Annotated in this window: 41 protein-coding genes, 2 tRNA genes and 1 riboswitch; of the genes, 38 read left to right on the top strand and 5 right to left on the bottom strand. The window is 60.5% G+C overall.

Going from position 1 to position 45,901, the window contains the following annotated elements; translation table 11 throughout:
- The first annotated feature begins 300 nt into the window (after positions 1-300).
- The 3 genes from AB5405_RS03785 (at position 301) to AB5405_RS03775 (ending at position 3,178) form a co-directional block, all read left to right on the top strand.
- A complete protein-coding gene (locus tag AB5405_RS03785) occupies positions 301-1,140 on the top strand; it encodes a 3-hydroxyacyl-CoA dehydrogenase (RefSeq protein ID WP_368137645.1) in 840 nt (279 codons plus the stop codon).
- Positions 1,110-1,262, top strand: coding sequence for a hypothetical protein (locus AB5405_RS03780; protein WP_368137644.1), 153 nt, complete (start codon positions 1,110-1,112; stop codon positions 1,260-1,262). Before AB5405_RS03785 ends, AB5405_RS03780 begins: the two co-directional genes overlap by 31 nt.
- Before the next feature lie 179 nt (positions 1,263-1,441).
- Positions 1,442-3,178: an aryl-sulfate sulfotransferase gene (locus AB5405_RS03775; protein WP_368137643.1), complete on the top strand. Its 1,737-nt coding sequence runs from the start codon at positions 1,442-1,444 to the stop codon at positions 3,176-3,178.
- 66 nt (positions 3,179-3,244) lie between these two features.
- On the opposite strand, the gene AB5405_RS03770 is transcribed toward AB5405_RS03775, so the two are convergent.
- Together AB5405_RS03770 and AB5405_RS03765 are read right to left on the bottom strand one after the other, a co-directional pair.
- Entirely contained in the window at positions 3,245-4,384 is a 1,140-nt protein-coding gene (locus tag AB5405_RS03770) for a DUF389 domain-containing protein (RefSeq protein WP_368137642.1), read from the bottom strand.
- A gap of 214 nt (positions 4,385-4,598) precedes the next feature.
- Positions 4,599-6,302, bottom strand: a complete 1,704-nt coding sequence (locus AB5405_RS03765; protein ID WP_368137641.1) for an OPT/YSL family transporter — start codon at positions 6,300-6,302, stop codon at positions 4,599-4,601.
- A 192-nt stretch (positions 6,303-6,494) separates the two neighbouring features.
- Between AB5405_RS03765 and AB5405_RS03760 the strand changes: the two genes are divergently transcribed.
- The 11 genes from AB5405_RS03760 to AB5405_RS03710 all read left to right on the top strand — a co-directional run bounded on the left by AB5405_RS03760 (position 6,495) and on the right by AB5405_RS03710 (position 16,945).
- A complete protein-coding gene (locus AB5405_RS03760) occupies positions 6,495-7,346 on the top strand; it encodes a type III pantothenate kinase (protein WP_368137640.1) in 852 nt (283 codons plus the stop codon).
- Between the two features lie 84 nt (positions 7,347-7,430).
- Entirely contained in the window at positions 7,431-7,955 is a 525-nt protein-coding gene (locus AB5405_RS03755; protein WP_161115098.1) for a deoxycytidylate deaminase, read from the top strand.
- Between the two features lie 171 nt (positions 7,956-8,126).
- Positions 8,127-8,405 carry a NifU family protein gene (locus tag AB5405_RS03750; protein ID WP_022094472.1) on the top strand — a complete coding sequence of 93 codons (279 nt, stop codon included), beginning with the start codon at positions 8,127-8,129 and terminating at the stop codon, positions 8,403-8,405.
- Positions 8,406-8,514: 109 nt separating this feature from the next.
- Complete coding sequence (lgt, locus tag AB5405_RS03745; RefSeq protein ID WP_022094473.1) at positions 8,515-9,336, top strand: prolipoprotein diacylglyceryl transferase; 822 nt, start codon at positions 8,515-8,517, stop codon at positions 9,334-9,336.
- A gap of 134 nt (positions 9,337-9,470) precedes the next feature.
- Positions 9,471-11,654, top strand: a complete 2,184-nt coding sequence (locus AB5405_RS03740) for a DUF6020 family protein (RefSeq protein WP_368137639.1) — start codon at positions 9,471-9,473, stop codon at positions 11,652-11,654.
- A 165-nt stretch (positions 11,655-11,819) separates the two neighbouring features.
- Complete coding sequence (locus tag AB5405_RS03735; RefSeq protein WP_055251993.1) at positions 11,820-12,626, top strand: YebC/PmpR family DNA-binding transcriptional regulator; 807 nt, start codon at positions 11,820-11,822, stop codon at positions 12,624-12,626.
- Between the two features lie 166 nt (positions 12,627-12,792).
- Positions 12,793-13,338 carry an Asp23/Gls24 family envelope stress response protein gene (locus AB5405_RS03730; RefSeq protein WP_368137638.1) on the top strand — a complete coding sequence of 182 codons (546 nt, stop codon included), beginning with the start codon at positions 12,793-12,795 and terminating at the stop codon, positions 13,336-13,338.
- Positions 13,331-13,708 carry a DUF2273 domain-containing protein gene (locus AB5405_RS03725; RefSeq protein ID WP_368137637.1) on the top strand — a complete coding sequence of 126 codons (378 nt, stop codon included), beginning with the start codon at positions 13,331-13,333 and terminating at the stop codon, positions 13,706-13,708. The genes AB5405_RS03730 and AB5405_RS03725 overlap by 8 nt, the downstream gene beginning before the upstream one ends.
- 44 nt (positions 13,709-13,752) lie before the next feature.
- Entirely contained in the window at positions 13,753-14,274 is a 522-nt protein-coding gene (locus AB5405_RS03720) for an Asp23/Gls24 family envelope stress response protein (protein WP_138374888.1), read from the top strand.
- Positions 14,275-14,482: 208 nt separating this feature from the next.
- Positions 14,483-15,505: a YitT family protein gene (locus AB5405_RS03715; protein ID WP_161144641.1), complete on the top strand. Its 1,023-nt coding sequence runs from the start codon at positions 14,483-14,485 to the stop codon at positions 15,503-15,505.
- Between the two features lie 150 nt (positions 15,506-15,655).
- Complete coding sequence (locus AB5405_RS03710; protein WP_368137636.1) at positions 15,656-16,945, top strand: zinc-ribbon domain-containing protein; 1,290 nt, start codon at positions 15,656-15,658, stop codon at positions 16,943-16,945.
- Between the two features lie 131 nt (positions 16,946-17,076).
- Here the strand turns inward: AB5405_RS03710 and AB5405_RS03705 are convergent, their stop codons facing one another.
- The gene (locus AB5405_RS03705; RefSeq protein WP_368137635.1) at positions 17,077-18,540 is read right to left on the bottom strand and encodes a M20 family metallopeptidase; all 1,464 of its coding nucleotides are present in this window, start codon (positions 18,538-18,540) and stop codon (positions 17,077-17,079) included.
- Between the two features lie 168 nt (positions 18,541-18,708).
- Here AB5405_RS03705 and AB5405_RS03700 point away from each other — a divergent pair, with 168 nt between their 5' ends.
- The 12 genes from AB5405_RS03700 to AB5405_RS03645 all read left to right on the top strand — a co-directional run bounded on the left by AB5405_RS03700 (position 18,709) and on the right by AB5405_RS03645 (position 32,678).
- Positions 18,709-20,346, top strand: a complete 1,638-nt coding sequence (locus AB5405_RS03700; RefSeq protein ID WP_368137634.1) for an amidohydrolase — start codon at positions 18,709-18,711, stop codon at positions 20,344-20,346.
- Between the two features lie 368 nt (positions 20,347-20,714).
- Positions 20,715-21,008: a co-chaperone GroES gene (gene groES, locus AB5405_RS03695; RefSeq protein WP_022094351.1), complete on the top strand. Its 294-nt coding sequence runs from the start codon at positions 20,715-20,717 to the stop codon at positions 21,006-21,008.
- 96 nt (positions 21,009-21,104) lie between these two features.
- Positions 21,105-22,742: a chaperonin GroEL gene (groL, locus tag AB5405_RS03690; RefSeq protein ID WP_118081059.1), complete on the top strand. Its 1,638-nt coding sequence runs from the start codon at positions 21,105-21,107 to the stop codon at positions 22,740-22,742.
- Between the two features lie 369 nt (positions 22,743-23,111).
- Positions 23,112-23,304, top strand: a riboswitch (FMN riboswitch).
- Positions 23,305-23,309: 5 nt separating this feature from the next.
- Entirely contained in the window at positions 23,310-23,900 is a 591-nt protein-coding gene (locus AB5405_RS03685; protein WP_346978593.1) for an ECF transporter S component, read from the top strand.
- Positions 23,897-25,801: an energy-coupling factor transporter ATPase gene (locus AB5405_RS03680; RefSeq protein WP_368137633.1), complete on the top strand. Its 1,905-nt coding sequence runs from the start codon at positions 23,897-23,899 to the stop codon at positions 25,799-25,801. Before AB5405_RS03685 ends, AB5405_RS03680 begins: the two co-directional genes overlap by 4 nt.
- Positions 25,801-26,601 (top strand): energy-coupling factor transporter transmembrane component T family protein, encoded by an 801-nt coding sequence (locus tag AB5405_RS03675; protein WP_368137632.1) that lies wholly within the window; start codon positions 25,801-25,803, stop codon positions 26,599-26,601. Before AB5405_RS03680 ends, AB5405_RS03675 begins: the two co-directional genes overlap by 1 nt.
- Before the next feature lie 30 nt (positions 26,602-26,631).
- Complete coding sequence (locus tag AB5405_RS03670) at positions 26,632-27,078, top strand: pyridoxamine 5'-phosphate oxidase family protein (RefSeq protein ID WP_117648255.1); 447 nt, start codon at positions 26,632-26,634, stop codon at positions 27,076-27,078.
- A gap of 43 nt (positions 27,079-27,121) precedes the next feature.
- Positions 27,122-27,532 (top strand): pyridoxamine 5'-phosphate oxidase family protein, encoded by a 411-nt coding sequence (locus AB5405_RS03665; protein WP_368137631.1) that lies wholly within the window; start codon positions 27,122-27,124, stop codon positions 27,530-27,532.
- A 257-nt stretch (positions 27,533-27,789) separates the two neighbouring features.
- On the top strand, positions 27,790-28,860 hold the full coding sequence (argC, locus tag AB5405_RS03660) for an N-acetyl-gamma-glutamyl-phosphate reductase (RefSeq protein ID WP_368137630.1): 1,071 nt from the start codon (positions 27,790-27,792) through the stop codon (positions 28,858-28,860).
- A gap of 125 nt (positions 28,861-28,985) precedes the next feature.
- Positions 28,986-30,263 carry a bifunctional glutamate N-acetyltransferase/amino-acid acetyltransferase ArgJ gene (gene argJ / locus AB5405_RS03655; RefSeq protein ID WP_368137629.1) on the top strand — a complete coding sequence of 426 codons (1,278 nt, stop codon included), beginning with the start codon at positions 28,986-28,988 and terminating at the stop codon, positions 30,261-30,263.
- Positions 30,264-30,344: 81 nt separating this feature from the next.
- A complete protein-coding gene (gene argB, locus AB5405_RS03650; RefSeq protein WP_195920141.1) occupies positions 30,345-31,325 on the top strand; it encodes an acetylglutamate kinase in 981 nt (326 codons plus the stop codon).
- A 69-nt stretch (positions 31,326-31,394) separates the two neighbouring features.
- Positions 31,395-32,678, top strand: coding sequence for an aminotransferase class III-fold pyridoxal phosphate-dependent enzyme (locus AB5405_RS03645; RefSeq protein ID WP_368137628.1), 1,284 nt, complete (start codon positions 31,395-31,397; stop codon positions 32,676-32,678).
- 613 nt (positions 32,679-33,291) lie between these two features.
- Here the strand turns inward: AB5405_RS03645 and AB5405_RS03640 are convergent.
- Positions 33,292-33,367: transfer RNA gene (locus AB5405_RS03640), tRNA-Val, on the bottom strand.
- A 57-nt stretch (positions 33,368-33,424) separates the two neighbouring features.
- Entirely contained in the window at positions 33,425-35,293 is a 1,869-nt protein-coding gene (gene asnB, locus AB5405_RS03635; RefSeq protein WP_118081041.1) for an asparagine synthase (glutamine-hydrolyzing), read from the bottom strand.
- Positions 35,294-35,725: 432 nt separating this feature from the next.
- Here asnB and AB5405_RS03630 point away from each other — a divergent pair, with 432 nt between their 5' ends.
- The 12 genes from AB5405_RS03630 (at position 35,726) to lysS (ending at position 45,615) form a co-directional block, all read left to right on the top strand.
- On the top strand, positions 35,726-37,210 hold the full coding sequence (locus tag AB5405_RS03630) for a Mur ligase family protein (protein WP_346978583.1): 1,485 nt from the start codon (positions 35,726-35,728) through the stop codon (positions 37,208-37,210).
- A 30-nt stretch (positions 37,211-37,240) separates the two neighbouring features.
- Positions 37,241-38,152 (top strand): HAD family hydrolase, encoded by a 912-nt coding sequence (locus AB5405_RS03625; protein WP_368137627.1) that lies wholly within the window; start codon positions 37,241-37,243, stop codon positions 38,150-38,152.
- A gap of 51 nt (positions 38,153-38,203) precedes the next feature.
- Positions 38,204-39,088, top strand: coding sequence for a glutamate racemase (gene murI / locus AB5405_RS03620; RefSeq protein WP_368137626.1), 885 nt, complete (start codon positions 38,204-38,206; stop codon positions 39,086-39,088).
- Between the two features lie 54 nt (positions 39,089-39,142).
- A complete protein-coding gene (rph, locus tag AB5405_RS03615) occupies positions 39,143-39,868 on the top strand; it encodes a ribonuclease PH (protein WP_368137625.1) in 726 nt (241 codons plus the stop codon).
- Positions 39,869-40,009: 141 nt separating this feature from the next.
- The gene (gene rdgB, locus AB5405_RS03610; RefSeq protein ID WP_022094898.1) at positions 40,010-40,651 is read left to right on the top strand and encodes an RdgB/HAM1 family non-canonical purine NTP pyrophosphatase; all 642 of its coding nucleotides are present in this window, start codon (positions 40,010-40,012) and stop codon (positions 40,649-40,651) included.
- A 3-nt stretch (positions 40,652-40,654) separates the two neighbouring features.
- Positions 40,655-41,101 (top strand): D-aminoacyl-tRNA deacylase, encoded by a 447-nt coding sequence (dtd, locus tag AB5405_RS03605; RefSeq protein WP_148331907.1) that lies wholly within the window; start codon positions 40,655-40,657, stop codon positions 41,099-41,101.
- A gap of 183 nt (positions 41,102-41,284) precedes the next feature.
- A complete protein-coding gene (locus tag AB5405_RS03600; protein ID WP_006234957.1) occupies positions 41,285-41,581 on the top strand; it encodes a Veg family protein in 297 nt (98 codons plus the stop codon).
- A 2-nt stretch (positions 41,582-41,583) separates the two neighbouring features.
- Positions 41,584-42,480 carry a 4-(cytidine 5'-diphospho)-2-C-methyl-D-erythritol kinase gene (gene ispE, locus AB5405_RS03595; RefSeq protein ID WP_368137624.1) on the top strand — a complete coding sequence of 299 codons (897 nt, stop codon included), beginning with the start codon at positions 41,584-41,586 and terminating at the stop codon, positions 42,478-42,480.
- A gap of 49 nt (positions 42,481-42,529) precedes the next feature.
- A tRNA-Pro gene (locus tag AB5405_RS03590) sits at positions 42,530-42,606 on the top strand.
- A 112-nt stretch (positions 42,607-42,718) separates the two neighbouring features.
- Positions 42,719-42,994 carry a twin-arginine translocase TatA/TatE family subunit gene (tatA, locus tag AB5405_RS03585; RefSeq protein ID WP_195624928.1) on the top strand — a complete coding sequence of 92 codons (276 nt, stop codon included), beginning with the start codon at positions 42,719-42,721 and terminating at the stop codon, positions 42,992-42,994.
- A gap of 106 nt (positions 42,995-43,100) precedes the next feature.
- Complete coding sequence (greA, locus tag AB5405_RS03580; protein ID WP_006234960.1) at positions 43,101-43,571, top strand: transcription elongation factor GreA; 471 nt, start codon at positions 43,101-43,103, stop codon at positions 43,569-43,571.
- A 79-nt stretch (positions 43,572-43,650) separates the two neighbouring features.
- Positions 43,651-45,615 (top strand): lysine--tRNA ligase, encoded by a 1,965-nt coding sequence (lysS, locus tag AB5405_RS03575; RefSeq protein ID WP_346978581.1) that lies wholly within the window; start codon positions 43,651-43,653, stop codon positions 45,613-45,615.
- The last annotated feature ends 286 nt before the right edge of the window (positions 45,616-45,901 follow it).

The raw sequence follows: 45,901 nt of genomic DNA, 5'->3' as shown, positions 1-45,901 counted from the left end.
TACGAGCTCCTGTGCGAATTGGAGAGAACGCTCCCGCAAACTGCCTCTTGACAACTTATAGGAGCGTCGGTTTTATTGGCGGAAAACCGGGGTGTACTCAAGGGTTCCGGAATTTGCCGCATACTTCCGCAAACGACGTCTCGGTGGCACAAAAAATCGCCCTCGGCGCCTTGAAATAATGAACAAATGTAGCCGTTCGCCGCAAATTACCGTCCGTTTATAGAACCCATCCCCAGCATGCAGTCCCCTTACGGTTGAATAAATACACATCTATGGAATTACGTAAGAGAGGACCGTTCCATGAGCTACAAGACCGTTTGTGTTGCCGGTGGCGGCGTGTTGGGAAGCCAGATTGCCTTTCAGGCTGCCTACTGCGGCTTTGATGTGACGATCTGGCTGCGCAGCGAGGGCAGCATCGGCCGCACCCAGCCCAAGATCGATCATGTGCGCGAGGAGTACATCGCGGCAATCGAGGGCATGGCGGATGGCATAGGCGAGTGGTGCGCCGGTATCGCCGATAGCGGCCAGCCCTTCGACAAGGAGGCGGCACTCGCCGCCGTCGAGCGTGCCTACTCCACGCTCAAGCTGGAGCTCGATCTTGCCAAGGCCGTAGCCGACGCCGACCTGGTCATCGAGTCTATGGCCGAGGACACCCAGGCAAAGATCGACTTCTACAAAAAGCTCGCCCCGGTTCTCCCGCAAAAGACCGTCGTCGTGACGAACTCCTCTACGCTGCTGCCGAGCACCTTTGCCAAGTACACCGGCCGTCCCGAGAAGTACCTGTCGCTGCACTTTGCCAACTCCATCTGGAAGAACAACATGACCGAGGTCATGGCGCAGGACCAAACCGACAAGCGCTACTTCGACGAGCTCGTCGACTTCGCCAACGACATTCGCATGCTTGCCCTGCCCGTCAACAAGGAAAAGAACGGCTACCTGCTCAATTCCATGCTGGTGCCATGGCTGCTTTCGGGTCTCGACCTGTATGTCTCGGGCGTGAGCGACCCAAAGAGCATCGACCTCGCATGGACGCGTGGCACCGGCGCCCCCAAGGGTCCGTTCCGCGTATTCGATACGGTGTTGGTATCCAGACGGCTTACAACATCGTTATGCAGTACCAGAAGGTGCCGGGCCTGGTGAGCCCGTTGCTCAAAAAGATGATGATGCCCTACAACTTTAAGGCCATGGCATCCGTCCTCAAGCAGATGCTCGACGAAGGCAAGCTGGGCGAAAGCTCGGGCGAGGGCTTCTTCAAGTACTAAAAAATGATCCCTCGGGGACGGAGGAAAGCGGATCATCGCATTTCTGCGTCCCCTGTGCGTCTTGCGGCTAACAGCTCCGGCTGCCGTGAGCCTAAGCTAGCCTTAAGGGGCGTTTGTTAAGCTGCGAGTCATAATTGGACAGGCCTGGGCAAACGCCATGGTATATGAGGAAAACGACGGTGGTATTCAAAGACGGTAACGATATGGAATTGAGTGACAAGGACATTAGGCTATTCTCGCGCCGAGCGGCTCTTGCGGGTGCGGCGGGCGCGCTGGCACTTGCCGGGACGGGGCTCACGGGCTGTTCAGTCGGCGGGGCCGGCACGGGTGCCGCATCCACTGCGAGCAACGAGCTCACCGACGAGCAAAAGAAGCTCCACAAGCAGATTCTCGCGACCTACGACGTCGAGAAGCAGGCGGCCATCAAAGACCAGCTCGATGCTGATTACGCCGCAGGCAGCTTCGACGATACCGCCCCGTTCGTCAAGGCAGATCCCCTTGGCACCGATACCCTGAGCTGCTACGTGCGCTTTGCAACGGCGGATCCCGTAACCGTCTCCTACAAGGTCGCCGAACGCAAAAAGGCCGGCGACGCCCCCAAAGTCGCCGCGTTTTCCCGTACGCCCCGCGGCGGCGACACGCCGGCCATAGAGCACGAGTTCAAGGTCATTGGACTCATTCCCAACCATAAAAACAAGGTGACCCTCACCTGTACGGCACAAGACGGTACCAGTCGCACCTCGACCTTTACCATCAAGACGCCGGCTCTCAAGGGCGAGGAAGAAGAGCGGCTCGCCGTCACGGCGGGGGAGTCCAACACGCCGCTTGCCGATGGCCTCTTTGCCATCCTGGGCAACGACTCATCCAAGCTCGACTTCATGTACCTCTACGACAACGCGGGCCAGATTCGCGGCGAGGTGCCGATCATCGGCTACCGTAGCCATCGCCTGCTGTTTTCGGGCGACGGCAGCATGATTATGAGCATTTCGACGACCAAGATGGCTCAGATTAACGCCATCGGCCAGGTGGTAAATGTCTGGAGCACGGGCGACTATGAGTTACACCACGACTACGCCTTCGATGACGACGGCAATCTGCTGGTGCTGGCGAGCCATGCCGGCTCCGAGGCCGATTTGGACGTCGACCGCGCGGCCGCCAAAAAAGACAAGGACGATCGCGTTAATGTCGAGGACCTCATCATCAAGGTCGACATAACAACAGGTGCCATCTCTCTCGTCGTGGACCTGGGCGACATATTCCCCAATCTCAAGGCGAGCGCCAAGGTTGCCTCGGACGGCGACCTGGATTGGATTCACATCAACACGATCCAGTGGCTCGGCGGCGGCACCGTTCTGCTCAGCTCGCGCGAGACCTCAACGGTCATCAAGCTCACGGATATCTACGGCACGCCTACGGTCGATTGGCTTATGGACTCGCCAGAGTTTTGGGCCGGCTCGGGCTTTGAGGACAAGTTGCTGCAGGCCCAAGGCGATTTTTCGCTCAACGCAGGTCAGCACAGTGTGACCTATCTGCCAAACGACGAGACGACCACGACCGGTCGCTACCAGGTGCTGCTGTACGACAACAACTTTGGTGCGGCCGAGAGCTATCCCAAGTTCGACTGGGGCAAGCTGGGCGCCGCGGTGGTGACCGACTACAGTAAGGGAACGCATTCGTTTGGACGCATCTTTACGGTGGACGAGACCGCGCGCACCTACGAGCTTGTGGACCAGATCGCAGTGCCGTTCTCGGGCTACGTAAGCAGTGCACAGCGCGTCGGCGATTCGAACAGCATGCTCGTGGCATCGGGTCAGGCCAAGACCTTCACCGAGTATGATCGCTATGGACTGCCCATCGCCACCTACGAGATGGAAGCCGAGAAGTACATCTACCGCGTGTACAAGTACGAGCTGTAGCGCTGCGCTTGGCTGTGCCTGCGCCCCGCGCCAGCGCTCTCGTGCCGGGCCACCTCGCGTCCCGCATCACTTCACGTCAAACTCCACGCGACCGAGTTCGGGCACATTGAGGTCGATGAGCTTGCGGGCAACGCGGCGGTCGTGCGCCCCGAGCGCCTCGCTTGTCGTCACGTGAGCGACAACCTCGCGCTCGACGATGCCCTCCTCGTCGCCTTCGGCGGCTGAGGTTTCGACGGCGACGGTGTAATCCTTGAAGCCCGGTAGCACCGCGGCAAGCTCGCGCGTGGTTTCGGTGACGCCGTAGCCGTCCTGCACGCCGGCCTGCGCCGAACCAATAGACCCCGCGGTCATAACGATGCAGGGGACGGCAAAGATCACCGTGCCCACGATGATGTGGCGGCGCACCTTGCGCGATAGCTCGTTGACCTCGTCGTTTTCCTCGGCAGTCACAATACCGTCGCCGTTCAGGTCGCGCTTGAGCGGCACGCGTAAAAGAAGCAGCACGGCTTCGGCAGCCAGTGCGATAAAGACCACGTTGATGCCAAACTCATAAAGTGCTGAGAGAAACAGCGACCCGCTCGCGATGGCAATGCTGTAACCTGCCGCGCACAGGGGCGGCATGAGTGCGGTCGCCACGGCTACGCCGGCAATGAGCGTCGAAGGCTCCTGGTCGCGCGAGTTACCCAGCCCGCCCGCAAAGCCGCCCGCGAGCGCGACGGCAAGGTCCCATACGGTGGGTGTCGAGTTATCGATGATGGCGGCCGTGGTGGTGCCAAGGGGCGAGAGCTTAAAATACAGCGTGGACGTGATCAGGCAAAGGACCATCTGTAGAGCCAAGCCCGCGACGGCTTCGACGGTAATCTCGCGGTCGAGCGTGGCAATGCCGTATGCCATGGCAAGCACCGAGCCCATGAGCGGGCAGATAAGCATGGCGCCCACGATGGCAATGTCCGAATCGATATCGAGGCCGATGCTCGCGATGAGCATGGCGATGATGAGGATGCACAGGTGAGAGCCGGTCAGGCGCGCCCCATTTACAAAGCGCTTGCGAATCACGTGATAGGGTGCGCGACCCTCGCGAATGTTGAATGCGCGCCTCAGGAAGCGGCCGGCGTTCTCCATGACCTCGCTATAGGCAGGGCGGATGCCGTGGCGCCGGTGATGGCGCTCGCGCAGTCGCTTGAGCTGCTGGTTATCGAGTTTCATGTTCACCTCGCTCCGCCGCGGGCTATGCATCGCATCCGCTACCTCTACTCTACACCGCGACAGGCGGGGTGGTCATCTTGACGTGAAACTTAGACGAGTAGGTAAAGGGGGCGCGTCAAATGAGGCTGAAGCCGAGGGTTTCGGCAGATACAGAAAAGCGCGGGGCCGGATGGTCTCCGACTCCGCGCTCTGCACAGGTGCGTTGTTATTGGGTTTAGCCCAGCAGGCTCAGGCCAACAGAAACAAACGCCAGGATAACGCCGACGACGGACTCGCCGCCCAGCAGACCGCTGGCAACGACCAGGCCCTGCTCCTGGAAGGCGGCATCCTTGGCAGCCTTCTCCTCGTCCGAAAGACCGGCCTCGGCGTCGCGGTGTGCGGCCCACTTGTCGTAGGCGAGCTTGACGCAGGAGCCTAGGAAGGCCGTGAGCGACATGTAGAACGGCAGGTACACGCCTAGACCGATCATCATGGCCGGAATGCCGAGCCAGTACATGATGATACCGGCGATAAAGCCGCCCGCGAACCACGGCACGCTCGGGATGCCCGAGACCATGGTGGCGACCACGCTTGCCTGCGCGGCCACAAAGCTCTTGTCGGGGCCGAAGGCGTCCGGACCATAGGCGGTGACGAGCGCGACCATGACAGCGGCAGCGACCAGGGCACCCACGATGCCACCAATGGCCTGGCCGACCCACTGTGCGCGCGGGTTGGTACCCAGTACGGCTCCGGCCTTAAAGTCGTTCATGACGTCGCCCGCAAGGCCGCACGCCACGGCCACGATGCCGGCGATAAAGAACAGCTTGACCTGCGCGAGCTGCGCGAAGGCTGCCACGATGAGCATGACGATGAGGCCAAAGATCTCCATGGGGTCGATGCCCGTCTGGCCGCAGCTCTGCGCGCTCATGATGGTGGTGACAAAGGTGAACAGCGTGACGATGACGGCCGGAACGGGGCCAAGGTCGAGCGCGATGGCTACGATCACGGCAATGGCGGCGGTGCCCAGGCCGATGATGCCGGCGTCGAGCTTAAGCGAGCCCGAGATGAGCGACTGCTCGTCGGTGTCGGTGGAGCTGTCGGCGGCGAGGCCGCGGACGATGCCGGCGACCTGCGGCAGGATGTCTTTAAGGACGACAGCGACGCCAAAGCCCATCATAAGGCCCATACCGAGGGACTTGACGATACCCTGCGCGGTCACAATATCGAACAGGCCGGCGGCGGTGCCGCCGACGATGATGCCAAAGTTGCCCAGCAGCGCGCCGGCAAACCAGAACGCGACGGGGGCGAAGCCCACCAAAAAGCCGATGGACAGCAACATGGGCGAGTTGTAGATGGCAAAGGTCACGCCGGGGATATTGAGCGTGCACAGCATGCTGGGCACCACGCCCAGAGCGTCGCGCAGCACGCTGTAGATGCCGGCGACGGCCATGGAGCCAAAGAGCTGCTTGCCGGTCTTGCCACCGGCCTCAGTGGCGCGCAGGGTCTGAGCTGCGGCGTTGCCGGTGGGGAACTCAAGCGCGGCGTCCACGATAAAGTGACGGTGGATGAGCGCGGTGGCCAGCAGGCCCAGGATGGTGCCGGCGAGTGCCACGATAAACATGTCGAGCCAGCTGATCTGGTCGGCATAGCCCAGCATCCAGGCGCCCGGGATGGTAAACGCCAGGCCGCCGGCGACCATGGCGCCCGCGGACATGATAGTGTGGGTGACATTGGCCTCGTTGAGGCTGGCATTGCCCATGAGCTTAAGGAAGAACAGCGAGATGACGGCAGCGAAGACGATCGGCCAGGGGAGTGCGCCCATCTTGAGGGCGGTGTAGGCCGAGCTTGCCGTGATGATCACGCAGCCAAGGACGCCGATGACGACGCCGCGCAGCGTGAGTTGCCCGCGCATCGAGGCGCGGTTCGAGGGATTGCTCATATAGAACTCCTTTGCGTATATCCGCTTCCCCCGGGAGCGCCGCTACGGATACGGCGCGGGAAGTCGGGTTACCAAGGGCCGCCGCGTGAGCTCGCGCGCGACCGCGCACCAGTATAGCGGCAAGCTAGTCATTTTGGGATGACTGGTTTAGGTAGGCGATATACTGCTGGGCAGACGAAAGGAGCGCCGACGATGCTTAATGGGTGCGCATATATATTGACGGTCGACGTGGGCAATACGTTCATTCGCTTTGGCCTGTTTGCCGAGGATTCGGCCGCGGCGCAGGAATGTCCGCTTGCGACGTGCGAGATCACGACGCCATCGAGCATTACGGCCGACGAAGCGCGTATGCGTCTCGCTCAAGTCATGGCCGCGCTGGCGGCTGATGCGGGCATGCCCGGCGCGCTCGTGCCCACGGCGGCCGTGCTGAGCTGCGTGGTGCCGGCGCTCGAGCGCCCGTGGAAGGCGGCGCTTTCCCGTACCTGCACGGGGCGCGTGCTCACCGTGGGGCCGGGCCTCAAGACCGGCATGCCCGTGCACTACGACGACCCGGCCGAGATCGGCCCCGACCGCATCGCCGATGCCGTGGCGGCCCGTGCCGTCTACGGCTCTCCGTGCATCGTGATCGACCTGGGCACGACGACCAATATCGAGGTCATCGACGCGTGCGGTACCTTTGTGGGCGGCGTCATCGCGCCGGGTCTGGCGCTCGGCGCCCGCTCGCTCTCGGCCGCTGCGGCGCGTCTGCCGCAGGTCGAGCCTTCGGCGCCCACGCATGTGATCGGCCGCAACACGCGCGAGGCCATGCGCTCGGGCGTGGTCTTGGGCGAGGTAGCCCGCATCGACGGCATGCTCGACATGGTGCTCGCCGAGATGCGCGCGACCAAGGCCGCGGGGGAAGGCAACGTGCCCATCGTCATTACCGGCGACGATGCCGAGGCACTCGCGTCGCTGGTCGGTCACAGTCTGACGGTCGACGACGCGCTGACGTTGCGGGGACTGGCCGAGCTCTACCGCATCAACCAAAAGCCCCGCCGCGTGTAAAAGTGAGGGCGCCGGTGGGACAAACGCCTCCACCTTTCACCTGCTACAATGGGTCAAACTATTGCGATTACGGAGGTGTCTGTCATGTCGGACGATCTTCATCAAACTTCGTCAGGCAAGCGCCTGGACGTCATTAGCTGGGACGAGTTCTTTATGAGCGTGGCCATCGCCGCGCAGCGCCGCAGCAAGGACCCCAACACGCAGGTGGGTGCGTGCATCGCCAACACCAACCACCGCATCCTTTCGGTGGGCTACAACGGTACACCCTCGGCGCTCAACGACGACTTTTTCCCGTGGGGTACGAGCGACGACCCGCTGCAGGACAAGCACAACTACGTGGTCCATGCCGAGGCCAACGCCGTGCTCAACTACCGTGGCTCGCTCAAGGACCTCGAGGGTTCCACGGTCTACGTCACGCTGTTCCCGTGCCACGACTGCGCCAAGATTTTGGCTCAGGTGGGCGTGGGCGAGGTCGTCTACCTGGACAACAAGTACGCCGACACCGATGACGGACGCATCAGCCGCCGCATCCTCGACTCCTGTGGCATCAGCTACCGCCAGGTTATCGTCGATGTTCACATCGGCACCGAGGGGCGGGCTCAGCAGTAGCGCGTGGCAACGCCAGCTGGCAACAAAAGGCAGCCAAAAGAGCCCCGTCCCAAATTGACTACTCGTGAAAGTCGCGTCTGCGCGCATGGACGGCTCGTGAGCGGGTACACGGCTGTAGTAACATAGCTCTGTCCGCGGGCGCGCCCGCGTTATTGTGAGAAAGGAGCCCCTGTGGCTGTTAACGAAGAGCTGCTTAAGAAGGTTCTTGAAGAGATTCGCCCCAACCTACAGGCCGACGGCGGCGACATGGAGTATATAGGCGTTGATGACGAGGGCGTCGTCAAGCTGGAGCTTCAGGGCGCCTGTGCCGGTTGTCCCATGAGCGCCCTGACGCTTTCCATGGGCATCGAGCGTATCCTCAAGGAGCACGTGCCCGGCGTTACGCGTGTCGAGCAGGTCAATGCCTCCGGCGAGACCGATGACCTGTACGACGAGTACGCGCCGTTCTAAGATGCGAAAGCTGCGGGCGATATGCTCCGCATAGACGTCACGCCCGAATATGCGGCTGCGAGCGCAAGGCCCGCGGCCGCATTTGTATGTAGGGAGCAGGGGGACCGATATGCTCAACGACCTCTACCATATGCTTGATCCCGTCGCCATCTCGGCGGGGCCCATCACCATCTACTGGTACGGCTTGGCCTATGTGGTCGGAGCTCTGCTCACGGCGGTCGTCATGTACCGCACGCAGCGCCGTTGGGGTTTTGACATTACGGTCGACGACCTGACGAGTGTCGTGGTCGGCGTGGTCTTTGGCCTTATCATTGGCGCCCGCCTGTTCTACGTCATCTTTTACGGCGACGGCTACTACTGGGCGCATCCGCTCGAGATCTTTGCTACCAATGAAGGCGGCATGAGCTTCCATGGCGGCCTGGTGGGCGGCATCATCGGCGGCGTGCTCGTGTGCCGCATGTACAAGCTCGACGCCTGGACCATCGCCGACCTTGCCGTTATCGGTGCTCCGTTGGCCTTATGTCTGGGACGCTGCGCCAACTTTGTCAACGGCGAGCTGTGGGGCAAGCCGACCGATCTGCCCTGGGGCGTGATCTTTGGCGGCACCGCGGGCGATATGCCGCGCCATCCCTCCCAGCTCTACGAGGCATTCCTCGAGGGTATTGTGCTCTTTTGCATTCTGCAGGTGCTCAGCCGCAAAAAGCCGCTACTGCCCCAAGGCACGTTTATGGGCGTCTTTGTGATGGGTTACGGCATCGTTCGCTTTTTGATTGAGTTTGTGCGTGTGCCCGATGCGCAGCTGGGCTATCTGCTGGGCGGCGTCATCACCATGGGTCAGCTGCTGAGCCTGCCGCTCGTAATCGCGGGCCTGGCGCTCATCATCTTTGCTCGTCGCCGCAACCAACCCCAGCGCATCTACCTCGACGCTTAACCACCAAAAAGTGAACAGGCACCTTTGTGGTGGTTCGCTGGGCAACGATGACAGAACCGTAACGTTTCCCCAGATAAAACCTGCCAAAATAAACCTGTCCCTTTTTGGCAGGTTTCTAGAAAGGCTTTCGGACTGTGAAGGATTCCGACCTCTCCACAACGGCTGCGCGCGACGCTGCCCGCATCGTCTGGTTTAAGCGCTACCCCGCCAAGCAGACGCTCATCGCATTTTTGCTCGCGCTGTTGGCGACCACGGCGTTTTCCATCGATCCTGCCCCGGTGTCGAGCAACGCAGTCTTGGCGATTGACCCCAAAGCCTCGGGCATGCTGTACGTGTGCTACGAGGTGCTCCTTTCGTTTGCCGGCCATACCGACGCGGTCATGCTGCTTGCACTTGCCTGCCTGCTCACCTTGCCGTTTCGCTACGTGTTCTTTGGCCGTGGCGACACCTGGCGTCCATCGATCATTCTGCCGTCGCTGTTCTTCGCCATCTGCATGGTGTTCGGCCGCAGCTACGACCTCACCGACTCGGCCGAGATTGTCCTTGGCGACAAAGCTCGCATCATCTGCGCCTGGATTGGCGGCGCGGGCTGGATTCTCCTGGCGATCGTTGCCTTCTACCTTGCCTTTGAGTGTCTAGATTGGCTGAGCTCTCGGCGCATCCCGTTTTCCGAAGCGCACTTTGGCCGCGTATGGCGTGTGACTCACGCCGTGCTCTCGGTCCATCCCTTTGCCGGGCCCTTCCTGGTGCTTATGATCGCCTGGACGCCCACGCTCATCGCTTCGCTGCCCGGCCTTTTTATGGGAGATACGGGCGCGCAGATTCGCCAGTGGTTCAACTATCCCAACGGCACGAGCGACTACCTGCGCCTACTCAACCCCAACGTGCTGCTCAACGGGCATCATCCCGTAGTGCACACGGCCATTATCGGCTCGTGCGTTCAGCTGGGGCTTTCGCTGTTCAACAGCGCTAACGCGGGTCTTGCCATCTACACCTGCGCTCAATTTGTCATCACGGCTGCCTGCATGGCCTATTCCATTTCGTCGCTGCGCAAATTGGGCGTGAGCCTGCCGGTTCGCGGTGCGATCCTGCTGTTCTTTGCGTTTATGCCGATGTTCTCTAACTACGCGGCGTTGCTCACCAAAGACGTGCTCTTTGCCGACGCGTTCTTGGTGCTGCTGGTACAGACCGTCAAGCTCGTGGCATGTGGCTTGCCCCGTCGTGATGCCAATGCCGAGCGTGCGGGCGAACAGAGGCCCGTGCTCTTTGCGCGACATGACTGGCTGCTGCTCACTCTGGGCGCCATGGGTTCCACGTTTCTGCGCAACGGCGGCCTGGTGTTTCCCCTGGCGGCATGTGTAATCGCGGCGGCGTTTTGCGCATGGGACGCGCATGTGGCTCATCGTGCAGTCAAGCAGGCTGGTGCTGCGCCTTCGGGCGGCATCCCGCGTTTCCGCTGGGTTGGCGTTCTCGCGGTGCTCGCGCTCTGCCTTGCCTCTAATATGTACTTCACCAAGGTCTTTATGCCAGCGCACGACATCACGCCTGGTTCCAAGCGCGAAATCCTTTCGATTCCGTTCCAGCAGACGGCTCGTTTCGTCCAAAAGCACGACGGCCTTAACTCGGGCGTCAACCCTACGGTTAAGGAGGACGGCACCATCGTGGAAGCTCCTTGCGACGGCTTGGTGACCGACGAAGAGCGTGCCGTGATCGATCGTGTACTCAAGTACGAGAACCTGGGCCGCCGCTACAACCCCGACAAGTCCGATGCCGTCAAGAACTGCTTTAACGAGTACGCCTCGCAGGAGGACATCGATGCCTATTTTGAGGTATGGGCTCAGATGTTTAAGAAGGATCCCGAGTGCTATATTTCGGCGCTTATCAATAACTACTATGGTTATTTTTATCCGAGCGCGCGCGATGCCTGGGTCTACAGCACGGCGCGTAGTGCCGAGATCATGGCGCGTCCCGACAACCTCAAGTACTTCGACTTCCATCCGGTCGATAGCAACGTAGTGCGCTGGTGCGACCACCTGATCAATCTGTACCGTGTGGCGGTGCAGCGCATCCCGTTTATTTCGCTCACCATGAGCTCGGCCACCTATGTGTGGATCATGATCGCCGTGGTGGTCTATCTGCTACGTCGTCATTCGTGGCGTGCGCTGGCGATCTGGTTGCCGCTGCTGGGCGTGCTCGCCGTGTGCCTGATCGGTCCCTGCAACGGCTCGACCTACATGCGCTATCTGTATCCGGTCATCGCCTGCATGCCCTTTGCCATCGGCGCCACCATCACCCGCAGCGATCTCCTCTGGTCCTAACTTGGTGCATTGGGGTCAGGTTTCTTTGCACCAAAGGGGGGCATCATCACGACGCCTTCATTTTGGGGTTTATCTCGCAGGCCGGTAGGTATATCATAACGACGTTTGTTTATATTGCCCGAGCATCTGCGCTGGGCTTTAGGTCGAAACCGATAGGAGACACGTATGTCCGGACACTCTAAGTGGGCCACAACCAAGCATCGTAAGGGCGCGCAGGACGCCAAGCGTTCCGCCCTCTTCTCCAAGCTCAGCCGCAACATCACCGTTGCTGCCCGTCTCGGCGGTGACCCGCTGCCCGAGAACAACGCCAGCCTCGCCGCTGCCGTTGCCAAGGCCAAGGCTCAGTCCATGCCTAAGGACAAGATCAAGTCCGCTATCGACAAGGCTTTTGGTTCGGGTGCCGACGCTGCCGTCTACGAGAACATCGTGTACGAGGGCTACGGTCCCGCCGGTGTCGCCGTCTACGTCGACTGCCTGACCGACAACCGCAACCGTACCGCCGCTGATGTCCGTTCCGCCTTCTCCCACGCTGGTGGCAACCTGGGCACCTCCGGCTCCGTCGCCTTCCAGTTTGAGCGTAAGGGCCAGATCGTCGTCGCCAAGGAGATCCTGGACGAGAACGCCAAGAAGGAGACCATGATCGCCAACGGTGCTGCCGGTGACGAGGATGAGTTCATGATGGCCATCGCCGAGGCCGGTGGCGAGGACTACGAGGATGCCGGCGAGGAGTGGATCGTCTGGACCGCTGCTAACGACGTCATGGCTGTTTCCAAGGCGCTCGAGGAGCAGGGCGTCCAGGTCAAGGGCTCCGAGACCACCATGGTCCCGACCACCCCGACCGAGGTTTCCGGTACCGACGCCAAGAAGGTCCAGCGCCTCATCGACCGTCTTGAGGAGCTCGACGACGTCCAGGATGTTTACAGCACCATGGACATGACCGACGAGGTCATCGCTGCCCTCGAGGAGGAGTAGCGCCCGCACGGGTTAAGCCGTGCATATCTGGGCATAATGAAGCGAGCATGCAAGCCTCGTGGAATAGATGAGCCGGATCCGCGTGCGTAGAGCACCGGACCCGGCTCTTTTATAATGATGCGAACCGTTTTGCATTTCGAGAGCCGAGATTTGAAGGGAGCGCCACGTGCGCGTACTCAAACGAGCCCTAGCGATTGTGTATCTTGCCGCCGCCATCGTGGCGCTGGGCACGCTTGTCTGCCAGTTTTGGGGGCCGTATACGTATCGCTTTATGCTGCTGATGCGCGACCCCATGCCGCGCATTGTCGTGACGGCATGCGGCGGAGTTGTGGCGATTGGCGTGCTGATAAGCTTCTTCCGCCTGATGTTTGCTCGTCGCGAGCCGTCCTGCGTGCATCCGGCGGGGGAGCGCAATATCGAGATCACGCTCGCGGCGCTTTCTTCGTGCGCCAGGGCTGCTGCCGAGCGCGACGACCGCGTGATGGTCGAGCATGTCGAGGCCCGCGTCCAAGGTTCCGACGATTCGCACGTCCGTTTTAAGGTCGAGGCTATCGCGCTTGACGATAAGGACGTGGCATCTCTGGCTACCGCGATGCAGCAGCGCATCGAGGAAGCTTGCGACACCATGCTCGGCACGCCGGGTACGACCACGCGCGTCCGTTTTTTGCCGTCCAAGACTACCGTCCAGACCGTGGAGGTTTCCGGTGAGTGATACCAATCAAGATAAGACCGCTCGTACGCCGCGCCTGACGATTGACCAGAGCGCCACACCGGCGAGCGAACCTGTTGATTCCAAAGCAGAGGCAACCGAGTTACAAGACGCGGCAGCCGCGGATTTTGACGAGGCTATGCGTCTCATCAAGGGTACGGGCGCTGCCATCTGGAGCTATGCCGTGCGTCATCCCAACACCACGCTCGGCGCCGTCGCTGGCTTTATCCTTGCCGTGTTGGTGCTCACGCTCGGCCTGTGGGACACGCTCGTCATTGCATTCTTCGTGCTGATCGGCGCCGTGATCGGCCAAATTCGCGACGGCGAAAACGGGATCGTCAACTTCTTCGGTCGTCTGTTTAGCGGCCGCTAATATGTATTCGACTGTCGCATCCGCGGCAGGCATAAGGAGGAACCATGGCTTTTAATACGAAGGTCGATGTGGCCGATACCGAGCTCGAGGAGAATGAGGCGGCCGTCGCCGAAGCCGAGGATGTGACGCTCGAGGATGAGGCGCTCGTCGAGGCCGAGTCCGCCGATGACGCGGACGAGGATGATGAGGAAACAGACGAGTCCGAGGACTCGCTGACCTATTCCAACGGTGTGATCGAGAAGATCGTCGCCATGGCCACCCGCGAGGTGCCGCACGTTTTGGGCATGAAGGGTAACCTTATGCACTTTGTGCAGGAGCAGTTTGGTGCCGAGAATCTGACCAAGGGCGTGACGGTTGAGGTCACCGATGACAATCGCGTGGTCGTCAACATCTCCGTCATTATCGAGTACGGCGCCTATGCGCCCGCGATCTTCGACGATGTCAAGGCACGTGTCACCGAGCGCCTTGCCGCGATGACCGGCCTTGAGGTGGCGGGCGTCAACCTGCGCATCGAGGACGTCATCACCCCCGAGGAGTACGAGCACCGCACCAGCCAGCACGAGTAACCTTCCAAAAAGGGACAGGTTTGTTTTGGCAGGCTTTATCTGCGAAAACGTTAAACGGCCGACCGCGCAAGCAAAAGCGTGGCCGGCCGTTATTTGTATGCCCCCCGATGTGGGCATACCGCTCGTCTAACTAGGGGTTGCAATCGTCGCGTTCCGCGTTACCCTAATGGGCGCATTGTTTCCAAATTGTTAACGAGGGGTTGCCGTAATGGCCGACGAGCACGAAACAGAAAGCAAGGCATGGGCGATTGAGGCCGCCGCGGCAGAGGCGGCATCGCGTGCTGCCGAGGAGGTGCATCGTCCTCCCGTGGTGCCGATGGAGCGCGTGGTTGATCGCACCGATATCGAGCGCGGCGAGCGTGTCGGTCAAAAGCGCAGCCAGGAGCCGGGCTTCCCGCGCTTTTTTGCCGAGCTCAATCTGGGCCTGATTCTTACGGCCTTCGCCATCGTTGCGTTTAAAACCCCTAATCACTTTGCTTTTGGCGGCACCTCGGGCGTGTCGGTCATTCTGTCCACGCTGTTCCCGACCCTGCCCGTCGGCGTTTTTATGTGGATTATCAACGCGGTTCTCGTCGTCTTGGGCTTTATCTTTTTGGAGCGCAAGGCAATCCTGTGGAGCGTCTTCGCCTCGTTTGCGCTTTCGGCCTATGTTTCGCTGTTTGAGCTTTTTATTCCGACCGATGTCTCTCTGACGGGTGATATGTGGCTCGACCTGTGCTTTGCCGTCATCTTGCCGGCGCTCGGCAGCGCTATTGTCTTTGATATTGGCGCCTCGACGGGCGGCACGGACATTCTTGCCATGATCCTCAAGCGCCGCACGACGCTCGAGATTGGCCGCGCGCTGCTGTTGGTTGATATCGGCATCGTGGCCATCGCGGCCTTTTTGTATGGCCCGCGTGTCGGTCTGTATTGTGTGCTCGGCCTGTTTGCCAAGACGCTTGTGGTCGACAAAGCCATTGAGAGCATCCATCTTCGTAAGGTCTGCACGGTCATTTGCTCCGAACCCCTTAAGGTCGAGGAGTTTATCGTCAAGCATCTCAACCGCACGGCGACCATCAGCCGGGGCTACGGTGCCTTCTCGGGCAAGTGTGTGACGGTGATCATGAGCGTGCTGAGCCGTCGCGAGGCCGTGCAGCTGCGCCGTTATGCGCGCGAGGTCGATCCGGGTGCCTTTATCACGATCGTCGACAGCTCCGAGATTGTCGGCAAGGGCTTCCGCGGAACGAACTAGCACAGACGTATTCAACGAACCGCCTGCTGGCGCCGTGTATCTTGCAAATCGGTCATCTTTGAGTATTTGACCCCACATTGGGTGATAATGATGCCAAAGACATCGTTTGCGATCCAGGTGATTCGCTCTAGATACGAAGGGATGATTTCGATGTTCTGCTCGCAGTGTGGCGCCCCTATGGGCGATAACGACAAGTTCTGCGGCGTGTGTGGTGCTCCTAATGCCGGTGCCGCTGGCCCCGCTCCCCAGGGACAGCCTCAGCCCCAGCAGTTTGTTCCGCAACCGCCCGTGGCGAATGCGCCAAAGGGCTGTGTGGCTCAGGCGTTCCAAGATATGACCAAGACTCCGGGTGTGCTTCAGCGTGTATGCCAAATCGCGTTTTTGCCGGCGCTGATTTGCGTTGTGTCGGTGCTCGTGTTGTTTATTCCCGTTATTGGCGGCATTGCGGCTGCCATCGGCTTTTTGGCAGCTTGCATTGCGAGCGTGTGCGGTTCCGGCTTTGGCATCGAGTGGGGTCGCGATCTGTCGCTTAAGATCGATGACGGCATTGATCGTCCGCTGATGCGTTCCACGTCGTTTGGTCTCGGAGTCTTTTCGAGCGTTATTTCGGTCGTGCTCGAGGTTATCGCTGCCATTCCCGTTATCGGTGTAGTGCTTTCGCTGGTGGAGGGCGTGGTAATTGGCGCTGCGGGCTCGTATTCTTATTACGGCTCTTATGCGCTCGAGGCTGCGCTGTTTGGCTCGCTTGGCCTGCTTGTCCTGGCGCTAATTGCCTCGGCGATTCTGGGTGTCTTCTTTAAGATGTTCGCCGACATCGCCGTGATGCACTTTGCGGTGACCGGGCGTGTCGAGAGCGCGTTTTCGCTCGATAAGGTCTGGGCGGCGTTTAAGCACAACAAGACCAAGCTGTTCTGTGCTTCGTTCCTTCCCGAGTTTTTGACGGGCCTGGTCGCCAACGTTGTCACATGGATCTTGACGGTCGTCTTTGGCGCCATTGCCTCTGTCGGTATGTATAGCTACTACTATCGTCCTACGGGTATTGAGGCAATTGTTACCGGCGGTGGCGTCACGCTCGCGCTGTTCTTGGTGCTGGTCGCTTTCGTCACCGTATTTCTTACGGTCTTTGGCAAGATGCTCAAGCACCGTGCCGTTGGCTATTGGGCCGCACGCTATGCAAGCGAGTGGGCCGATGAGGATAAGGACGACGTCCTGACTTTTGTGTTGCCCTTCGAGAAGAAGTCCACCCATTCGGGTTACGGTGCTCCGGATGCTTCGCCGGCACCTGCACCCGCTCCCGCGACCGAGCCTGAGCCGGCGCCCGAGCCTGAGACGGCATCTGAGTCCGAGCCTGCACCTGAGCCTGAGCCTGAGCCTGAGCCGGCACCTGCACCTGAGCCGGCGTCCGAGCCAAGCTCCGACGAGGAGCCTCAGGACGAGTAGCCACGCCGCCTGCTATTTGGGGACGGGGTAGAAATGGTAGAAATAGCGCTTGAAGAATGAGCGGGGGCGGACGTTTCGATACGTCCGCCCCCGCTTTGCTTTAGCCAGGCTGTTATGGATGGGTGTGACGACTACTCGTCGCGCTTTTCCTCGTGACGAGCGGCGGCGCGAGCTTCGTGGATGCCCTTGATTGCGGCATGGCGAGCCGTGCGGGCATCATGGATGGCGTCGCGAGCCTCGGCGGTCGTCGCCTTGGCAGAGCGCAACTTGGCGGCCAGATCGGGGTTGGTTTCGGCGACCGCGGTAATCGCGGGGCCGTCGAGCTCCTCTTGCGTGGGCTCGGCCAAAAAGTCGATAGCATACTGGGCGGCCACCATGGAGCCCTTTGCCAGCACGGTCTCGTCGATCTTGTAGAAGCAGGAATGCTGGGCGTACGTGGCGCCAATCTTGGGGTTGCGCGTACCTACAAAGGCGAGCACGCCCGGTACGCGACGCAGGTACTCCGAAAAATCCTCGCCCGAAAGCGTGCCGCGATAATGGCCTTGGCCGGTGGGGCCCAGGCACTTGATTACAGCCTGACGGCAGCGCTCGCTCGAGGCGGCGTCGTTTTCGACCTTGTAGTTGGCGATGGTGTAGTCGGTGAGCTCTGCCTCGGCGCCCAGAGCTGCCGCGGTATGCTCCACGATGCGGCGCATGAGCTCCGGCATTTCCTCGTGGGTCGAATCGCCGTAGGTGCGCACTGTGCCGGCGAGGTAGGCCGTGCCGGCGATAACGTTGCGCGCGGTGCCGCCGTGTAGCTCGCCGACGGTGATGACGGCCGGCTCGTAGGGGCTGATTTCGCGCGAGACGATGGTCTGCAGGGCGTTGACAATTTCGGCGGCAACCATGACGGCGTCGTGACCTCGCTGGGGCATGGCGCCATGGCACGAGGTGCCGCGGACGTCGATGCGGAACCAGTCGGTATTGGCCATGCGCGGACCGGGCTCGCAGCTCACGGTGCCGGCGTCGACCTCACTCCAGATGTGCGCGGCGTAGGCGCCATCGACGCCGTCGAGCACACCCGTGCCGATCATGAGCTTAGCGCCCTGGCCGTTTTCCTCGCTGGGCTGGAATACGATGCGGACTTCGCCGTGGATGTCGTCGGTCATATGGCGCAGGATTTGCAGCGTTCCGAGCATCATGGCGATATGGCAGTCGTGGCCGCAGGCGTGCATGCAGCCCTCGTTGACGCTGGCGAACTCCTCGCCGGTCTGCTCGGTGACGGGCAGGGCGTCGATGTCGGCGCGCAGCAGGATGCGGCGGCGTGGTGTGCCGTCCTCGCGGTAGGCATCCGGCGCGGTACCGCGAAGCGTTGCCACCAAGCCGGTCTTGAGCGGACGCTCGTAGGGGATATTCATGGCGTCGAGCTGGTTGGCGATGTCGGAGGTCGTGCGCTCCTCGGCAAGGCTCAGCTCCGGGTGCTTATGGAAGTGCCGGCGCTGCTTGATGATATATGGTTCAAACTCGGTAGCGATATCTTTGATGGCTGCGGTGACGTCGTCAGCCGCGCGAGCCTCGGTCGCCGCCATAATCTGCTGTGCCTTGGTCTTCGTCATGGTCGATTTGCTCCTTGCTGGGTTGATCGCAAAATCGTACAGGCTCTCTCCAGTATGCCACCTGCCGCTAGGGCTGGTAAAGTTGCCGTTTGCCGCTTGGGGTTTTGTTACAGGGGCGGGGGAGTACACTCGGGGGTGTTGAATTTCCTGCCAGAGATGGGGATGCCCATGCAACATATCGATCGGATTATCCGCTCCAAGAACGTCTTTACCGCGCAAGACGGCATCGATACCGCCCGCGAGCTGGCGATTGCCATCGCAGGCGACCGTATCGTCGCAGTCGGTGCGCCCGATGACGTGATCGCCGCCGCTCCTGCCGCCACGCCGGTTATCGATTACGGCGAGCAGTTTGTCTGCCCCGGTTTCCATGACGCTCATCTGCACTTCTTTCATACCTCGGTCGGTTCCTCGCCGTACATGCTCATGGATATGGGCACGTCCGAGGCTGCGCTGGTGCAGCACGCGCTCGAGTTTTCCAAGGACCTGCCCGATGACGCTTGGGTTGTGACGCAGGGCTGGCGCGACTACCGTTGGGACCCGCCCGAGCATCCTACCAAGGCGTCGCTCGATGCGGCATTCCCCGATCGTCCCTGTGTTATGTATTCGGGCGACGGGCACACGCTGTGGCTCAACACCCGCGCACTCGATGCACTCGGCGTCACGCGCGACAGCGAGCCACCAGCGGGCGGTAGCTACGACAAGGACGCAAACGGCGAGCTCATGGGTATTGCTCACGAGGCGGCTGCCATGCAGCTGCTACCGCGCTGCCTTGAGTGGCTGGGCGAGGATCGCATCGCAAGCGCTTACGCCGATCAAATGAGGCGGATGGCCGAGCAGGGCATCACCTCGATATGCGATATGTCGCTCATGCCCATGCCGGGCTGCGATTTTATCCGCGACGACGTCTATGACAAGCTGCAGGCAGCCGGCAAGTTGGGCATCCGAGCCCATCTGTTCCCCACGCTGCTGGATGACCAGTCGCGCCTGGAAGAGCTGCAGGCACGTTACGCGAACAACGCGCTGCTCTCGGCGCCAGGCTTTAAGCAGTTCTTCGACGGTGTGTCGAGCGAACACACGGCCTATCTCACCGAGCCCTATACCAACCCGCGCTTCCCGGGCGATCAGGGCCGTCTGACGGTTCCGGCTGAGCGCATGCGCAAACTGGTTCTGGCGGCCGCGGAGCGCGGTCACACCGTGCGCATCCACGTCATTGGTGACGGTGCGATTCATGCCGCGCTGGATATCTTCGAGGAGGCCGCCGACCTGTACGGCCTGCCCCAGCACGGCCATAACACGCTCGAGCACCTGGAGAACCTCTTGCCCGAGGACATCGATCGTCTACGCAAGCTTAACGTCGTTGCCTCGAGCCAGCCCTGTCACATTACACTCGACCCGGGCGGCCCCGAGCGCGATCTGGGCCTGGAACGCAGCCGCATCATGTGGCCGTTTGCGACCTATAAGCAGCGCGGCATCCGCCAAGCCTTCGGCACCGATAGCCCCATCACAGCTGTTACAAGCATGAACGTGCTCTACACGGCTATCACGCGCCAGGATCCCAAAAGCCACTGGCCCGAGGGCGGCTGGTTACCGAGCGAGCGCATCGATGCAGCAACAGCCCTGCGCAACTACACCCTGGGCAGCGCCTATGCAGCGGGCGACGAGCAAAACCTCGGCAGCTTGGAGCCCGGCAAGTATGCCGACCTGGTAGTCCTGGACCAAAACCCGCTCACCATCGACCCCCAAGAGCTCCAGGCCACCAAGGTTCAGGCGACCTACCTGGCAGGCAACTTGATTTACGAGCGCTAACCCCATCTGCATCGCCATTTTGCTGCACTGACTTTTCTGAATACCGGGCTCGAATTAGTTAACCTAGCTCCCGGGGCGGACCGGAGGGCATGAAGTTTGTCGCGAGTTCCGCACGCAAAGGAAAGCACTTAATGTGCTTTCCGTCTTGCGCAGGACTGTAGAGCAGCAAACTTCATGCCCTCCGGTCCGCCCCGGGAGCCACTGCTAAGTTATCCCGCGGCATTCAGAAAATCTAAGTGCCAAAAAATAAGATTTTTTGACTCTGTGTTGTATAACCCGCCATTCGTGGGTACCATTCAACGCGTACGCAAACAAAAAGGGTTAATTCGCGTGGTATAACCGCGCGGCCCAAAAAGGAGGAGACAAGCATGTCGTCTTTGAAGCCGCTTGCAGATCGTGTTCTGGTCAAGCCCGACGAGGCCGAGCAGAAGACCGCTTCTGGTCTGTATATCGCCAGCAACGCTCAGGAGAAGCCGCAGCGCGGCACCATCGTTGCCGTTGGTGCCGGCAAGGTCAACGACAAGGGTGAGCGCATCCCCATGGACGTCAAGGTTGGCGACGTTGTCATCTACGGTAAGTTCGGTGGCAACGAGGTCAAGGTCGACGGCGAGAAGTATCTGCTGATGCGCGCCGACGACATCTACGCCGTCGTCGAGGCCTAGTCTCGTCAGAATCTCTGATTCGTCTTTGAACGCGCCCGCCGCACAGGACTCGGAAGCGGCGACGCGAGTCACATTTCTTTTGGAGGATTACCTACCATGGCAAAGAACATTACGTTCAACACCGATGCCCGCGCTAAGCTTGCCAAGGGCGTCAACACTCTGGCCGACGCCGTTACCGTCACCATGGGCCCCAAGGGTCGCTACGTTGCGCTGCAGCGCACGTTCGGTGCCCCGACCATCACCAACGACGGCGTTTCTGTCGCCAAGGAGATCGAGCTCGAGGACAACATCGAGAACATGGGCGCTCAGCTGGTGAAGGAGGTCGCCACCAAGACCAACGACACCGTGGGTGACGGCACCACCACCGCAACCCTGCTCGCCCAGGCCATCGTCAACGACGGCCTGCGTAACGTCGCCGCTGGCGCCAACCCGCTGGCCATCCGTCGCGGCATCGATAAGGCCGTCAACGCCGCCGTCGCCGAGATGAAGAAGCAGGCCAAGCCGGTCGAGACCAAGGAGCAGATCGCTTCCGTCGGTACCATCTCCGCCGGTGACCCCGAGGTCGGCGAGAAGATCGCCGAGGCCATGGAGGTCGTGGGCAAGGACGGCGTCATCACCGTCGAGGATTCCCAGACGTTCGACATCACCATCGACACCGTCGAGGGCATGCAGTTCGACAAGGGCTATGTCTCCGCTTACTTCGTCACGGATAACGACCGCATGGAGGCCGTGATGAAGGATCCGTACATCCTCATCACCGACCAGAAGATCTCCAGCGTTCAGGACATCATGCCTGTTCTCGAGGCTGTCCAGCGCGCCGGCCGTGGCCTGCTCATCATCGCTGAGGACATCGACGGCGAGGCCCTGCCCACCCTGGTCCTCAACAAGATCCGTGGCGCTCTCAACGTCTGCGCCGTCAAGGCTCCGGGCTACGGCGATCGCCGCAAGCGCATCCTCGAGGACATCGCCGTCCTTACCGGTGGCCAGGCCGCTCTGGACGAGCTGGGCGTGAAGGTCGCTGACATCACCGCCGATATGCTCGGTACCGCTAAGTCCGTCACCATCTCCAAGGACAACACCGTCGTCGTTGGCGGCGCTGGTTCCAAGGAGGCCATCGACGCCCGCATCGCTCAGATCAAGGGCGAGATGGAGAACACCACCTCTGACTTCGACCGCGAGAAGCTCCAGGAGCGCCTGGCCAAGCTCTCCGGTGGCGTTGCCGTCATCAAGGTTGGCGCTGCTACCGAGTCCGAGCTCAAGGAGATCAAGCATCGCGTCGAGGATGCCCTGCAGGCAACCCGAGCTGCTGTCGAGGAGGGCATTGTCGCCGGTGGCGGCGTCGCCTTCATGGACGCTGTTCCTGCGCTCGATGCTGTCGAGATCGACGACCCCGAGGAGAAGATCGGCGTCGACATCGTCAAGAAGGCTCTGACCGCTCCGGTCGCTACCATCGCCAAGAACGCTGGCTTTGAGGGCGCTGTCGTGGTCGACAAGGTTGCCGAGCTGCCCGCCGGCCAGGGTCTCAACTCTGCCAACGGCGAGTGGGGCGACATGATCGAGATGGGCGTCCTCGACCCCGTCAAGGTAAGCCGCGTCACCCTGCAGAACGCTGCTTCTGTCGCCAGCCTGATCCTCATCACCGAGGCCACCGTCTCCGATGTGCCCAAGAACACTCAGCTTGAGGACGCTATCGCTGCTGCTACCGCTGGTCAGCAGGGTGGCGGTATGTACTAAGGCCGACAAGGTCTAGAACTCCCACCGGGAATCCGGGGGCGTGACGGGGCTTCTCTCCGGAACGTCCTCGGACATGCAAAGAGGCTCCGCATCGCGCTTCGCGCTGCGGAGCCTCTTTGCGTCCTGCGGAATATTCCGGAGAGAAGCCCCGTCACGCCCCCGGATTCCCTGCGTTTACGGCCTTGAGGTCGGCGTGGGCGGAGATCGTGGCTGATGGGGATACGTGTCCCGGTCGCTGTTTCGCGGCTTTGCCGCGAAAGGCGCGCTACTTTGGGATGGATGGGGAACGTGGTAGTTGCGGCAACTGGTCCCCGCCATAAATTACCCTTGGCATACTTGCGCAAAAGCCTGCTGGTGCTACACTTGCAATTGCTGTTTCAGGGCGGGGTGGAATTCCCCACTGGCGGTAAATCGGGCGGTGCCAAAGGGGTGCCGTGGCGCAGACGAGGCGTCTGCGACCGAGCCGATGAGTCCGCGACCCGTGCGTGTGTTGGTTCGCATGCCGGCTGAACTGGTGAGACCCCAGTACCAACGGTTAGAGTCCGGATGAAAGAGGCAGGTGATCTTATGTCTGAACAGTCGCAGCATATCCATTTTGAGAACACGAATAGGTGGAGCACCAAACAGCTCGTTACCATGGCGTTGATGTGCGCCTTGGGCGCCCTGTTTATGTATGTGCAGCTGCCCATTCTTCCTTCGGCGCCGTTTTTGACGTATGACCCGTCGCTGGTGCCGGCGATGGTGTGCGGGTTTGCGTATGGCCCCGGTTCCGGTACCGCTGTTGCAGCCATGGCGATCGTTATCCATGCGCTCACCACGGGTGACTGGGTCGGCGCGCTTATGAACCTGGTTGCCACGCTGGGCTACATTCTGCCCGCGGCTATCGTCTACCAGAAGATGCATACCTATAAGGGTGCCGTGATTGGCCTGGTGCTCGGCGTTATTGCTGCTACGGCGTTGTCTATGGTCGCAAACCTTACCATTGGCGTATGGTTCTGGTATGGCTCGGTCGATGTGATCGCCCCGCTCATGATTCCTGCCGTGCTGCCGTTCAACCTTATCAAGACCGTGCTTAACTCGGTGTTGACGCTTGCAGTGTACAAAGCGGTCTCCAACCTCATCACGCCTAAAAAGGACCAGGTCAAAGGCCGCGCATGATTGAGTGTCGGGGCGTTTCCTTTAGCTATGACGGTGCCGCACCGGCACTCGACGGCGTCGATCTGAACATCGAGGATGGCGAGTTTTTCTGCATCCTCGGTGGCAATGGGTCGGGCAAGTCGACGTTTGCCAAGCATCTGAATGCACTGTTGCAGCCCGATGCGGGCACGATACGCGTCAACGGCATGGATGCGTCCGACCCCGAGCTGGTCTACGACATTCGTTCGACCGCGGGCATGGTATTCCAGAATCCCGATGATCAGCTGGTAGCAACGCTTGTCGAAGATGACGTTGCGTTTGGTCCTGAAAACCTTGGCGTGCCATCGGCGCAAATTGCGCAGCGCGTACGCGAGGCACTGAAGGGCGTGGGCCTGGTGGGCTTTGAGCGCCACGAGACCCACGCGCTTTCGGGCGGCCAAAAGCAGCGCGTGGCGCTTGCCGGCGTGCTCGCCATGGAACCGCGCGTGCTCATATTGGACGAGGCTTCCTCGATGCTCGATCCGCGTGGACGCAAGGGCCTCATGAAGGCTTGCCGTGCGTTGCATGATCGCGGCATGACCATCGTGATGATTACGCACTTTATGGAAGAGGCCGCCGAGGCCGATCGCGTTGCTGTCTTCCAAGCGGGCCGCGTTGCCATGATCGGTACGCCCGAGGAAATCTTGACGCGGGCGGACGAACTTGCGCAGCTCAACCTGGATATGCCGGCGTCGTGCTGCCTAGGTAGGGCACTTCGTGAGAAGGGCGTGCCCGTTTGCGCGCAGGTGCGCGAGGCAGATATGGTCGCCGAGATTGCGCGGGTTTACGCCGAGCGGGGCGGGGCGGACGTCGCAGTGCAGCCTTCTGCATCCGATTCTCGTATGCTCGACAATGCATCCTTCGCGACTAACGAGGCGGCCGCATCGGAGCCCGTTATCGAGATTTCGCACCTCTCGCATAGTTACTCGCTGAGCGCCCGCGAGCGCCGTCGATGGCGCAAGCGCTCGACCACTGCGGACGCATCGAGCAAACAGGCTCTTTGGGGCAACGATCCAAACAGCCCCTGGGCGCTACGTGATGTTTCGCTGACGGTGCGCCGCGGCGAGTTTCTGGGATTGGCGGGTCATACCGGCTCGGGTAAATCGACGCTGGTTCAGCATCTCAACGGGTTGATTCGTCCGCAGGAGGGAAGCGTTTGCGCGCTGGGGCTCGACCTATCAAGCAAGAAAGACGCCGCCGCGGTTAAGGCCAAGGTCGGCGTGGTGTTTCAGTATCCCGAGCGCCAGCTATTTGCCGAGACCGTGGCGCAGGACGTGGCGTTTGGCCCGCGCAACCTTGGCCTGCCAGAAGACGAGGTTGCACGCCGTGTCGCATCATCGCTTGCGCGCGTGGGCCTCGACCTTGCCGCGATAGGCGACAAGAACCCCTTTGAGCTTTCGGGCGGCCAGCAGCGCCGCGTGGCGTTTGCCGGCGTGCTCGCCATGGAGCCCGAGGTGCTGGTGCTCGACGAGCCCATGGCGGGGCTCGATCCGGCTGCGCGCGGGGATTTCCTGGGGCTCATCGATCGACTCCATCGCGAGGGCCTGACTGTTGTCATGGTTTCGCATAGCATGGATGACCTGGCAAATTGCTGTGACCGTATCGTTGTGATGAACGAGGGCGCCGTGTTTGCCGAGGGAACGCCCGCACAGGTTTTTGCGCACGCGAACGAGCTCAAGTCAATCGGCCTGGGCGCCCCTGCCGCTCAGCGCATGGCATTATCGCTCGTGCAAGCCGGTGTGCCGCTCCGCTGCGACAAACTTTATACGGTTGAGGCACTGGCCGACGAGCTGGCCGGCTTGCTGCTGGGCTGCGCGGAAGGGCCTTTGAGGGCTCCGTGTCAGGCCGGTTCCAAGATAGCCGCGCGAGAGGAGGGCTGCTGATGGAGGCGTTCTCATTTGGCAGCTACTATCCCGGGGATAGCGCGGTGCATCGCCTGGATCCGCGTACTAAGTTGCTCCTAGGTTTCGCCTTTCTGGTCACCGTGCTCACCGTCGGAAGCTTTTGCGGGCTGGTTCCGGTCGCAATGTTTGTGGTCCTGGTCTATGTCGTGGCCCGGGTGCCGTTGCGTCGGGTCCTATCATCGATGGCACCACTGCTGGCGATTGTCGTGGTAGTCGCGGTGCTCAACTTGTTTTCCGATCAGAGCGGCCGCATTTTGTGGCAGCTTGGCTTTTTGCAGGTGAGCGAGGGCTCGCTGCGTTCTGCGGCGTTTGTGGCGTGCCGCCTGACGTTGATGATGGCCGGCATGAGCGCCATTACACTCACCACGCCGACGCTCGACCTCACCGCGGGCTTTGAACGTCTACTCGCACCATTTGCGCGCGTGGGGCTTCCGGCGCACGAGCTCGGCATGATTATGGGTATCGCGCTGCGGTTTATGCCGCAATTTGCCACCGAGATGAAACAGACGGCCGATGCACAGGCAAGCCGCGGCGCGCGCGTGACGGGCGGTCCGCTCGGCGGTGTGCGCATGCTCGGCAGTGTGGCGATTCCGCTGTTCACCGGTGTGTTCCGTCATGCCGAGACGCTTTCGGCCGCCATGGATGCGCGTTGCTATCACGGCGAACAGGGACGCACGCGTCTGCATGCACTTACGTTTGGCCGCGGCGATGCGTTGGCGGCGGTGGTGACGGCGTTGCTGCTCATCTGCGTCATCGTCATCAACCTTCAACTTGTTTAGGCGCGATTCGAGCGCAAGAAAGGGGTCCCTATGACCGACAACGACCGCACGGCTCAGCTTGAGCGCGCCTGTTCGTATCTCAGGCGCATTCCGGCGTGGTATCTGGCCACAACCGATGTAGCCGACGGGCATCAGCCTCGCGTGAGGCCGTTTTCGTTTGCTATGGTCGATGACGGTAAACTGTGGTTTTGTACGTCGCGCGACAAAGATGTGTGGGCGGAGCTGAGCGCGAATCCCAAGTTTGAGCTCTCGGGCTGGAAGCCGGGGGAATGTTGGATCGTATTGACCGGCGAAGCCGCACTTGAGGACGACGCAGTTGCGAGCGACAAGGTGCGTCAAGCGGGTTTTAAGCACATGGTGGGCATTGGCGAGGAACACGAGAGTGCCAACGACGGCCGCCTTGCTTTCTTTTCGGTCCGCAACATTGCCGCGCGCTTCTGTGATATCGACGGCAGCGAGGAGCGCCTGGAGCTCTAGCTCGCACAACCAGGCTCACAAACTAGCTGGTACAGGAGGACACATGGACGGATTGAATATGGTGTTGGAGTATCTGACGTCGGTGCCGGCATGGTATTTGGCGACGAGCGTTGACGGACAGCCTCATGTGCGTCCGTTTTCGTTTGCGCAGATCCAGGATGGCAAGCTGTGGTTTGTAACAGCGCGCACCAAAGATGTGTGGCAAGAGCTGCTGCAAAACCAGCGCTTTGAGGCCACGAGTTGGTGGCCGGGCCATGGCTGGCTCATCTTGCGCGGGCGTGCGGGGCTGGAAGACCGGGCTTCGAGCGAAATGCGCGAGGCCGGATGGAAACATCTTGAGCGCTTGAGCGAGCACTATGAGGGGCCTAACGACCCTACGCTCGTCTTCTTTAGCGTCGAGGATCCCGAGGCTTTTATCTGCAATCACGACGAATGGGTGCCGGTCGAGCTCTAGCCAGCTGGCTCATCCTAACAACTTGGTTTTCGCATGGGCGGGCCCCGTATTGTCCGGCGCCGTTAGGAGCGCCGGGCAATACGGGGCCCGCTCCATTTGTCAATTCCTTCAAGCGAATGTGTCGGGAATGTTTCAATGCATGAATATACAAGCCATTTACGTGTTCATGCATCTTTTGGTGCTAAAGTTTCAACTCACCTCATAACGACCGCTGAGAAATGCGCATCGGTGCATAAATCGCAGACAAGGAGTCTGATATGTCTTTGAAGGTTGGAATCGTCGGCGCGGCTGGATATGCCGGAGCCGAGCTCATTCGCCTCGTGCTCGGCCATCCCGAGTTTGAACTTGTTGCCATTACGTCCAACGCCGATGCCGGCCAGCCGCTGTCCGCGGTGTATCCGAGCTTTGCTGGCGTGAGCGATCTGGTTTTCACCACGCATGACGCCCCCGAGCTTAAATCCTGCGACGCCGTCTTCTTGGCCGTGCCGCACACGGCTGCCATGGCACAGGTGCCCGCACTGCTTGCATCTGGCGTCTCCTGCTTTGATCTTTCGGCCGATTACCGTCTGAGCGACGCGTCTGTCTTTGAGGCATGGTATGCCGCCGAGCACACGAGCCCCGAGTTGCTCAAGACCCGCGCTTTCGGCCTGCCCGAGCTGTTCTGCCAGGACTTAGAGACCGCCGCATCCGATTATGCTGACGGCAAGTCCGTGCTGGTCGCCTGCGCCGGCTGCTATCCCACCGCAACGAGCCTTGCTGCCGCTCCCGCCGTGCGCGCTGGCTGGGTTGCCCAGAGCGGCCCCGTGATCGTTGATGCCATCAGCGGTGTGACGGGTGCCGGCAAGTCCTGCAACGCTCGTACGCATTTTTGCAGCGCGGACGAAAACCTGGAGGCCTACGGCGTAGGCAAGCATCGTCATACGCCCGAGATTGAGCAAATCCTTGGCCTGACCGATCGTGTCGTCTTTACCCCGCATCTGGCACCGCTCAAGCGCGGCCTGCTCTCCACGGTGACGATGCCGCTTACGCCGCAGGCTATCGATACCTTGACCCTTGAGGACGTTGTCGACTATTACAAGCAGTTCTACGCTGGTCGCACCTTCGTGCGCGTACTCGATGCCGGCCAGCAGCCCAAGACGGCTTCGGTCGTCGGCACCAACGCCGCCCAGATTGGCCTCGCGCTCAACAAGCGCGCGGGCGTGCTGGTGGCGACGGGCGCCATCGACAATCTGTGCAAGGGCGCTGCGGGCCAAGCAGTCCAGTGCGCCAATATCGTCTTTGGCTTTGACGAGCGACGAGGCTTGCCCACAGTGGCGTGCCCGGTGTAGCACATTCGATTGTTAACGATTTGGTAGTCGGGCATCGAGTGGGGCGCCACTCCTAAGCTGGTCTCATGATCAGGACTGGCATGGCGCACCAACCGATGTCCGTTTTTTGTTTGACATAAGGAGTCATGAAGACGATGAATACCGAGCTGTTTGATATCAAGATTCGCGCTGTCGAGGGTGGCGTTACGGCTGCGGCTGGTTTTAAGGCTGCAGGCATCCACGCTGGGTTCCGCAAGAACCCCGAGCGTCTGGATTACGCGCTCGTCGTGCCCGATAAACCCTGTCCCGGTGCCGGCGTGTTTACCACCAATCGCTTTTGCGCGGCGCCCGTGCAAGTGAGCCGTGCCAACCTGGGCGGTGCCGACAAGGGTTACGGTATCATCGCCGGCGTTTCGGTCAACTCTGGCAATGCCAACGCCGCCACGGGTGAGACCGGCCTTGCATGCGCGCGCGAGACGTGCAGCATCGCATCGCAGGTCATCGGCTGCGAGCCCCAGCAGATTCTGGTTGCCTCCACGGGCGTGATTGGCCAGATTCTGCCGATCGACACGTTTGAGACCGCCATTCCTGCTGCCTACGAGGCGCTCTCCGCTCACGGTGGCGCCGATGCCGCTCGCGCCATCATGACGACTGACACGCACTCCAAGGAGTACGCCGTGTCCTATGTCAGCGAGGCTGCGGGTCATGCGGGCAATGTCTATATGGTAGGCGGAATGTGCAAGGGCTCGGGCATGATCATGCCCAATATGGCCACCATGATCGCAGTTATCACCACCGATGCCCCCGTCGAGCCTGTGGCACTTCATGCCCTGCTGCTCTCGACCGTCAAGCAGACCTTTAACAAGGTAACGGTCGATTCCGACACCTCGACCAACGACACCTGCATCATGCTTGCCTCCGGCGCCGCTGCCGCAGATGCCGAGCCTATCGTCGAGGGCTCCGATGCCTTCGACGAGTTGGCATTTGCCGTGCACGAGGTGTGCGAGAGCCTGGCGCGCAATATCGCCGCCGATGGTGAGGGCGCATCCAAGCTTGTTACGGTCAACGTTACCGGCGCCGTGAACGACGAGGAGGCCGATATCGCCGCCCGTGCCGTTGCCAACTCGCCGCTCGTTAAGACCTGCATCGCCGGCCACGACTGCAACTGGGGCCGTGTTGCTATGGCGCTTGGCAAGTGCGGCGTGAAGTTTAATCAGGAAGACGTTTCCATCGACATGATGGGCATGCCTGTCTGTCGCGACGGTCTGACTGTTCCCTTTGATGAGGACGAGGCTCTACGACGTTTCGAGGCGCCCGAGATCGTGATCTCGGCCGACCTGGGCGCAGGCGACGCGGCAACGACCGTGTGGACCTGCGACCTCACGCATGAGTACATCTCCATCAACGGCGACTACCGTTCCTAGATTCCAGGCATGCTGCGCATCTTGCCGCGATTGCGGACGGCGGAGTACGGCGCGATAACGATACGAAAGACGAGGCAGATTATGAAATTCGCACGCGATTGTCGTTCGAGCGAATCCAACGAAGCAACCGCGCAGCTGCTGTTCGAAGCGCTGCCGTGGATTAAGAACCTGACCGGCAAGACGGTTGTTATCAAATATGGCGGAGCCGCCATGGTTGATGAGCAGCTGCGCCGCGACGTGATGAGCGACATCGTTTTGCTCAAGATCATCGGTATGCGCCCCGTCATCGTGCATGGCGGCGGCAAGGCTATCAACGAGGCGCTGAGCCATTACGATATTCCCGTCGAGTTTAAGAACGGCCAGCGCGTGACCACGCCGGCGACTATGGATATCGTGCGCGAGGTGCTGGGCGGCAAGGTCAACCAAGAGCTGGTTGCTGCCATCAACCACCACGGCAACCTGGCCGTGGGCGTGTCGGGCAGCGATGCCGGCACGCTCATCGCCGAGCCGCTCGACCCCGAGCTCGGTCGCGTGGGCAAAGTGACGCACGTCAACACCGACTATATCGAGCGCTTACTCGATAGCGAGTACATCCCCGTCATCGCTACCGTCGCGGCGGGGGAGGACGGCGGTTTCTTCAACATCAACGCCGACACCGCCGCCGGTGCCGTTGCCGCGGCGCTCCACGCGCATAAGGCGATCTTTTTGACCGATGTCGATGGTCTGTACAAGGACTTTAGCGACAAGGACTCGCTTATCTCCAACCTAACGCTCGACGAGGTTAACGAAATGCTCTACGGCGGCGAGGTCGATAAGGGCATGATTCCCAAGCTGCGCGCGGCCGTCGATGCGATTACCGGCGGCGTATTTCGTGCCCACATCATTAACGGTACTACGCCGCACTCGCTGCTGCTGGAGCTGCTGACCGATGCCGGCGTCGGCACCGTGATTCATTCCACCGAGACGGCTTACGAGTTCGATACGCATCCGCATCCGCTTTCGACGTTTGCTGCGCGTCTGACCGAGAACCTTGACGAGGTCGAGAAGCTTCAGACGGTCTAGCTGACCCGCAGCCGCCCCATTCCTGCACCCATAGCCCCGCGCCGTCTGGCGCCCAACGAAAGGCATCCCATGTCACTTGCAGCTCAGCAATCGCTTGAATCCCATTACGTTATGCATACCTTTGGCCGCTCTCCGGTCGAGTTTGTCGAGGGTCACGGCATGAAGCTCACCGGCGACGATGGCCGTGAGTACCTCGACTTTCTTGCCGGCATCGGCGTGTGCAGCCTAGGTCATGGCAACCCGGCTGTGCTCTCGGCGCTCGAGGCACAGACCAAAAAGCTCATGCATGTCTCCAATTACTTTTACATCGAGCAGCGCGGACAGGTCGCGGCGCTGCTGTCCAAGCTTGCTAACGACGACGTAGATGGTGCGCGCGTGCTTGCCGATGCCATTGTCGCCGGCGATGAGACCACGGCAGCTGCTCTTGGTGCCCCGGCTGCGGATGAGCAGGTTTGGGAGACCTTCTTTGCCAACTCTGGCGCCGAGGCCAACGAGGGCTCGATGAAGCTCGCGCGCCTGTACGCCAAGCGTGCCGGTAATGGCGGCAACACCATCGTGTGCATGCGCGGCGGGTTCCACGGCCGTACGCTCGAGACCATTGCCGCCACCATGCAGGATTGGCTGCAGGACAGCTTCCGCCCACTGCCGGGTGGCTTTGTGGCCTGCACGCCCAACGATGTCGATGAACTGCGTGCGATCTTTAAGCAGCTGGGCAGTGAAATTTGCGCCGTGATGCTCGAGCCGATCCAAGGTGAGAGTGGCGTGCACCCCATGACCGAGGAGTTTATGGCTACGGCGCGCGACTTGGCGCACGAAGTGGGTGCCGTGCTTATCGCCGACGAGGTCCAGTGCGGCATCTTCCGCTCCGGCAAGCCGTTTGCATTCCAAACCTATGGCGTGGAGCCCGACATCATGAGCCTTGCCAAGGGCATTGCCGATGGCGTGCCCATGGGTGCCGTCATGGCAAAGAAGGAGATTGCCGACGTGTTTAAGCCGGGCGACCACGGCTCGACCTTTGGCGGTAGCTGCTTGGCCATCGCGGCGTGTGCCGCGACGCTCTCCGCGCTTGTGCGTGGCGATTATGCCGAGCATGCTGCCAAGGTGGGCGCCTATATGGAGGCAAAGCTCGCCAAGCTGCCGCACGTGACCGAGGTACGTGGCCGCGGCTTGATGCTCGGCTGTGATTTGGATGATGCCGCGGGCGACGCACATGATGTTGTTGCCCGCGCGCTGGCCGCCGGTGCCGTGATCAACGCTACAGGTGCCCATACGCTGCGTTTCTTGCCGCCGCTCGTCTGCGAGGAGGCCGACGTGGACAGCCTGATCGAGATCCTGTCGGGTGTCTTGGGCTAACGCAGCGCAATAACTCAATTTGGACCGGGTTCCGGACTGTGGGCGTGTCCTATGCGGCATGATTCAGCGGTCTGGAGCCCGTTTTGCCTTAGATTTGCTAAGGCAGGGAGACCTGCTGGTCAAAAAACATCAAATATGAGTACTGTTACCGATTTGGTAGCAGCAATTTTGGACTAATAAGGCCAGATAGCAAGTCGAAATGGCGATGAAAGCACGATTTTGAGCCAACTGTTAGTACTTATAATGGACATATGTTGCGTAACTTAAGCAAATACTGTCTATTTATATGTTGCAAACAAAGTAGCAGTACTCATTTTTGCCATTTTTTGACCACGGCCTTTGTGACAGACGTGCTGGCGGGTTCGAATCCCATGCGCTGGGCCTGAAAAAGGAAAGGCCTCCATCGCTGGAGGCCTAACAATTCAATGGTGGGCGATGAGGGATGTCCGCGTGCGGCTGGCGCCGCCCGCGTCCCGCTTCGTCGCTCCGCTCCTCGCGTGCTGCGCTGGAAAACGCTTCGCGTTTCCTCAGCTCCGCACCCTGTCGGGTTCGAATCCCTCTGCGATGGGCCCAAAAAAGAAAGGCCCCCATAGCTGGGAGCCTAACAAATCAGTGGTGGGCGATGAGGGATTCGAACCCCCAGCCTTGTGCGTGTAAAGCACCTGCGCTAACCGTTGCGCCAATCGCCCGCAGAGATTGAGTATAGCGGAAACCCTGCGTGGTTCACCGCTAATTCATAACGAAAACTAAGCGGCGACTTTAGCGCCCTTGTCCTCGTCGATAAAGAAGCGCTTGTACCAAATGAGGAACGTCAGCGTGGTATAGATCTTGCGCTGGTTGAGCGCGCGACCCTTAAAGTGATCGTCGAGCAGTTTCATGAGCGCATCGGTGTCAAAGAAATCAGCAGCCCACGGCGCGGTGAAGTATTCCTTTACGTAGTCGTAATACTTTTGCTCGCGCAGCCAGAACTTGACCGGTACGGGGAAGCCCACCTTCTTGCGCGTTGCCCACTCGTCGGGCAGCGTGCGGTTGGCAGCGTGACGCAGAACGAGCTTGCAGCCTTCTTCGTTAACACGGTAGTTGGCGGGAATGTGCTCGGCAAACTCCATGACCTTCTTGTCCAGGAACGGAACGCGGAGCTCCAGAGAATGCGCCATGCACATCTTGTCGGCCTTGAGCAGAATGTCACCCGGCAGCCACATGTTCATATCCAGATACTGTTTCTTGGAAAGCTCGCAGCAGTCGGGAACCTGCTTGTAGTACTCGGCGCACATCTCGGCGGCGTTCTTGCCGGTGTTATAAGCGGGCTTGAGCACCTCGTCGACTTCGGAGGGATCGAACACCTTTGCCTGACCCACATACCAGCGCTCGGGAACCTCGGCGCATTTCGTCAGGAAGTTGTGTCCCTTAAAGTAGGGGAGATGCTGAACGAGTGAGCCCAGGGCGTGACGTACGCCGAGCGGCACGCGTTTCTTAAAGGTACGCATCTCGGGGGTGTCCTCGTACCACTCATAGCCGGCAAACAGCTCGTCGGCACCCTCGCCCGAAAGGACGACGGTGACCTCCTTGGAAGCCATCTGCGCCAGATAGTACAGCGGCACGCTGGACAGGTTCGATTGCGGCTCGTCCATGTGGTACTGGATATCGGGCAGTGCATCAAAGAACTCGTCGGCGGTAATCATCTTGCGCACGTTCTTGATGCCCAGCTTGTCGGAAAGCTCGGCGGCGTAGTTGGTCTCGTTGAAGTTCTTGTAATCGAAGCCGACAGAATACGTGGTGTCGGGCATGAGACAGGCGGCAATGTAGCTGGAGTCCACACCGCCAGAAAGGAACGAGCCCACCTTAACATCGGCGATTCGGTGCGCAGCGACGCTTTCGTGCACGACCTTGTCGCACTCGTCCACGTACTCCTCGAAGGTCTTGGAGTTGTCGTCGGTGAAGTCACAGCTCCAGTAACGCTTGATGTCCATGGTGTTGGTCGTCAGGTCATACGTAAAGCAATGCGCCGGGGCAAGCTTGAACACGCCCTTAAAGAAGGTCTCCTCCGTGGCGGGGAATTGCAGCGTCAGGTAGGGGCGCAGCGCGTCGTGGTTGACAGCCTTCTCAAACTTGGGATGGTCCAGGAAGCTCTTGATCTCGGAGCCAAACAGCAGCGAGCCATCGGATGCCTGGTAGTAATAGAACGGCTTGATACCAAAGATGTCACGAGCACCAAAGAGTTTGTTCTTGTTCTGGTCGTGAATCACGAACGCGTACATGCCGCGCAGACGGTTGACCAGGTCCTCGCCCCACTCCTCGTAACCGTGTACCAGGACTTCGGTATCAGCGTTGCAGTGGAAGGCGTAGCCGGCCGCCTCCAGCTCGGCGCGAAGCTCCTGGAAGTTGTAGATCTCTCCGTTGAAGACAATCGTGACCTTGCCGTCGTCGCTCGACATGGGCTGGGCTCCAGCTTCGGAAAGATCGAGAATCGAAAGACGACGGAAGCCAAGGGCAACGTTGTCGACGATATGCTGGCCGCCCATATCGGGACCACGGTGGATGATGCGATTCATCATGGCCGTGAGAACCAGCTCACTCTGTTCATCTGTACCGGTAAAACCGACAAAACCGCACATGCAAGATCCTTTCTGCTGACGGCTCAGGTGTACTGCCGCAAGGATTGTGGCAGCTGATGTCAAATAATCTTTACTATCATGCCAATCTTTTGTTTCGTGATAGGGCATAAGCGCCGAGCGAACCGAAAAAACCACGTCCCGATCTTCAGACGAAGCGGCGGGCCGTGGTTGCGAACGCTATGTTAAAGAACAGCACCCAGATTTCCTTGTTTTTACACGGGGTGAACACCGTTGCCATTTATTAGACCACGGCACAGTCCATGCAATTTTTTAGAAGGCTGTGATGCGCGTAAGGTCAGGTGGCATATTAGGATGGTTGATAATACAGAATGTTTCATCGTTTCTGCCGCGGGACGTCTTCTGCCCTTTAAGGCTGAATTTAGCGAGAGAGGTCTTTGTATGTCGAGTCCGACACAAGAGAAGCTAACTCTGATGCGCTATATAGAGTTGCTCGAGGAAGATGACCTTGTTGTTTCCAGACCGAGCGCTTCGTGCGACCAGCGCATTGAGTTTGCGACTGATGACTCGCGCCAGGTGCGTCCGGGCACGTTGTTTGTCTGCAAGGGCCGTGCGTTTAAGCGCGAGTACCTGCTTTCGGCAATCGCCGATGGCGCCGTGGCCTACGTTTCCGAGGTCGATTACGATGTTGATCTTCCCGCGGTGATTGTGAGCGATATTCGTCGCACGCTCGCCGTGGTGGCAGATGCCTTTTATGGGCACCCGTCGGGTAAGGTGAAGGTCTGCGCCTTTACAGGCACCAAGGGCAAGTCGACCTGCAGCTTTTATCTGCGCGGCATCCTCGCCAACGAGGCCAAGCTTACGGGCTGTCATCGACCCGCTCTTAATACGGGCATTGAGTTCGACGACGGCATCGAGACGGGCCCTTCCAAGCTGACGACCCCCGAATCCTTCCTGCTGCAGTCTCGCATCGCGCATGCTGCGGAGGCGGGTGCCCCGTGGCTGGTTATGGAGGCATCGAGTCAGGGCCTCAAATACGAGCGTACGGGCAAGATTGACTTTGAAGTCGGCGCCTTTACCAATATCGGCGAGGATCACATTTCGCCGATTGAGCATCCGACGCTCGAGGATTACTTTGCCAGCAAGCTCAAAATCTTCTTGCAGAGCCGTTTTGCCGTGGTCAATCTCGATATGGATAAGGTCGATCGCGTGCTCGAGGCGGCATCTCGTTGCGAACGTACGGTGACGTTCTCCCTGACCGACGAGCGTGCCGACGTGCTTGCGCTGGCGATTCGCAATGGCGACTGCGGCGTGGTGGCAACGGTGCGCACGCCCCGTTTTACGCGTGACATTGTGATTCCCACGCCGGTTAAGTTCAATGTGTCCAACGCGCTTGCCGCTATTGCCTGCGCCGAGGCCCTGGGCATTTCCGAAGAGGGTATCGTCCATGGCTTTGAGGGCGTCTTCGTTCCCGGTCGTATGGAGCTCTATCCGTCCGTATCGGGCAAAATCCTGGGCATCGTCGATTTTGCACATAACGGCATGAGCCTCGAGACACTCCTGCGCGACTTGCGCGAGAACTATCCCGAGCGCGAGCTGGCGGTTGTATTTGGCGCTACGGGCGGTAAGGGTGTCGATCGACGCACCACGATGGGCATCGCCGCTGGCAAGTATGCCGACCGAATCGTGATTACCGAGGATGACCCCGGCCCCGAGGATGTCGAGGACATCTGCGCCGAGATCGCGCGCAACGTTCAAGCGCAGGGAAATGATAACTGGCAAATCGTGACTGATCGCGTTGCCGCTATCGAGACTGCCGTGCGCGAAACTGTCCGTCCTGCCGTGGTCATCGTGACCGGTAAGGGCGAGGAAGAGTGTATGCTGCGCAAGAACGGACCCGAGCCTTGTGAGCGCGACGGTTCGATTCTCAAGCGCACCCTTGCGGCGTACGACGCCTAGACCAGCCCCTTCTATGTAAACGGAGTGACCATGTCCCACAACATCCTGCCGACCGTTGCCGAGCTTTCGGGCGAGATGCGCGAGCGCCTTGCCAAGGTCAAGTATGTCTTTACCGATCTGGACGCCACGATGCTCGCCCCCGGCTCGTGCGTGCTGCGCGATAACGACGGCAATCCCTCGACCAAGCTCGTCGAGGCGGTTGTCGCGCTCGCCCGTGCCGGCATCCAGGTGGTTCCCACCTCGGGTCGCAATCGCACCATGATCCATGAGGACGCCCGCGTGCTCGGCCTCAACTCCTACATCGGCGAGATGGGCGGCCTGGTCATGTACGACCTCAAGGCCAACGACTGGGAGTACCTGACGGGCGACATGCCCTACGACCCCGCCTGCGGTCTCACGCCGCACCAGGTGATCGAGCAGACCGGCGTGTGCGAGAAGATCCTTGCCCGCTGGCCGCACAAGATCGAATACCACAACGACATGTCGACCGGCTACAAGTACCGTGAGGTCACCGTCGGCATGCGCGGCGATGTGCCCGACGATGAGGTCCAGGCCATCCTGGACGAGGCCGGCTGCGGTCTGGTCTGGGCTTGCAACGGCCATCTGACTCACCTGTCCAAGCCGACGACGCTCGAGCTTAATCGCGTCGAGGACGGCCGCGCCTTCAACATCAATCCGGCGGGTCTCAACAAAGGCGTTGCCATTGCGCGCTTTTGCGAGCACCTGGGGATCGAGCGCGAGGAGACGCTTGCGCTCGGCGACTCCGAGTCCGACTTCTACATGGCCGACCATGTTGGCATGTTCTGCCTGGTCGAGAATGGCCTGACGAGCGCCGGCGCGCCCGAGTTCCTGGCTGCTTGCGAGAACGCTTTCGTTACGCGCGGCAAAATTGTCGACGGTTGGGCGGCGACGGCAGAGCTGCTGGTCGCGGCGCGTTCGTAGCGCGGCGTCGCTGCACTTGGACATGTCTTTTCGAGAGAGACTGGTGAGGTAATGTCCGATATCGAGAATCCGGCAGGCGACACGCGCCCGATTGGCGTGTTCGATTCTGGTTTGGGCGGTCTGACGGTTGCGCGCGCGATTGCGACGGCGCTGCCGCACGAGTCCGTCTACTACTTTGGCGACACCAAGCGCTGCCCCTACGGCACGCGCACCGAGGATGAAGTGCGCTCGTTTGCGCTGCAGGCGGGTCGTTGGCTTTCGAAGCACGACGTCAAGATTATGGTCATCGCCTGCAACACGGCGACCGCTGCGGCCTTGCGTTTGGCCCAGCAGGTGCTCGACGTTCCCGTGATCGGCGTGATCGCGCCGGGTGCCCGTGCAGCAATCAACAGCACGCGTACGCGTCGCGTGGGCGTGCTCGCTACCAACCTCACCATTCGCTCGGGCGCCTACACGCGCGCCATTCAGGATCTAGATGCCGGCGTCGATGTATACGGCTGTCCTGCCTCGAGCTTTGTCGAGGTTGTCGAACACGAGCTCGCCTCGGGTGCACATCTGCAGGAACAGTGGCTTGAGAACGAGGACATCTTCGATACGCCTGCCGTGCGTGCGCTGGTGGGTGCCACGGTTGAGCCGCTGCGCGACCACGGTATCGACACCGTGGTGCTCGGCTGTACGCATTTCCCGCTGTTGGTGGGACCTATCCGCCATGCGCTGGGGCCTGGGGTGCGCGTCGTGAGTTCCGCCGAGGAGACCACACGCGAGCTGACCGATATCCTCACGCGCCGCGAGCAGCTGGCGGGCGACGACGCCGAGCCGCAGCATCGTTTTGCCACGACGGCCGATAACATTGCCGAGTTTGCGGTGGCGGGCAGCTTTATCTTTGGTCAGCCGCTCAAGAGCATCGAACATATCGATATCGATGAGCTGAAATAGATGTAAGGCAGCCGCCAAAGCCTTCGCCACATCTTTTGCCGAAAGGAAATTTCTATGGAGTACATGCAGGTCAACCGCGCCAACGGTCGCGCCGCCAACGAGTTGCGCCCCGTTAAGCTCACTCGTGGCGTCAAGAAGCACGCCCACGGCTCGTGTTTGGCCGAGTTCGGCGACACACGCGTGCTGTGCGCCGCCACTATCGAGGAGGGCGTGCCGGGCTGGCGAAAGGGAGCTAAGGCCGGCTGGGTGACCGCGGAATACGCCATGCTGCCGGCGTCGACCGGCAAGCGCTGCAAGCGCGAGCACGCCAACCGCAAGGGCCGCTCCATGGAGATCGAGCGCCTCATTGGCCGCAGCCTGCGTACCGTCGTCAACATGAAGGCGCTCGGCGAGTACACCGTCACCGTCGACTGCGATGTGATTCAGGCCGATGGCGGCACGCGTACAGCGAGCATCACCGGCGCCTGGGTGGCGCTGCGCGACGCCCTCGCCATGTGGGTCGAGGCGGGCAAGATCGAGCGCATCCCGCTTATCGGCCAGGTGGCTGCCATCTCCATGGGCGTTGTCGACGGCAACACCCTGCTCGACTTGGATTATTCCGAGGACAGCCACGCCGAGGTCGACATGAACCTCGTCGCCACCGATACCGGTGAGATGATCGAGCTCCAGGGCACCGGCGAGCAGGCGCCCTTCGACCGCAAACGCCTCAACGCCCTGCTTGACCTGGGTGACAAGGGTGTCGCCGAGCTCATCGAGCTTCAGCGCCAAGCCATCGCCTAACCTGCCAAAAAGGGACAGGTTTATTTTGGTAGGTTTTATCTGCTGAAATGCTGCGTTGAAAGGTCCGATCGCCTGAGAGGGGAGAGGTCAAGTGCCCAAACGCCCCTCACGCGGCTTGTTATAGAGACAAGGAGGCCAGTCATGGCACTTGAGAAGATTGACATCGACACCCTCGACCCGGCGGCGACCATCGTCGTGGCAACGGGCAACGCCCATAAGCTCACCGAGATCGAGGCCATTTTGGGCAAGGTCATGCCCGAGGTGCGCTTTGTGGCGCTCGGCCAGCTGGGCGATTTTGAGGATCCCGAGGAAAACGGCACGACGTTTTTGGAGAACGCCATCATCAAGGCCCAAGCCGCGGTTGAGGAGACGGGCCTTATGGCCATTGCCGACGATTCGGGCTTGGTCGTCGACGCGCTGGACGGTGAGCCCGGTGTGTATAGCGCGCGCTACGCGGGCGTGCACGGCGACGATGCCGCCAACAACGCCAAGCTTCTCGTTAACCTGGAAGGCGTGGCAGATGAGGACCGCACCGCGCGCTTTATGAGCGTCGTCGCGCTCATCGACACGGATGGTCTGGTTACCTATGGCGAGGGCGCCTGCGAGGGCGTTATCGCGCACGAGGGCCGCGGCGATCACGGCTTTGGCTACGACCCGCTGTTCCTGCCGGTCGACACGCCGGGCAAGACCATGGCCGAGCTGACGGCTGACGAGAAGAACGCCATCAGCCATCGTTTCCACGCGCTCGAGCATCTGTCCGCCAAGCTGACGGGCGAGGAGTAGACCGTGCGTGCGGTGGTGCAGCGCGTGCTCAACGCCGGCGTGACGGTCGACGGCGAGTGCGTGGGCCGCATTGGACGCGGCTACCTGGTGCTGCTGGGTGTGGGCCATGGCGATACGCGTGCCGAGGCCGACAAGCTGTGGGGCAAGCTCCGCGGGCTGCGTATCAACGAGGACGAGAACGGCAAGACCAACTTGGCGCTTGCCGATGTCGACGGCGAGGTGCTCGTGGTGTCGCAGTTCACGCTGTTCGCTGACTGCCGCCACGGTCGCCGTCCGTCGTTTACGGATGCCGGCGCACCCGATGTTGCCAACGAGCTCTACGAGTACTTCCTGACGCTTGTGCACGAGGACGTTGAGCATGTGGCGCACGGTATCTTTGGCGCCGACATGAAGGTCGACCTGGTCAACGACGGCCCATTCACCATCGTCTTGGACACCGACAACCTTTAGGTTACGCGGTTTTACCAAACCGCGTAACAACTGGTCATGCGAGGTTGTCGTCTGGTAAGTATTTGGGACGGGGCTTTTTTAGCTACTTGCGTATGGCCACAACAGGGTGCTATAGTATTAGAGTTTTGTCTATCTTAGGGGTATTATCCCCTTTTTGAATTGCACCTTCTGGAGGCCCTGTTCATGGAAGAGATGGAAGTCAATCACGTCGACGACATCCACGAGAAGCTGACCGATATGGTGGGCGATCGCGTCAAGGTGAAGGCCAACATGGGCCGCACCCGCGTTGTCGAGCGCATGGGCACCATCAAGAGCGTCCACCCCGCCGTCTTTATCGTCGAGGTTGACGAGCGTCGCGGCCGCAAGTCGCGTCAGTCCTACCAGTATATCGATGTCCTCACCGGTCAGGTCGAGCTGTTCGACCCCGAGAGCGGCGAGCATATCTTTACCCCGCTCGGCAATCAGCTCGAGGAGCATTAACGGTGACCGATCGGTCCCTGACTCTTTCCGCGCCGGCAAAGATTAACCTCTACCTGGGGGTTCATACCGAGCGCGATGACCGCGGCTATCACAGGGTCGATTCCCTGATGGCAGCCGTCGGTCTAGCCGATGCCGTGACGGTCACGCCGGCGCAGGCGTTGACCGTCCAGACGGTTCCGGCATCCGATTTTCCCATGCAAAAAAATACGGCCTATCGGGCGGCAATCGCTATGGCCGAGCGTTACGGTCGCGATGCCAACGTGTGCGTGACGATCGAAAAGCGTATCCCGCTGTGCGCCGGCCTGGGAGGCCCCTCGACGGATGCCGCTGCGGTCATCGTTGCCTTGGCCGAGCTGTGGGGTATCGACCGTGCCGACCCCGCGCTCGATGACATCGCTCGCGGTATCGGCGCCGACGTGCCGTTCTTTTTGCACACGAGTCCCGCACTCTACGTCGGCGGGGGAGATGTGCTGGCCACTGAGTATCCTGTGCTTCCGGCGACACCTGTCGTATTGGTCAAACCGCACGAGACGAGCGTTTCAACGGTTGAAGCGTATCGACGATTTGATGAGAGCCCGGTGCCCGCGGAAAAACCCGATGCGATTGCTTCTGTCTTACGCGCCGGCGATGCCGAGGCGGCATATGCGCTCGTTCATAACAATCTGGGCGTCATATCCGCGCAGATGGAGCCGCGGATCCAGGCGGTTCTCGACTGGCTGCGCGCACAGGAGGGAACCGTTGCCGTGGACGTGTGCGGTTCGGGTGCCTGCTCGTTTGCCATTTGTGATACCGTCGCTGCAGCAGCCCATCTTGCGGGAGCTGCCCAGCAAAATGGCTGGTGGGCCTGCACGACTGAGCTTATTCCCAACACGGTTCAAATCGACGCGCCAAAGAAATAAAAATTTCTCTAGCACGCGGCGAAAATCTTTGTTACTATAGTCGAGCTAACGGGTTGTGGCTCAGTTTGGTAGAGCACTGCGTTCGGGACGCAGGGGTCGCTGGTTCAAATCCAGTCAACCCGACCAGAGCATGAGGAGGGACCGCTTCTTGCGGTCCCTTTTTTTAGCTATTGTTGTGATACCGCGGCACCCGCGGTATACTCATTCGAGCTTGTCTCGCTGTATTGTGGAGGTCTACATGTTTGGACTGAGGGCTCCTGAGCTCATCATTATTCTCATCGTTGTCTTGATCATCTTCGGGCCTAAGAACCTGCCGAAGCTCGGCAAGTCTCTCGGCTCTACCGTCAAGAATATCCGCGAGGGTATGGAGGGCGACGATAAGGGCGAAACCAAGCAGGCCGAGGACGTTGTGGTCGAGGAGTCCAAGGAGGACAAGGAGATCGCAGAGCTCGAGGCCAAGCTCGCTGCTGCCAAGAAAAAGCAGGCAGAGGACAGCGACGCGGACGCAGAGTAGTCCCATCCCTTTGGGGTGAGCACCTGACCGGCTTGCCCGCAGGCTAGCCGGTCTTTTTCGTTTTGTTGACAGTTGATCGTTACATCATAGTTGGGGAGATATCCGTATGGACGCAAGCCAGATCGTACTGACCGCTGAGGGCCGCCAGAAGCTCGTCGAGGAGCTCGCTTGGCGTGAGGGCGATTACGCCAAGGAGATCGTCGAGGACATCAAGGAAGCCCGCGCGTTCGGCGACCTTTCGGAGAACTCCGAGTACGATGCCGCCAAGGACAAGCAGGCCCAGAATGCTGCTCGCATTGCCGAGATTCAGGCCATCCTCGCCAACGCTCAGGTTGCTGCCACCACGGGCGATCTGACCGTCTCCATCGGTTCCACCGTTTCTCTGATCGATCCCAACGGTGAGGTCATGGAAGTCACACTCGTCGGTACCACCGAGACCAACTCGCTCGAGCACAAGATCTCTAACGAGTCTCCGGTCGGCCACGCCATCATCGGTCACGGCGAGGGCGACTCCGTTGAGGTCGTTACGCCTTCTGGCAAGACCCGCGTCTACACCATCGCCAAGATCGCACGCTAGACCACGGTCCCGCGTAAAGGTATGTTTTCGCTCCCTGGGACCGAATCCTGGGGAGCGTTTTAGTTTGAGGAGCTAACTTATGGCAGAGAACCAGAACGTCGCCGATCAGGCCTCGACGCTCAACGACGAGCGCGCCACGCGTCTGGCAAAGCGCGCCGCCCTGTTCGAGGCGGGCCAGAACCCCTATCCCGAGCACTCCGAGATCGAGGACTATGTCGTTGACATTGAGGCCAAATATGCCGATCTTGCCGATGGCGAGGATACTGAGGACGTCGTGAAGATCGGCGGCCGCGTGGTCGCCAAGCGCGGTCAGGGCAAGATCATGTTTATCGTCGTGCGCGACGCTACCGCCGAGATTCAGCTGTTCTGCCGTATTAACGACATGGACGAGGCGGCCTGGAGCACGCTTAAGGCCCTCGACTTGGGCGATATCCTGGGCGTGACCGGCGTGGTCGTGCGCACCAAGCGTGGCCAGCTTTCCGTCGCCCCCAAGAGCGCGACGCTGCTCTCCAAGGCCGTTCGCCCGCTGCCCGAGAAGTTCCATGGCCTCTCCGACAAGGAGACCCGCTATCGTCAGCGCTATGTCGACCTGATTGCCAACGACGATGTTCGCGAGACCTTCCGCAAGCGCTCGCAGATTCTCTCCACCTTCCGCCGCTTTATGGAGTCCGACGGCTACATGGAGGTCGAGACCCCCATTCTGCAGACTATCCAGGGTGGCGCTACGGCTAAGCCGTTCATCACGCACTTCAACGCGCTCGATCAAGAGTGCTACCTGCGCATTGCTACCGAGCTGCACCTCAAGCGCTGCATCGTCGGTGGCTTTGAGCGTGTCTTCGAGATTGGCCGCATCTTCCGCAACGAGGGTATGGACCTCACCCACAACCCCGAGTTCACCACGATGGAGGCCTATCGTGCCTTCTCCGATCTCGAGGGCATGAAGGCACTCGCCCAGGGTGTCATCAAGGCTGCCAACAAGGCCATCGGCAACCCCGAGGTCATTGAGTACCAGGGTCAGACCATCGATCTTTCCGGTGAGTGGGCAAGCCGTCCCATGACCGACATCGTCTCGGACGTGCTCGGCAAGCAGGTCACCATCGACACGCCGGTCGAGGAGCTTGCCGCCGCCGCACGCGAGAAGGGCCTGGAGATTAAGCCCGAGTGGACTGCTGGCAAGATCATCGCCGAGATTTACGATGAGCTGGGCGAGGACACCATCGTCAACCCGACCTTCGTATGCGATTACCCCATCGAGGTCAGCCCGCTTGCCAAGCGTTTTGAGGACGATCCGCGCCTGACGCACCGCTTTGAGCTGGTCATCGCCGGCCACGAGTACGCCAACGCATTCTCCGAGCTCAACGACCCGGTCGACCAGGCCGAGCGCTTTGCTGCCCAGATGGCTGAGAAGGCCGGCGGCGACGACGAGGCTATGGAGTACGACGAGGACTACGTGCGCGCCCTCGAGTACGGTATGCCTCCCGCGGGCGGCATCGGCATCGGTATCGATCGCGTGGTCATGCTGCTCACCAACCAGGCTTCCATTCGCGACGTCCTGCTGTTCCCGCACATGAAGCCCGAGAAGGGTTTCCAGTCCGGTGCCGCCGCTGCCAAGGCTGCCGAGGCCGGCAACGCCGCAAGCCCGTTCGTTAAGCCGCTCAAGCCCACGCTCGATTACTCCAAGATCGCCGTTGAGCCGCTGTTCGAGGAATTCGTCGACTTTGATACCTTCTCCAAGAGCGATTTCCGCGCTGTGAAGGTCAAGGCATGCGAGGCCGTCAAGAAGTCCAAGAAGCTGCTGAACTTTACGCTCGACGACGGCACCGGCACCGACCGCACCATCCTCTCCGGCATCCATGGCTACTATGAGCCCGAGGACCTGGTCGGCAAGACCTTGCTCGCCATCACCAATCTGCCTCCGCGCAAGATGATGGGTATTCCCAGCTGCGGTATGCTGATCAGCGCCATCCACGAGGAGGAGGGCGAGGAGCGCCTCAACCTGATTCAGCTCGACGCTTCCATCCCCGCCGGCGCAAAGATGTACTAACTTGTTACGCGGTTCTACGAACCGCGTAACGGCTCGACGCTGCGCGGGCCGCATTTGGACAATCTGACGTTCAACTTCAAGGGCGCGACCAAAAGGTCAGCGCCCTTTCGTTTCACGTCACCTTGTCACAAATGCGACCCGCTCGCTGACTTATGCTCAACCTGCGGCGCCATTTTTCTTGAAGGCACCTTGCTCGCTCTGGCGGGTTTTCGCTCATATGACCCAATCCGCTGTCAAGAGCCACAATGGCCCCGCCGACCGCTTGCAATCGGTCGGCGGGGCCTGC

It is taken from the genome of Collinsella aerofaciens (genome assembly GCF_040920445.1).
Taxonomy (GTDB): Bacteria; Actinomycetota; Coriobacteriia; order Coriobacteriales; family Coriobacteriaceae; genus Collinsella; species Collinsella aerofaciens_BH.
This window is presented reverse-complemented; position numbering and strand designations above follow the sequence as displayed.

Coding starts and splice junctions, on each gene's coding strand:
- AB5405_RS03785 (WP_368137645.1), top strand. CDS start 301: ATGAGCTACAAGACCGTTTGTGTTGCCGGTGGCGGCGTGTTGGGAAGC.
- AB5405_RS03780 (WP_368137644.1), top strand. CDS start 1,110: ATGCAGTACCAGAAGGTGCCGGGCCTGGTGAGCCCGTTGCTCAAAAAG.
- AB5405_RS03770 (WP_368137642.1), bottom strand. CDS start 4,384: ATGAAACTCGATAACCAGCAGCTCAAGCGACTGCGCGAGCGCCATCAC.
- AB5405_RS03765 (WP_368137641.1), bottom strand. CDS start 6,302: ATGAGCAATCCCTCGAACCGCGCCTCGATGCGCGGGCAACTCACGCTG.
- AB5405_RS03760 (WP_368137640.1), top strand. CDS start 6,495: ATGCTTAATGGGTGCGCATATATATTGACGGTCGACGTGGGCAATACG.
- AB5405_RS03755 (WP_161115098.1), top strand. CDS start 7,431: ATGTCGGACGATCTTCATCAAACTTCGTCAGGCAAGCGCCTGGACGTC.
- lgt (WP_022094473.1), top strand. CDS start 8,515: ATGCTCAACGACCTCTACCATATGCTTGATCCCGTCGCCATCTCGGCG.
- AB5405_RS03735 (WP_055251993.1), top strand. CDS start 11,820: ATGTCCGGACACTCTAAGTGGGCCACAACCAAGCATCGTAAGGGCGCG.
- AB5405_RS03720 (WP_138374888.1), top strand. CDS start 13,753: ATGGCTTTTAATACGAAGGTCGATGTGGCCGATACCGAGCTCGAGGAG.
- AB5405_RS03715 (WP_161144641.1), top strand. CDS start 14,483: ATGGCCGACGAGCACGAAACAGAAAGCAAGGCATGGGCGATTGAGGCC.
- AB5405_RS03710 (WP_368137636.1), top strand. CDS start 15,656: ATGTTCTGCTCGCAGTGTGGCGCCCCTATGGGCGATAACGACAAGTTC.
- AB5405_RS03705 (WP_368137635.1), bottom strand. CDS start 18,540: ATGACGAAGACCAAGGCACAGCAGATTATGGCGGCGACCGAGGCTCGC.
- AB5405_RS03700 (WP_368137634.1), top strand. CDS start 18,709: ATGCAACATATCGATCGGATTATCCGCTCCAAGAACGTCTTTACCGCG.
- groES (WP_022094351.1), top strand. CDS start 20,715: ATGTCGTCTTTGAAGCCGCTTGCAGATCGTGTTCTGGTCAAGCCCGAC.
- groL (WP_118081059.1), top strand. CDS start 21,105: ATGGCAAAGAACATTACGTTCAACACCGATGCCCGCGCTAAGCTTGCC.
- AB5405_RS03685 (WP_346978593.1), top strand. CDS start 23,310: ATGTCTGAACAGTCGCAGCATATCCATTTTGAGAACACGAATAGGTGG.
- AB5405_RS03680 (WP_368137633.1), top strand. CDS start 23,897: ATGATTGAGTGTCGGGGCGTTTCCTTTAGCTATGACGGTGCCGCACCG.
- AB5405_RS03675 (WP_368137632.1), top strand. CDS start 25,801: ATGGAGGCGTTCTCATTTGGCAGCTACTATCCCGGGGATAGCGCGGTG.
- AB5405_RS03670 (WP_117648255.1), top strand. CDS start 26,632: ATGACCGACAACGACCGCACGGCTCAGCTTGAGCGCGCCTGTTCGTAT.
- AB5405_RS03665 (WP_368137631.1), top strand. CDS start 27,122: ATGGACGGATTGAATATGGTGTTGGAGTATCTGACGTCGGTGCCGGCA.
- argC (WP_368137630.1), top strand. CDS start 27,790: ATGTCTTTGAAGGTTGGAATCGTCGGCGCGGCTGGATATGCCGGAGCC.
- argJ (WP_368137629.1), top strand. CDS start 28,986: ATGAAGACGATGAATACCGAGCTGTTTGATATCAAGATTCGCGCTGTC.
- argB (WP_195920141.1), top strand. CDS start 30,345: ATGAAATTCGCACGCGATTGTCGTTCGAGCGAATCCAACGAAGCAACC.
- AB5405_RS03645 (WP_368137628.1), top strand. CDS start 31,395: ATGTCACTTGCAGCTCAGCAATCGCTTGAATCCCATTACGTTATGCAT.
- asnB (WP_118081041.1), bottom strand. CDS start 35,293: ATGTGCGGTTTTGTCGGTTTTACCGGTACAGATGAACAGAGTGAGCTG.
- AB5405_RS03630 (WP_346978583.1), top strand. CDS start 35,726: ATGCGCTATATAGAGTTGCTCGAGGAAGATGACCTTGTTGTTTCCAGA.
- AB5405_RS03625 (WP_368137627.1), top strand. CDS start 37,241: ATGTCCCACAACATCCTGCCGACCGTTGCCGAGCTTTCGGGCGAGATG.
- murI (WP_368137626.1), top strand. CDS start 38,204: ATGTCCGATATCGAGAATCCGGCAGGCGACACGCGCCCGATTGGCGTG.
- rph (WP_368137625.1), top strand. CDS start 39,143: ATGGAGTACATGCAGGTCAACCGCGCCAACGGTCGCGCCGCCAACGAG.
- rdgB (WP_022094898.1), top strand. CDS start 40,010: ATGGCACTTGAGAAGATTGACATCGACACCCTCGACCCGGCGGCGACC.
- AB5405_RS03600 (WP_006234957.1), top strand. CDS start 41,285: ATGGAAGAGATGGAAGTCAATCACGTCGACGACATCCACGAGAAGCTG.
- tatA (WP_195624928.1), top strand. CDS start 42,719: ATGTTTGGACTGAGGGCTCCTGAGCTCATCATTATTCTCATCGTTGTC.
- greA (WP_006234960.1), top strand. CDS start 43,101: ATGGACGCAAGCCAGATCGTACTGACCGCTGAGGGCCGCCAGAAGCTC.
- lysS (WP_346978581.1), top strand. CDS start 43,651: ATGGCAGAGAACCAGAACGTCGCCGATCAGGCCTCGACGCTCAACGAC.